A 57,671-nucleotide genomic window follows, 5' to 3' on the forward strand; every position below is an offset into this window, starting at 1 on the left:
ATACGCAAGTAGTAAGACCCCTTGAAGACGACGAGGTAGATAGGGCAGAGGTGGAAGTGCAGTAATGCATGGAGCTGACTGTTACTAATAGGTCGAGGGCATAACCAAGGAATGGTGGATAGGAAAAGCAGGATGACAGAAACGTGGACTTATATGTGGTTTTGAAGGTACATGAATGAAGGAGACAGCTAAGGCTGTCTTTTTTTTGATACTTGAAGCTGGAGTTTTGATCAGATATAAATTTCAATTTACTACTTGAAAGTGAGAAATAAGAGGACTATAATTGTCTATGATCAGATATTTGAATAGTGTGACACAGGGAGCTGACCGGAGTCGGCTGAGAGGAGGCTGGATCGCCTCGACCTGAGACCTGATTTGGATAATGCCAACGTAGGGATGATGATGAAATTATTTAGTATACTAAATCTGGAGATGCCCTGCGGCATCTCTTTTTCTTTTCCCGGAAGGTGTTACAGGAAAATATCTGAGAAATTATGGAAAGGAGCTGTGTGTTGATGAAACAAAATACAGCAACAAAAAAACTGGTACTGGCAGGAGTGCTGACCGCACTGGCGGTCGTTGGAAGTATGATCAGCTTTCCGGTGGCAGGAAGTAAATGTGCACCGGTACAGCATATGGTTAATATTCTGGCGGCTGTAACCCTTGGACCGGGATGGGGAGTCGGTATTGCTTTCTGTGCAAGTCTGCTTCGGAACATAATGAGCCTCGGCAGCCTTCTGGCATTTCCGGGAAGCATGGTGGGAGCATTGTGCTGCGGACTTGTCTATATGGGATGTAGAAAACTTGCTCCGACCTGTGCGGCAGAAGCTATTGGAACAGGAGTTTTGGGAGGCTTGTGTGCATATCCGGTTGCAAAACTTCTGATGGGTATGGAGCCGGTGGGCCTGTTTGTCTATGTCGTTCCATTTCTGATTTCAACGGTAGCAGGAAGCATTCTGGCATTTATTTTGATTACAGTACTGGAAAAAGGTGGAGCGCTTAATCAGCTTCGTATGGCGAATTAGTTTATCGGAAGTGAAACGCTTCTGAGAAAGCGGCAGGCCGGGGACACCACTTTCTGCCGCTATAGAAAAATCAGGTTGTGGTTAAAGGAGGAAAACAAACTTGATGATCACCAGACAAAGAAACGGTGAAGGCGTCGGCATCCAGATGAGAGCAGGAAGTAATTATTCTGCCTGTCTATCTATAAAAGCCGGCGTCTGACAAAGGAAGAAAAAGGAGGTAAAGAATATGGAAACCTACACAACTCAAATGGATGCAGCCCGGAAGGGCATTGTCACTTCTCAGATCAAGACAGTAGCGGAAAAAGAAAAAATGCCGGTCGAAAAGCTGATGAAACTGGTAGCAGAAGGAAAGGTTGCAATCTGCGCTAATAAACGTCACTCCTGTCTTGATCCGGAAGGAATTGGCAGTATGCTTCGAACAAAAATTAATGTAAATCTCGGAGTCTCGAGAGACTGCAAAGATTATGATATTGAGATGCAGAAAGTGCTGAGTGCCGTTAATATGGGAGCTGAGGCAATCATGGATCTTTCCAGTCACGGAAATACACAGCCATTCCGTCAGAAACTGACGAAAGAATGCCCGGTGATGATCGGGACTGTTCCTGTTTACGACAGTGTGATTCATTACCAGAGAGACCTGGCAACACTTTCAGCAAAAGATTTTATTGATGTCATTCGGATGCATGCGGAAGACGGCGTAGATTTTGTGACACTGCACTGTGGAATTACAAGAAAGACGATTGAACAGATCAAAAAGCATAAAAGAAAGACAAACATTGTAAGCCGCGGCGGAAGTCTGGTATTTGCATGGATGAGCATGACTGGGGAAGAAAATCCATTTTACGAATACTTTGACGAAATTCTCGATATTTGCGAGGAATATGATGTAACCATTTCCCTTGGAGATGCCTGCCGCCCAGGGTGTCTGGCAGATGCAACAGATGTGTGTCAGATAGAGGAACTTGTCCGTCTTGGAGAGCTGACAAAACGCGCATGGGCGCATAATGTCCAGGTTATGGTAGAAGGTCCGGGGCATGTACCGCTGGATCAGGTAGAGGCAAACATGAAAGTCCAAAACAGTATCTGTATGGGAGCACCGTTTTATGTACTCGGCCCGATTGTGACGGATATTGCGCCAGGCTATGATCACATCACAGCAGCCATCGGAGGCGCTGTAGCAGCAATGAATGGGGCAGCTTTCCTTTGTTATGTAACGCCTGCAGAACATCTGGCACTGCCAAATGTAGATGACGTAAAACAGGGAATTATTGCATCGAAAATCGCGGCACACGCAGCAGATATCGCAAAAGGAATTCCGGGAGCAAGAGAGATCGATGACAGGATGGCAGAGGCCAGAAGAAAACTGGACTGGGAAGAACAGTTCGCGTGTGCGTTGGATCCGGAAACAGCGAAAGCAATCCGGGACAGCAGAAAACCGGAAGATGATCACAGTGACACATGCAGTATGTGCGGAAAATTCTGTGCGGTCCGGAGTATGAACAAGGCTTTGGCAGGAGAATATATCGACATTTTGTAGAAAACGGATATATCGGTACTGACCGGAATCGGAAAAGAAAGATCAATGCAAAGAAAGAAGAGCATTTTCGGCTATCTAATATCATAGCATGAAAATGCTCTTTTCTATTTGTGTTCTACCTTGTGTCCTATTTCAAACCCGGACATGAAAAAACCGCCGAAATTCGGCGGTTTCAGCAGGGGATGAGAGAATCGAACTCCCGCTAAGAGTTTTGGAGACTCCTGTCATACCATTTGACCAATCCCCTTCTTTAGTTTTTTTAACTGTTTTTACTTATATCACATTTTGGACTGTCATGTCAAGTATATTGTATTCCATGAATAGGGAAAATCATTACCAAACAGCTGAAGCGGTACATATGACGAAAAGGCTGTGATCTTGTCAAATAGAAAATCGACATGATGCCCATTATGATTATCAATTTGCTTTTTTTACCCCTGCTGAATATAGTTATGTTATATATTCGATATATGCTTTAGGAGGTAAAATTATGAAAAGAAAACCATTATTTGGTGCAGCAGCCCTGTTGATGAGTACTGCACTGGTATTGGCGGGATGCGGAGGCGGAAACGCAGACAGCGGATCAGGCGGATCAGGAGACAGCGCATCCAAGAACAAAGAGGAGCTGCATGTTGCAATTTCGGCGAATCCGCCTTCTCTGGATCCTCAGTCTATCAATTCTAACATTGTAGGAGGAATCGGAGTACATGTGTACGAGCCATTGTTTGCGATGAATGCAGACTATGAGCCGACACCAGTACTTGCAGAGTCTTATGAAGTAAGCGATGACGGAATGGTGTATACGATCAAGCTTCGTCAGGGCGTGAAATTCCACAATGGCGAGGAGATGACAGCAGATGATGTTGTTGCTTCCATGAATCGCTGGATCGAAGTATCCGCAAAAGCAAATACACTGATCGGCGGATCTGTATTTGAAAAAGTAGATGACTATACGGTAAATCTGAAAGTTAATCAGGCTTCTTCTGATATTATTATGATTCTGGCAAGCCCGATTCAGGCGGCTGCAATTTATCCGGCAGAGGTTGTTGAATCTGCGACAGCAGAGGGAATCAGTGAGTACATCGGAACAGGTCCTTATAAGGTTTCTGAGTGGAAGCAGGATCAGTATGTAAAACTCGAAGCATACGAAGATTATCAGCCTTCCGAAGGAGAAGCAAGTGGACTTGCTGGAGAAAAGCAGGCTGCTACCCCGACAATCTACTACGATGTGGTAACAGATGCTTCCACACGAATTGCGGGAGTGCAGAGTGGAGAGTATGATATTTCAGAAGAAATTCCGATTGATAATTATGAAGATCTGTCTTCTGATAATGGATTGACACTGAAGGTGGACCGTGGAGGTACTTTGAATCTTTTCCTGGATACGACAGAGGGTGTGATGGCAAATCAGACATTCAGACAGGCAGTTCTTGCGGCTCTGAACTGTGATGACATCATGCTTGCGGCATATGGAAATCCGGATCTGTACGAGCTGAATGCAAGCTGGAGTGATCCGACAGATACACAGTGGGGAACAGATGCAGGAAGTGAATATTATAATCAGCAGGATACAGAAAAAGCAAAAGAACTTCTTGCAGAAGCAGGTTATAATAACGAAAAAGTAGTACTGGTAACAACCCAGGACTATCCGGAAATGTACAATGCAACTTTAGTTGTGCAGGAAGAGCTGAAACAGGCGGGAATTAATGCAGAAGTAGAAACGTATGATTTCAGTACATTTATGGAACATCGTTCTGATCCGCAGCAGTTTGATATGTTTATTACAAGTAATTCCTACAACATGCTGCCAATTCAGCTATCTGTACTTGACAGTGGCTGGGCTGGTCTGAATGCACCGGAAGTGACAGAAGGAATTACTGCAATTCGTGCCGCATCTTCTGATGAGGAAGCAGCAGAAGCCTGGGCAGATTTACAGACATTTTTGTATGAGTACGGCGCAGCAACCGTTCTTGGCCATTATACAGGTGTGATAGCAATGGATAAAGGTGTAACAGGATACGATTATCTCCGATTCCCGATCTATTGGAATGTGACTGCATCAGAATAAATGCCATACAATGATAACAGCGGAATGCGGATGTGCACTCCGCTGTTCTTTTATGGAAGGAGTAACAAATCATGCTAAAGTATATTTTAAAACGGATTTTATCGCTGATCCCGGTACTTTTTGTGGTATCCTGCGTGATTTTTCTTGTTGTCTATATGATTCCGGGAGGCCCGGCTACGGCGCTTCTTGGAATGGAAGCGAAACCGGATCAAATTGACGCATTGAACGCGGAACTCGGATTTGACAGACCGTTTCTTGTTCAGTATGTGGACTGGTTTACCAATGTTCTGAGAGGGGATTGGGGAGAATCTTATTTCCTTCACCAGACAGTAACAAGCGCGATTGCAGATTATTTTGTACCGACATTGAGCCTTGCAGTGTTTGCGCAGATCATTGCTCTGATTTTGTCGATTCCGCTCGGAATTCTGGCAGCATACAAAAGAGGAACTGCACTGGATCTTACCTGTGTAACTGCATCTCTTTTAGGATCGGCGCTTCCTGGATTTCTGCTCAGCATGTTTCTCATGCTGTTTTTCGGCGTTTACCTTCACTGGTTCCCGGTGGCAGGATACGCAGCACTTTCAGAAGGTCTCGGAGAGCACCTGCGTTATCTGTTTTTACCTGCGCTTTCCCTTGGTATTGTGCAGGCAGCGTATCTGACAAGAATGACGAGATCTTCACTTCTGGAGACTCTTTATAAAAATTATATTCAGACTGCACGGGCGAAAGGGCTAAAAGAAAAGAAAGTTGTGATGAAATATGCGCTCAAAAATGGGGCACCGGTTATTCTTACGGCCGTGGGACAGTCATTTGGAAGTTTGATTACCGGTACGATTGTGACAGAGACATTGTTCAATATTCCGGGACTTGGAATGCTGACACTGACTTCTATCAACCGGAGAGACGTATTTGTCATTCAGGGAGTGGTACTCTTTGTGACGCTTTTGTACGTGATTGTGAACTTGATTGTAGATATTTTGTATGGTTTTACAGACCCAAGGCTTCGGCCGGGACGAAAGTAGGAGGAGAAGGGAATGCTGATACGACGGAAAAGTATCTCTGCTGCCAGTGAAGCGATTTTCCGGGAGCAGAGAACATTAAAAAAAGAAAAACTTCTCGCAAACCCGGCACTGATTATCGGGTTTGTTGGATTTGTATTGATTGTGCTGCTGGCAGTGCTTGTCCCGATCTTTAACTCAACGGACCCTAACGCCATGGAAGTGACGAAGAGACTGCAGCCACCCGGAGATGGGTATTTGTTTGGGACAGATGAATTCGGACGGGATCTTTTTGTTCGTGTGATGTACGGGGCGAGAGTTTCCCTTTGGGTAGGGGGATGTGTTGCAATATTTTCCTGTGTACTGGGAACGATTATTGGCATTTATGCCAGCTACTTCAAAGTGCTGGATCAGATCCTGATGAGGATCTGCGACGGGCTGATTGCCATTCCAGGTATTCTGCTGGCCATTGCGTTGATTGCAGCCCTTGGAACATCGAGCTGGAATGTAATTCTGGCACTTACCATTGTCTATACGCCAAGCGTAGCAAGAACGGTGCGGGCAAGCGCGCTTGTCATTAAAGAGCAGGCTTATGTGGAAGCGGCAAAGGCACAAGGATTCAGTAATTTCCGGATTCTCTGGAGAATGATTCTGCCGGGAGTAATTTCTCCGTTGACCGTGCAGGCATCTTTTATCTTTGCGCAGGCAATTATCTCGGAGGCGTCCTTAAGTTTTCTGGGAGCAGGAATCCCTGCGCCGGCGGCAAGCTGGGGAAATATGCTGGAGTCCAGCAAGATGGTATTTTCCAGAGCACCATGGACAATGATTTGTCCGGGAGCGGCTGTCATTTTATGCGTGCTCAGCCTGAATCTTCTCGGTGACGGCCTTCGTGATTATCTGGATCCGAAGGTGAAAGGAGGAAAGAAAAAGGCATGATGGAAGAAAAGAAGAATGAAACTCTTTTGGAGATAAAAGATCTGAAAGTATCCTTTCCGGTACACAAAAAATGGCTTCCTGCCGTCGATGGTGTCAGTCTGGAAATCCATCCGGGAGAGATTACAGGAATTGTAGGGGAATCCGGATCAGGAAAGAGTGTGATGTCGCAGTCGATTCTGCGCCTGCGAGACCATGATACAGCAGTACGTTATGAGGGAGAAATTCTGTTTGAAGGGGAGAATCTTCTGCAAAAGCCGCTTTCCCAGATGAGAGATATCCGGGGAAACCAGATCTCCGTTATTTTTCAGGATCCGCTGAATTCATTGAGTCCGGTTCATACAGTGGGGAACCAGATTTCAGAAGTATTGATTCTGCATAAACAGCTTTCTAAAGAAGAGGCGGGAAAACGGAGCATTCAGATGTTGAAAATGACCGGAATTCCGGATCCGGAAGCGTGCATGAAAAAATATCCATTCGAGCTTTCCGGAGGAATGCAGCAAAGAGTTATGATTGCCATGGCCCTTGCGTGTGAGCCGAAACTTCTGATAGCGGATGAGCCGACAACAGCGCTGGATGTAACGATTCAGGAACAGATCCTGCATCTGATCCGGGACCTGAATGAGCGTCTTGGAATGTCAGTGCTGTTTATCACGCATGATATGGGAGTTGTGTCCAGAATCTGCCACAGTGTAAAAGTCATGTATCTGGGACAGGTCGTAGAAGAAGCACAGACACAGGAGCTTTTTGAGAATCCATGCCATCCGTACACACAGGGACTTCTTGCATGCATTCCGCACCTGAGAGTAGAGCGTGGTAAAGAGCTTCCAATGATTCAGGGATCTGTGCCGTCTCTTTCCAACATACCGGAAGGATGTCATTTCTGTACGAGATGCAGTCTGGCTGATGATACATGCAGGAACTGCCCGCCGCCGCTTGTGGAGATTTCTCCGGGACATAAGGTAAAATGCTGGAAGTATGCAGACGGATCAAAAGAGAGGGAGGTGACAGCATCATGAGCGAACATTTGCTGGAGATCAAAAATCTGAAAAAGACCTTTCCGCTGCGAAATGGCGGATGGTTCGGGAAAAAAGAACGTATGTGCGCAGTGGATAATCTGTCATTGACCATCGAAAAAGGGGAGACCTACGGACTGGTAGGAGAGTCCGGATGCGGAAAATCTACCACAGGAAGAATGATTGTTGGGCTGACCAAAGCGGACAGCGGATCCATTCTCTATGAGGGAAAAGATATCAGTAAGATGAGTGAGCGGGAATTCCGTCCGCTCAGAAAAGAACTCCAGATGGTATTTCAGAATTCTCTTTCAGCTCTGAATCCAAGACTGCGAATTGGAGAAATTCTGGAGGAAATTCTGCAGATTCACGGAGAACAGGACAAAGCAAAGAGAAGGGAGCGGGTACTGGAAGTACTGGAAAAAGTAGGACTTTCGGAGGAACACTATTTCCGTTTCCCGCATGAACTTTCCGGAGGGCAGGTACAGCGCCTTGGAATTGCAGGAGCATTGATCATTCATCCGAAACTGATTGTCTGCGATGAACCGGTTTCGGCACTGGATGTTTCTATTCAGGCACAGATTTTGAATATGCTGATGAACCTTAAAAAAGAACTGGGACTGAGTCTGCTCTTTATTTCTCATGATATCGGTGTGATTCGGTTTATCTCTGACCGGATCGGCGTTATGTATCTGGGAACTTTAGTAGAAGAGACAGATACGGAAAGATTATTTGCCAATCCGCTGCATCCATATACGAAAACCTTGTTTGCAGCGATTCCGGATCCATATATTCAAGGAGGTGACTTTCAGGCACTGACAGGAGAACAGCCGGTGAGAACGGAAGACTTTCAGGGCTGCGCTTTTTATAGCCGGTGTCCGTACGCAAAGGAAATCTGTAAAAAGCAGGCACCCGAATTCCGGGAAGTGGAACCGGGACATAAGGCAGCCTGTCATTGTATAGAAAAATAGAAAATGGAGAAACGACAAAATTCGGGCCAGCAGTTTATTTTCTGCGTGCCCGGATTTTGCACTGCCTGACAGACTGAATCAGTTGTTTATTCCAGCAAATTTAATAATTCATACAAAGTCGCAATACTTTTTCAGGGTGAAAGAACCTGCCATCTATGATATGATGTAAAAAAACAAACATTTCAGAACAGGGGAAGGAGTGCAGGAAATTGGAGAATGAAAAAGTATATCAGATGAAGTTTGCGAAGATTTATGAGCTTTTGGTTAATAAAGCAGTGAGGAAGGATCGGACAAAGGAAGAAGTGGATGAGATTATCCGGTGGCTTACCGGATATAAGCAGGAGGAACTAGATCAGATGGCGGTATCGAAGATCGGATACGGCGAGTTTTTCCAGAATGCACCGGAGTTAAATGAAAACCGGAAGAAGATCAAAGGAGTGATCTGTGGGGTGCGTGTAAAGGAGATCGAGGAGCCGTTAATGCAGGAGATCCGATATCTGGACAAACTGGTTGATGAACTTGCAAAGGGAAAACGGATGGAGAAAATCCTTCGGGCTTAATTCCATTGGATAAGAAGCAGAAAGAGGGGGAAAAGATGAAGAAAGAAAACACACCGGAACTGATCACAGAACGTCTTATTTTAAGGAAGTTTACCGAGGAAGACAGGGAAGCGTTGTATGAGATACTGAAAGACGAGGAGGTCAATCGGTTTCTTACGTGGTTTCCGGCGGCATCCTTGACGGCGGCGGAAACATTTCTGAAGGAGCGTTATCTGGACAGTTATAAAAAGGAGAGCGGATACCAGTATGCCATCTGTTTGAAAGGGGAGAACCATCCGGTCGGATATATTGGTGTGTCCATGGAGGAAAGCCATGACCTTGGATACGGTCTGAGAAAGGAATACTGGAATCAGGGAATTGTCACTGAGGCCGGCAGAGCAGTCATCGAGCGGGTGAGAAAAGACGGGATTCCTTACTTGACTGCGACTCATGATGTGAAGAATCCGGCAAGCGGAGCAGTGATGGAAAAACTCGGTATGAGTTATCAGTATTCTTATGAGGAACTCTGGCAGCCGAAGAATTTCCTTGTAACCTTTCGGATGTATCAGATAAATCTGGACGGACAGACGGAGCGGGTGTACCGAAAGTACTGGGAACAGTCGGAAGTACATTTTGTCGAAGATAGAGAAGAAGAAACGAGACAGTGAAAAAATTCTCCTGTCTTGTCAGATCCTGCGAAAAGTTCTTTGGATGTTCACAGAAAATACCGGAAAAAACATGGAAGACCCTGAGGAAGTATGTTATAATTTTTGATGCTGGACAGGCAGAGAATCGGTATTAAGGGGTCACTATGGAGTTTAAGGATTTGAATAAAGACATTGTCGTATTCCGCTATCATGTCAGCCCGAATTTTGGCATGGAGGGCGATGACGGCGGCTTTTCTCTGGAATTACGGGGGAATGGCAACTTGAAATTTGCAGCTTACCGGCTTTTTGATGAAATAAAGACGATGAAAATTTTCAAATTAAACCGGGAAGAGACAAAAGAGATTTTCGATATCTTAAAAGAGACGGAAAAGATCTGGGGGAAGATACCGGAAAGTCTTGACAATCATCTGAATGACGGACCGGGAAATATCAATGAGTTTATCTTCCTGGGTGAGAAGAAAATTCAGGCGCGCAATATCCGGAAGACATGGCTTCCGGGGGAGGCGATCCGGGGAGGAAAATACTATAAGCGGTTCAAAAACGTAATGAAATATGAAAATCAGATTCTTCAGATTTTTGAAGGAATTTCAAAAGTACTGAAGAAGAAGGACATTCATCTTTCACTGGACCAGTGCCGGATTCATGACAGGTGTAAGGTGAAGATCACCTGGATTGATAAGACGAAACAGCATAGTCATACATAGAGTCAGCAGACGCTTCTTAAAGGAGGCGTCTTTTCATTTTATATACAACAGTAGTTTATCACAAACACGAAAAAGAAGACAGGACAGTATAGAAAAATCCGGATGTTTCCATACATCCGGATTAATTAGTTGTTTAATTAAATTTTTGTGAAAATTTATGACTAAAAAGTGAAATAACGAGATATATATTGACATACATTAGGCAAAATACTAAACTATCGGTTAGACATCTAACTAATTAAAGGAGGAAAAACAATGGAAGAAAGATCGGTAAGGGAAATACCGGTTCCTCTTCTGCTCAATCAGATCCTGCATGCACAGACCTACCGGATCATGCAGTGTATGAAAGATGTAGATCTGAAGCCGGGGCAGGCAGGATGTCTGTTTATCCTTTCCAAGGAAGGGAAACTGCCCCAGAAGGATATTGCTAAAAAGCTTGGAGTGAAGCCTCCGTCCATCACGGCGCTTCTGAAAAAGCTGGAGGCAAGAGGACTGATTATACGCAGCCAGGATGATCAGGACCAGAGGGTTTCGTGGATCACATTGAGTGAGGAAGGCAAACATTATATTAATAAAATCAAAGACATGATGAAAGAAATGGATGAGGCAATGTTTCAGGATGTTCTGCCGGAAGAGAAACTGCTTTTTCGAAGAATCCTGCTTCAGATCAGAGAAAATCTGATGACAAAAGAAGAGATTGAAAGCTGCAGCATCGATTTCAAAAAGAAATGCATGGCTGATTTGGATGATAAAAAATAAGGCAGAAAGAAGGAAACGATTATGGGAAAATTATTCAAATATCTGAAACAGCATGCTATGGTAATTCTGGCGATTATTGTAGTGTTGTTTGTCCAGGCATTCTGCGATCTGTCACTGCCGACATATACATCAGATATTGTCAATGTAGGAATTCAGCAGGGCGGAATCGATACGACGGTTCCGGAACAGATCGGAAAGATCGACCTTGAAAATCTGCTTCTGCTTGTCCCGCAGGAAGATGCCGGGACGGTGCAGGATGCGTACAGGGAAGGAACAAAGGAAGATCTGGATACAGGAGAGGAATTTGTTGTTCTGAAAGACGCGGTCCGCAATGACGAAGAGCAGATGAACGAACTCTTCGATATTCTTGGGAAGCCGATGTTTCTGGCAGAAGGGCTTTCTTCAGACAGTGAAGAACTGGATGCGATGAAAGAGCAGATGCTTTCGCAGATGCCGGCAGGATCAGTTCAGGGGGACGTATCCATGTTTGACATTCTCCGGGTGCTTCCACAGGAACAGAGGGAATCCATGGTCCGGGAGATGGAACAGCAGGTGTCCGATATGCCGGATACGATGCTGGAACAGACAGCAACGGTTTATATTGAAAACATATACCGCAGTCTTGGGGTGGATATGGATGCCATGCAGACAAATTACATCCTGATTACCGGAGCCAAGATGCTGGGACTTGCATTTCTGGGTCTGCTCGCAAGTGTGACGGTCGGACTTCTGGCCTCCAGGACGGCAGCAGCTGTCGGACGGGATCTCAGAAGAAATGTATTTACCAAGGTTGTCGGATTTTCAAGCAGTGAATTTGACCACTTTTCCACTGCGTCTCTGATTACAAGAAGCACCAATGATATTCAGCAGATTCAGATGGTGATTGTCATGATGCTTCGCATGGTGCTCTATGCGCCGATTATCGCAGTCGGCGGTATTTACAAGGTAATTAATACCAATGTATCCATGACCTGGATCATCGCTCTTGGAGTAGTATTGATACTTGGAGTTGTGCTGCTTCTATTTCTCTGTGTGATGCCAAAATTCCGGATCCTTCAGAAAATGGTGGACCGTGTCAATCTGGTGACAAGAGAAATTCTGACAGGACTTTCTGTAATTCGCGCGTTCCATACAGAAAAACATGAGGAAGAACGCTTTGACAAGGCCAATACGGATCTGACAAAAACGAACCTGTTTGTCAACCGTGCCATGACCTTGATGATGCCGGCGATGATGCTGATCATGAACGGAATCAGTATTTTGATTATGTGGGTAGGAGCACACGGCGTGGACAACGGACAAATGCAGGTTGGAGATATGATGGCATTTATCCAGTACACGATGCAGATTATTATGGCCTTCCTGATGATCTGTATGATTTCAATTATGCTTCCAAGAGCAGCGGTTGCGGCAGGACGTGTCGATGAAATCCTGACAAGCGAGACAGCAATCAAAGATAAGGAAGAACCGGAACATATTCCGGAAGCAGGAAAAGGGCTTGTGGAATTTGATCATGTATCTTTCCGTTATCCGGGAGCCGGAAAAGATGTACTTCATGATATTCATTTTACCGCAAAACCGGGTGAAACAACCGCAATCATTGGAAGTACAGGAAGCGGTAAGTCGACCCTGGTCAATCTGATTCCACGTTTCTACGATGTGACAGAAGGCGCGATCCGGATAGACGGCAGGGATATCCGGAATGTGACACAGCATGAACTTCGGGAGAAACTCGGATATGTGCCGCAGAAAGGAATGTTGTTTTCAGGAACGATCGCGTCCAATATTGCATACAGTGATGAGAATATGCCGATGGAACGCATAGAAGAAGCAGCTGAGATTGCGCAGGCGAAAGATTTTATCGAAGAGAAACCGGACGATTATGACAGCCCGATTTCCCAGGGAGGCGGCAATGTCTCCGGAGGACAGAAACAGCGTCTTTCTATTGCGAGAGCTGTAGCCAAACATCCGGATATCTTTATCTTTGACGACAGCTTTTCAGCTCTGGACTATAAAACAGATACGGTTCTGCGTCAGGCATTAAAAGAAAAGACGAAGGACAGCACCGTGATTATTGTGGCTCAGAGAATCAGTACCATTCTTCACGCGGAACAGATTATTGTTCTGGATGAAGGAGAGATCGCCGGCATTGGAACCCATGAGGAGCTTCTGAAAAACTGTGAAGCTTACTATCAGATTGCTTCGTCCCAGCTTTCCAGGGAGGAACTGGAACAGGCGGTAAAAGGAAACGGAAAGGGGGAGGCAGCATATGAGTAATCAAAGAAGAGGTCCGATGGGCGGACATGGACATATGGGAGCCGGTGAAAAGGCAAAAGACTTTAAAGGGACATTGAAAAGAGTGCTGAAATACATTGGCCCGTATAAGATCCCGATTCTATTCGTCATGCTGTTTGCCATCGGAAGTACCATATTTAATATTATCGGTCCGAAAGTACTTGGAAAAGCGACGACGGAGATTTTCACCGGACTGGTCAGCAAAGTAACAGGAGGAGAGGGAATAGATTTTGGTAAAATCGGAAGAATTCTGGTTACCCTTCTCTGCCTGTATGTAATCAGTGCGCTTTTCTCCTTTATTCAGGGATATATCATGACGGGAGTTACACAGAAACTGACATATCGAATGAGAAAAGAAATCTCCGAAAAGATCAATCGTCTCCCGATGAATTATTTTGATACTAAGACACACGGAGAGGTGCTCTCCCGTGTCACAAACGATGTAGATACATTCAGTCAGAGCCTGAACCAGACGGCAACGCAGATGATTACATCCGTGACAACACTGATCGGAGTGCTTATCATGATGCTCAGTATCAGTCCGCTGATGACGGTGGTGGCACTTTTGATCCTGCCGATTTCTCTGATTCTTATATCATTTATTGTGAAGCATTCACAGAAATACTTCAAAAACCAGCAGGAATATCTGGGCCATGTTAATGGACAGGTGGAAGAGATTTACGGCGGACACAGTATTGTGAAAGCATTTAATAAGGAAGAGGATGTCCTGAAAGAATTCAACGAGATGAATGATGTGCTGTATCAGACCGCATGGAAATCTCAGTTCTTTTCCGGCATGATGATGCCGATCATGCAGTTTGTCGGCAATCTGGGATATGTCGGCGTTACTATTCTTGGAGGATATCTGGCAATTAAACAGACGATTGAAGTCGGTGACATCCAGTCTTTCATCCAGTATGTAATAAACTTTACTCAGCCGATTCAGCAGGTGGCACAGGTGGCAAACATGCTGCAGTCCATGGCGGCGGCCTCCGAGCGAGTATTTGAATTTCTGGAGGAAAAAGAAGAGGATCAGTTTGCCAAAGATCCGGTATCGACAGAGGGGCTTCAGGGCAATGTGGAGTTTGACCATGTAAAATTCGGATATAATCCGAACAATATCATCATCAAAGATTTCTCCACACAAGTAAAAGAAGGACAAAAGATCGCGATAGTCGGTCCGACCGGAGCCGGAAAGACAACGCTGATTAAACTTCTGATGCGCTTTTACGATGTCAATGAGGGAGCGATTCTTGTTGACGGGCACAATGTCAAAGACTTCAACCGTGGAGAACTGCGGCAGATGTTCGGCATGGTGCTTCAGGACACATGGCTTTTCAACGGTTCTATTCGCGATAATATCCGTTACGGAAAACTGGATGCGACTGATGAGGAAATTGTGGAAGCTGCAAAGGCGGCACATGCACATCACTTCATCCAGACTCTTCCGGACGGCTATGACATGGAGCTGAATGAGGAGGCAAGCAATGTTTCACAGGGTCAGAAGCAGCTCCTGACGATTGCAAGAGCCATTCTGGCAGATCCGAAGATTCTTATTCTTGACGAAGCGACAAGTTCTGTTGATACAAGGACAGAAATTCAGATCCAGAAAGCGATGGATAATCTGATGAAAGGAAGAACAAGTTTTATCATTGCCCACCGGCTTTCCACGATCCGTGATGCGGACCGGATTCTCGTTCTGAAGGACGGAGATATTGTTGAACAGGGAAAACACGAGGAACTCCTTGCGAAAGGCGGATTCTACGCAGAACTTTACAATTCTCAGTTTGAGGACGGAAGCGGAGCAATGGCTTCCTGAAAAAGTAAAAAGCAGATACAGAAAAACCCGGACCAGATGTCCGGGTTTTGTATATTCCTGAAACTAATAGATCGGATCGTGTTCATATTTTGGCTCGCATGTCAGTTGAATGCCAAGCTTTTTGAAAAGCTTAATATCTACAGAAGAAAGCATGACAGAGGTGTGTACCTGACATCCTTTCAGTTTCGGGAGCTGCTCCATCGCATGCTGTGCAGCCGGATTGGCAGCAGACGAAATGGAAAGGGCGATCAGAATCTCGTCAATGTGAAGACGAGGGTTCTTGCTTCCAAGATACTGTGTTTTCACTTTCTGAATCGGTTCAATGGCAGTCGGAGAGATCACATGGAGGTCGTGATCAATACCGGCAAGCTCCTTGAGGGCATTCAGGATCAGTGCCGCGGAAGGTCCGAGCAGGTTGGAAGTCTTTCCTGTCATGATCTTTCCGTCCGGAAGCTCGATAGCAGCAGCGGCAGCTCCGGTGCTCTCGGCACGGGAAAGTGCTGCGTCAACAACACGGCGATCATGGATGGTGACATGTGCCTGTTTCATCAGAAGCTCCAGTTTGAAGACCTCGGAGTCCGGGATATCTCCCTGCAGAAGATCACATTTTGCCTGATAGTATCGGCGGATGATTTCCTGGCGGGATGCTTCCTGGCAGACTTCGTCATCACAGATACAGTTTCCAGCCATATTGACACCCATGTCGGTCGGTGACTTGTACGGACTCTCTCCAAAGATCTGCTCGAACATGGCATTCAGAACCGGGAAGATCTCCACGTCACGGTTATAGTTGACAGTAGTCTTTCCGTATGCTTCCAGATGGAACGGGTCAATCATATTGACATCATTTAAGTCAGCTGTAGCTGCTTCATACGCGAGGTTCACCGGATGTTTCAGCGGAATGTTCCAGATCGGGAATGTCTCGAATTTTGCGTAGCCGGCCCGGATTCCGCGTTTGTTCTCGTGATAGAGCTGGGAAAGGCAGGTCGCCATTTTTCCGCTTCCAGGTCCAGGGGCAGTGATGACTACCAGCGGTCTGGATGTCTCAATATAATCATTTCTTCCATATCCCTCATCGCTCACGATCAAAGGAATATTGGACGGATATCCTTCAATAATATAATGAGTGTAGACACGGATTCCCATGTTTTCAAGACGGTGGCGGAAGAGATCCGCGCTCTTCTGGCCGCTGTACTGCGTGATGACAACGCTGCCGACATAGAGACCGTTTTCTTCAAAGGCGCTTTTCAGGCGGAGTACATCATCATCGTAGGTGATACCAAGATCTCCGCGGACCTTGTTTTTTTCAATGTCACCGGCACTGATGACGATGACGATCTCAGCCGTATCGGAAAGCTGTTTTAAGAGCCTTAACTTGCTGTCCGGCTGAAATCCCGGAAGAACACGGGAAGCATGGAAATCATCAAAGAGTTTTCCACCAAACTCCAGATACAGCTTGTTGTCAAAATGACTGATCCGTTCACGGATATGCTCAGACTGCATATGGAGATATTTGTCATTATCAAATCCTATTTTCATACACAAACCATTCCTTCGCAAAAATTTATTTCTTGTCCTATATTTTGAAAATACTACCTGAATAGTATACTACAATTTACGGGAATTTTACAATATTTAATATGTAGAAAAGGAAGCTGGATCCTCACTAAAATTTCACAATGTTTTTATTGATTTGTATGAAGATCAAACTTATAATAAAATAGATAGCATGTAGGAGGAAAAGAATGGACAATCAGAATAATAAAAAGAACGATAACAATAATCGGCAGAATTATGGGATTATTATTATAACCACAATAATTGCTGCTGTTTTTGTCATGTTTCTCTATCAGCTCATGCAGGACACGCCATCTCAGGAGATTTCCTATACGAAATTTATGGATATGGTGGAACAGGGCGAAGTCAGGGAAGTCACTATTGACTCGGAAAAGATTACGATCATACCGAAAACGGAAGCGGAAAAGCAGCAGGAATCCCAGTCGGGAAGCAGTGACGGACAGGATACACTCACTCAGGGCAGTAACTGGTTTACACAGTTTAATACCGGATCTCAGGTAGAGTATTATACCGGGATTGTAGATGATCCGGAAATGTACAATAAGCTGGAGGAAGCGGGAGTTGAGGTCAGCAGGACGATTCCGGATTCGACATCCATGATGATTTTAAATCTTGTATTCAGTGTCATTCTTCCGTTTGCGCTAGTATTTATTCTGCTCAGTTTCCTGATGCGGCGAGTATCCAAAAGCAGCGGGGGCATGATGGGGATTGGAAAGAGCAATGCCAAGATGTATGTGGAAAAGACCACGGGCGTAACATTTCGTGATGTAGCCGGTCAGGATGAGGCGAAAGAGTCTCTGCAGGAAGTGGTAGATTTCCTTCACAATCCGGGCAAATACACGGGAGTCGGAGCGAAGCTTCCGAAAGGAGCGCTTCTGGTAGGCCCTCCGGGAACAGGTAAGACGCTGCTTGCAAAGGCAGTGGCAGGAGAGGCGAATGTGCCGTTTTTCTCTCTGTCGGGTTCTGCGTTTGTGGAAATGTATGTCGGAGTCGGAGCATCCCGAGTAAGGGATCTGTTTAAACAGGCACAGCAGATGGCGCCGTGTATTATTTTTATCGATGAGATCGATGCCATCGGAAAAAGCAGGGATTCGCAGCTCGGGGGAAACGATGAGCGTGAACAGACACTGAATCAGCTGCTGGCGGAGATGGATGGATTTGATACAAACAAAGGTCTTCTTCTACTGGCAGCAACGAACCGTCCGGAGATTCTGGACCCGGCTCTGTTAAGACCGGGACGGTTTGACCGCCGGATTATTGTGGAAAGACCGGATCTGAAAGGCCGTGTTGATATCCTGAAAGTACATGCAAAGGATGTGCGGATGGATGAGAGCGTTAATCTGGAGGAGATCGCACTTGCGACGAGCGGCGCGGTAGGATCAGATCTTGCGAATATGATCAATGAAGCGGCGATTAATGCAGTAAAGCATGGACGTCACGCGGTGAGTCAGTCCGACCTTTTTGAGGCCGTGGAAGTGGTTCTTGTAGGAAAGGAAAAGAAAGACCGGATCATGAGCCAGGAAGAGCGCAGGATTGTTTCCTACCATGAGGTGGGACATGCACTTGTGAGTGCGCTTCAGAAGGATTCCGAGCCGGTTCAGAAGATCACGATTGTTCCGCGTACGATGGGTGCGCTTGGATATGTCATGCAGACACCGGAGGAAGAGAAATTCCTCAACACCAAGAAGGAACTTGAGGCGATGCTGGTAGGGCTTCTTGCCGGACGTGCTGCGGAGGAGATCGTATTTGATACGGTTACGACAGGAGCTTCCAATGATATCGAGAAGGCGACCAAGGTTGCCAGAGCGATGATTACCCAGTATGGTATGTCCGAGAAGTTCGGTCTGATCGGACTGGAATCCATCCAGAACCGGTACCTTGACGGAAGGGCAGTCATGAACTGCGGTGAGGCGACAGCGGCTGAGATTGACTCTGAGGTCATGCAGATGCTGAAGGTTGCCTACGATGAAGCAAAACGTCTTCTGATGGAGAACAGGGAAGCACTTGACAAGATTGCAGCGTTCCTGATCGAGAAAGAGACGATTACCGGAAAAGAGTTTATGAAGATCTTCCACGAGGTCAAAGGAGTGTCCGAAAGGGAAGTCAAAAAAGAGGAACGGATCGCAATGAAGCCGGTAGAATTTCCGGATCATCCGGAGATCGAAGAAACTGTTCAGGCACCGGAGGAGACTGCAAACGAGGAAGAAAGCACAGGCTTTGGACCGACAGAAGAATAAAGACAGGAATTCAGCGTATGGGGATTGTCCATACGCTGTTCTTTTGCTAAAATAGATGGGGTTAAAGAGGTGAAGCGATGTTTGTAATTGAAGAAGAACTGAAAAAACTGCCGGCAAAGCCTGGAGTTTATCTGATGCATGATGAGAAGGACGAGATCATCTACGTGGGAAAAGCCATCAGCCTGAAAAACCGGGTGAGGCAGTATTTTCAGAGCAGCAGAAATAAGGGCGTCAAGATCGAGCAGATGGTCACGCACATCCGGCGGTTTGAATACATTGTCACAGATTCGGAACTGGAAGCTCTGGTACTGGAATGTAATCTGATCAAGGAACACAGGCCGAAGTACAATACCATGCTGATGGACGATAAGACATATCCCTTTATCAAGGTGACCGTCCAGGAACCGTTCCCGCGGATTATGATGGTGCGCAGGCAGGCAAAGGATAAGGCAAAGTATTTTGGACCGTTTACGAGTTCTCAGGCGGTGAAGGATATCATTGATATGGTAAGAAAGCTGTATCATTTAAGAAGCTGCAGCAGAAATCTGCCGAGAGATATCGGGAAAGAACGTCCGTGTCTGTACTACCACATCAAACAGTGTGATGCTCCGTGCCAGGGATATATTTCCAGCGAACAGTACAGGGAGTCCATTGACGAGGTCGTGAAATTTTTATCCGGGCATTATGACGGGATTCTGAAAGAACTGGAAGAAAAGATGATGGAAGCATCCGGGCAGATGGAGTTTGAAAAGGCAATCGAGTACCGGGAGCTGATCGGAAGTGTCAAGAAGATTTCGGAAAAGCAGAAGATCACCGATGCGGGAAAACCGGGAGAAGACCGGGATGTTCTGGCGGTTGCAAGGGAAGAGGGGGATGCTGTGGTACAGGTCTTCTTCATACGTGGAGGCCGCCTGATCGGACGGGATCATTTTTATCTGCGGACCGATCCGGACGAAACGAAGGCGGAGATCCTGACGAGCTTTATCAAGCAGTTTTATGCCGGGACACCGTATATTCCAAGAGAACTGTTGCTTCCGTACGAACTGGATGAAGCAGATATACTGATGGAATGGATGACTCGCAGAAGAGGACACAAAGTAACCTTTACAGTGCCGAAAAAGGGCGAGAAGGAAAAACTTTGTGAACTGGCGCAGAAAAATGCGGCGATGGTACTTGCAAAAGATAAAGAACACCTGATCCGGGAAGCCAACAGAACTACAGGAGCAGTCCGGGAACTGGAGGGAATTATGGGTGTTACCGGAATCCGCAGGATGGAGGCGTTTGACATCTCCAATACGAACGGGTTTGCATCGGTTGGTTCCATGGTAGTCTACGAGGATGGAAAACCGAAGAGAAGCGACTACCGGAAGTTCCGTATCAAGGGCGTAGTGGGAGCGGACGATTACGCAAGTATGCGGGAAGTGCTGACAAGGCGGTTCACACATGGACTGCAGGAAAAAGAAGAAGGAAAAGAGTTCGGAAGTTTTACTGTCTTTCCTGATCTGATTCTGATGGACGGCGGCAAGGGGCAGGTGCATATCGCGGAGGAAGTACTGGAGGAGCTGCATATCAGCATACCGGTCTGCGGCATGGTGAAGGATGACAGGCACCGCACGCGAGGACTTTATTACCACGATGAAGAACTGCCGATCCGGGCAGATTCAGAGGCGTTTAAACTGATTACACGTGTACAGGATGAGGCTCACCGGTTTGCCATCGAATTCCACCGGAAACTGCGGGGACAGGGGCAGGTTCACTCGATTCTGGATGATATTCCGGGAGTGGGACCGAAGCGGAGAAAAGATCTGATGAAACATTTTCAGAGTCTGGATGCGATCCGGCAGGCGGAAATCGAGGATCTGAAAAAACTTCCTACCATGAATGAAAAATCTGCCAGAGACGTGTACAATTTTTTCCACTGATATGATATACTATTCACAAAATGATTTTAACTGAGAAAATAAAGGAGAACAAATATGGGTGTGAAGCTTGAAAAACTAATTGAGAAGATGAACCTGAAGAATCTGACTCCGGATCTGGACCTGACCCAGTCGGAAATTCAGGTTCCGGATATCAACCGTCCGGCATTGCAGCTGACGGGATATTTTGACCATTTTGATTCTGAGCGTGTCCAGATTATCGGATATGTGGAGTATACGTATCTGGAAACACTGTCAGATGAGAAGAAGAAAGAGATGTATGCGCAGCTTCTCTCCTATGGAATTCCATGTATTGTATACTGCCGGAATATGGAGCCGGATGCGATGTTTCTTGAGATGGCCAATGAAATGAAAGTGCCGATTTTTCAGTCCTGTAAACAGACCTCTGCCTTTACTGCGGAAGTGATCCGTTGGCTGAATGTGGAATTGGCTCCATGTATTTCTATTCACGGGGTACTGGTTGATGTATATGGAGTTGGTGTTCTGATTATGGGTGAGAGCGGTATCGGAAAGAGTGAAGCAGCACTGGAACTGATTAACCGCGGCCATCGTCTTGTGACAGACGATGTTGTTGAAATCCGGAAAGTCAGCGAAGATACTCTGGTTGGAAAAGCTCCCGATATCACCAGACATTTTATCGAGCTTCGCGGAATCGGTATTGTCGATGTCAAGAGTCTGTTTGGTGTACAGAGCGTCAGAGAGACACAGACGATCGATCTCGTGATCAATATGGAAGAGTGGGACAAGAACCGGGAGTACGACCGTCTTGGACTGAAAGAGGAATATACAGAATTTCTCGGAAATAAAGTCGTATGCCATTCGATTCCGATCCGTCCGGGAAGAAATCTGGCGATCATTGTGGAATCAGCGGCTGTCAACCACAGACAGAAACAGATGGGGTATAATGCGGCAGAAGAGTTATACAGACGTGTACAGGAAAGTCTGGCAAAATAAGAGGAAGGAAAGAACAGAGATGGATTATTGTTTTGGAGTTGATATAGGAGGTACCACCGTCAAGATCGGATTATTTCAGGAAGACGGAAACATTCGGGAAAAATGGGAGATAAAAACCAGAACGGAAGAGAAAGGCTGCAGGATTCTTCCGGATATTGCCAAATCTCTTTTGAACAGTCTGGAAAAGAATGGAATTTCGAAAGAGAATGTGGCCGGAATCGGAATCGGGGTCCCGGCTCCGATTACAGAAGACGGAGTTGTAAAGGCAACGGCAAATCTTGGATGGGAATATAAAAATGTGAAAGAAGAGATGGAGGAGCTGACAGGAATCCGTACTGCTACAGGCAATGACGCCAATGTGGCAGCACTTGGAGAAATGTGGCTCGGCGGCGGACGAGGCTGTAAAAATATGATTATGGTCACGCTGGGAACCGGTGTCGGAGGAGGAATCCTGATTAATGGAAAGATCCTGACAGGGGAACATGGAGCCGGCGGTGAGATCGGTCATCTCTGTGTCAACTACGAGGAAACGGACAACTGTGGATGCGGAAATCACGGATGTCTGGAGCAGTACGCATCTGCGACAGGAATTACACGTCTTGCAAAGAAAAAGCTGGATTCCACTGACAGGGAGACTTTGTTGAGAAAAGGACCGGTCAACGCAAAGACCGTCTTTGATGCGGTAAAAGCAGGAGATGAAGTTGCCGATGAGATTGCTGTGGAGTTTGGAACATATCTGGGACATGCGCTCGCAAATCTTGCGGCTGCAGTAGATCCGGCTGCCATCGTGATCGGAGGCGGGGTATCCAAGGCAGGAGAAGTGCTTCTCCCGTACATCAAAAAGCCATATCAGGAGAGAGCGTTTTTTGCTGACCGCGACGTGAAATTTACACTTGCGGAGCTTGGAAATGATGCGGGGATCTGCGGAGCGGCAAAACTCGTTTTAGATTAATCATCTGAATAACAGAACATAAAGAAGGCCTCTGCGGCAGATCATATCTGCTGCAGGGGCCTTAATGCTGCGTTTTTTGTCCGGAACTATCTACTCGGAAGCGCTGTCTCCGCTGTCGGAAGAGGATTCACTGTCCGAAGAATTACTGCTGTCGGAACTTTCGGAAGACTGGCTGTCTTCTGACTGATCAGAACTGTCTGAGCTTTCAGAATTACTGCTCGTAGAACGCCGTGTGGTTCTGTGTCCGGAACAGCTTTCGGTAGGTGCGGTATCTTTGTCAAAATATTCTGTCACAGAAGGACATCCGGATACAGCAAGTTTACCGGTGCTTGTGCAGACAGTCCGCTCAACAACAGAGTCCGGTGTTTCGAAGTCTGTGTAGGAAAGACCTTTTGTTGTATTGATCTGATCCATGATCTTTTTCCACATTCTTAGATGATAATTCCACTCCTGATCTGCGAGCGGGGTATTGTCATCATAACCGGTCCAGATCGTACAGGTATAGTACGGAGTGTAACCTGCAAACCAGAGATCGACGTTGTTGGATGTCGTACCGGTCTTACCGGCAGCGGCCATATTGGAAAGACGGGCCGGGGTACCGGTTCCTTCTGTCAGAACGCCTTCCATTGCGCTTGTCAGAAGATATGCGGTGGATTCTTTCAGGACAGTCCGCTTTTCCTGTGTCTGAGTACGGTCGAGCAGGACATTGCCGTCATGATCCAGAATCTTGGTGTACATGATCGGCTCCTGGTAAACACCGCCGTTTGCGATTGCGGCGTATGCCGCACACATTTCGTAGTTATACACACCGTCTGTGATACCGCCAAGGGCAAGAGACTGGTGAATATCTGTAAATACCTGCCCCTCATCTGTAGTCCGGCTTTCAACCAGAGTGGAGAGTCCAAAGTTCTGACAGTAGGTAAAGCCAAGCTGCGGCGTAATCTCTGTCAGTGTCTTGACAGCGCAGATATTGGCGGACTGCTCAATCGCCTCCCGCATGGTCATATCACCGCGGTAATAATCGCCCCACCAGTTGGATACCGGAGTACCATCCGCGTATTCATAAGGTTCATCCTTGATGATTGTTGCCAGTGTTTCACCGGCGCTGTCAAGGGCAGGAGCATAGGTAGACAGAATCTTAAAGCAGGAACCAGGTTGTCTTGTAGATCCGGTGTATGCACGGTTCAGACTCATGCTGGAGGACTTGGTTCCACGGCCGCCGACCATGGCCTTGATCTGTCCGGTAGCCTGATCAATGACGGTCACTGATGCCTGAGGCTGCGGTGACAGATCGATTACTTCATCATATGTGTCCCCCTCCTGAGCAATAGAAGCCTTAAATTCTTCGATCACCTGGTACGCTTCTTCCTCCGAATCAAAAGTCAGTCCGTATTTCATATTCCGGAACTGCTTGATATGTCCGGAACTGTAGTTTTCCTGTGTCCCATCGGCACGGGTAACAGTCAGAGCATAGGACAGTCCATACTCTATGTTGGAAGGATAATTGCTGTCATCGTTGACGATCTGGTCACAGATTCCCTGGATTTCCAGATCCTGTGTGGAATAAATACTCAATCCGCCTTTATATAATGTATTGTAGGCCTGAGTTTCGCTGTAGCCAAGTCCGATATCAGGATCTTCCAGATCATTCAGAATCTGTTCTGTCAAAGCGTCCACAAAATAGCTCTGCGGAGTGGTGCTCTGTGTGATGTTCGTATTGACATTCTGAATACGGGAATATACATCATCCGCCAGTGCTTCATCATGCGCCTCCTGGGAAATATATCCCTGATCAAGCATGTTGTCGAGAACCTGCTCGCGGCGTTTCGCATTGTTGTCAGGATGTGTAATAGGATTGTAATAACTTGGACTCTGGGTAATCGCAGCGATGACTGCGCATTCCGAGAGAGTCAGCTGAGACACATCCTTGTTAAAGTACCGCTGGGAAGCAGCCTGTACCCCGAGTGTATTCTGGCCAAGGTTGATGGTATTCAGATAGTTTTCCATGATTTCGCTTTTTGACATCTGCTTTTCAAGCTTGAGTGCAAGATACTGTTCCTGAATTTTACGTTCCAGTCTGTCAAAGAACGTATCTTCCGACATGAAGTCAAAAATATTATTTTTGATCAGCTGCTGTGTCAGGGTCGATGCGCCTTGAGAAAAATCTCCGGTGGTGATACCGATGATTCCTGCACGGATGATACCTTTTGGATCGATACCGTTATGCTCATAAAAACGCTCGTCCTCGATTGCAACAAAAGCATGCTGAAGATCCTTTGGAATCTCGTCGATTGTCTTATAAACACGGTTGGAACCGGCTGAGGTCAGCCGCTCGGTTTCGGTCTTATTATCCGACGCGTAAATAACGGAAGTATATCCTGTTGGCTTTACGTCTTCCGGGGTGACATCCGGGGCATCATTGATGACTTTTTTGATAAAAATTCCGCCGCCCACACATCCGGCTACGACAAGAAGCAGGAGCGTCATAAGAACTCCTTTGAAGATCCGTACGCCGAGACGTTTCTTTTTCAGTTTTGATTTTGAGGTAATGTCTTTTCGTTTCTTAGCAGCCTTTTTTCTACCATAGTTCATGAGCATATGCCTCCTTTTATACCAAACCATTATAGCAAATTTCAATATTGAAATAAAGAAAAAAATGCAATCTTCAGTATTCGCTGATAAAAATTTAAGAAAAAGTTTTGAAAATGTTGAAATTCCTGTTATAGTAGAAAAGAAGATACAGGAGGAACGAACATGGTCGAAGAATACAGGACAGTGCTTGAAAACGGGGAAGCGGAGATTGTTGAAAAGAGATCTCGTTTTCTGGCGGCGGTTTCCCATATTGACACGGAGGAAGAGGCACTGGAATTTATAGAGAGCATCCGGAAAAAGCATTACAATGCTACGCACAACTGCTATGCCTATGTTCTGGGAGAGCGGTTTGAACTGCAGCGTTTCAGTGATGATGGAGAGCCGGGAGGAACCGCCGGGAAGCCGATTCTCGATGTATTGACAGGAGAGGACATCCATGACTCCGTGATTGTCGTGACCCGTTATTTTGGAGGAACGCTTCTTGGAACCGGCGGGCTTGTCAGGGCCTACTCCGGAGCAGCAAAAGAGGGACTTCTTGCAAGTGCTATTATTACCAGAAAACGAGGGATTAAACTGAAAATCCGGACTGAATATACCGGACTGGGGAAGATCCAGTACATCCTTGCCCAGAATGGGATTCATGTTCTGGACACCCGGTATATGGAAGCTGTCAGCATGGAGTGTCTGATTCCTTACAGAGAAAAGGGAAAAATGGAAAAAGAGCTGACAGAAGGGACAAACGGACAGGCAAAACTGGAGTGGGGCGAAGAGTGCTTTTTCGCAGTGCATAAGGGAGAAACGATGCTGTTTGAGAAATAGGGAAGGGGCTGTGTTTTACAGCCCCTTGCTTTTATAATACTACTGGAATTCCGGTTCGATCAAACCGTAAGTATTATTCTTTCTCTTGTATACAACATTGACTTCATCTGTCTCAGCGTTGGTAAATACATAGAAATTATGACCGAGAAGTTCCATCTGAATGCATGCGTCTTCCGGAAACATTGGTTTGATACCAAAGCGTTTTGTACGGATAATCTGAATAGAATCGTCTTCCACGCTGTCGTGATCATGATCTTCCACAAATGATTTGCTGAAATCCACACCAGCCTGATGTTTTTCAACCAGCTTGTTTTTATATTTGCGGAGCTGACGTTCGATGATCTCTTCGACAAGGTCGATAGAAACATACATATCGTTGCTGGACTGTTCGGAGCGGATAATATTTCCCTTGAGAGGGATAGTGACTTCAATTTTCTGCTCTTCCCTTTCCACACTGAGTGTAACGTGTATCTCGGTTTCAGGAGTGAAATATCTTTCCAACTTTCCAAGTTTGTGTTCGATTGTTTCCTTTAAAGCAGGCGTCACATCGATATTTTTTCCTCTGATAATAAATTTCATAAGCCCAACTCCTTTTTCCTGTATTTTCTGCCCGGCTGCGAAAGCAGTTCAATCTGGCAGAAGATCTGTTTTCAAATCATAGATTTGAATTCCTGCCCTTATTATACTACGAAGACTTTGGACATGCAATTATAAATAACTAAAAAAAATATTAAAAGCAATAAGTTTACTGACAAAATCTGAGAAGCACAAACAATAGAATGAAAAAACTATGATTTTTTCTGGACGAATACAAAGAGGGCAGGATATAAAAACAGAATCCAGAAAACGAGGAAAGCGTAAACAAATGCTTTCCAGAGCAGGGCGGAGCCAAGGCCCGAGAGGAACAGCTTGAACAGGAGTGTGGAAAAAAGACCTGCAAGCAGTTTTATGGCCTGTGCGGTACGGGTGCGTGCCGCGGTGGAAAACCGGAGTCGTGTCTGTTCCAGATAAAGTCCTGCGGCGAAACCAAGTCCGGCTCCGGCGGCTTTGATACAGTCTGCGGCATATCTGACAGCCAGCCGGTCAAGGTGCATTAGAAGACAGGCGTAAAGAAGCACTGCAAAAGCACAGATGGCCAGGACGATACACAGTGTCCGGATATGGTCAAAAAGCCTGGAAGAAAATCTGGAGAAAAACCAGGAAAAGGCAAGGGAAACTGTCAGGGCAGCAAGCACATCCTTGGGTGTATGGACGCCCAGGTACATTCTTGAAAAACCGATCAGAAGAAATGCTGCGGTAAATAACACTTTCAGAATCCTGTTTCCGGCTTTCATTGCAAGGGGAGCAAACAGACAGGTGCCGCCCTGCGTGTGACCGCTTGGAAACGAGTAACCGGTGGCATGGGAAACGGCACTCTTTACCGGCGGAAAATCCGGGTCCAAAACCCAGGGACGCGGAATCCGAAACGTAATCTTCATACTCTGTACGAAAAGCCCGGATGAAAAATAGGTCAGGCCCAGCTGACAGGCGAATGTTTTATTAACGCACCAGTAAAAGCAGCAGATCACTGCAAGAAGAAAGGTTTCCTGACCAAAACAGGTAACGAACTGAAAGAATTCGTTACCTGCAGGAGTCCGGATGCCTTCTAAAAACCATAAAAAATCCATATAGACACCTCAGAATAATTCACTTTTATTTTTTCGCGCTGTCACGTCTGCGCATTCTGGAATCCAGAATCTTTTTACGGATCCGGAGACTCTTCGGAGTCACTTCCAGAAGTTCATCTGTATCAATGAAATCCAGCGCCTCCTCCAGACTCAGGATACGCGGAGGAGAGAGTTTTAATGCGTCATCAGAACCGGAAGCACGAGTGTTGGTCAGGTGCTTTGCCCGGCAGACATTGATTTCGATATCATCGGTCTTTGCATTTTGACCGACTACCATTCCGGCATAGACACGTTCCCCCGGAGTGATAAATAATGTTCCGCGTTCCTGGGCATTGAAAAGACCGTAGGTCAGAGCCTCGCCTGTCTCGAAAGCGATCAGAGAACCGTTTTTACGATACTGAATTTCGCCTTTGTACGGAGCGTAGCCGTCAAAGGCAGTGTTCATGATTCCGTTCCCCTTTGTATCGGTCAAAAAGTCGCCGCGGTATCCGATCAGGCCCCGGGACGGGATGGAAAATTCCAGTCTGGTGTAGGCACCGTTGGACATTCCCATATTCCGGAGTTCTCCCTTTCTCTGGCTCAGCTTGTCGATGACGGTTCCGGTAAACTCGTCCGGAACATCGATGTAGACAAGCTCCATCGGCTCTAACAGTTTTCCGTTTTCGTCTTCTTTATAAAGAACCTCTGCCTTGCTGACAGCAAATTCGTAGCCTTCGCGTCGCATGTTCTCGATCAGGACGGAAAGATGGAGCTCGCCTCGTCCGGACACTTTGAAGCTGTCCATGTCATCGGTATCTTCCACGCGGAGACTGACATCCGTATTCAGTTCACGGAACAGACGGTCGCGGAGATGACGGGAAGTTACGAATTTTCCTTCCTGCCCTGCAAACGGGCTGTCGTTAACCTTGAACTGCATGGAGATCGTAGGCTCGGAAATTTTCTGAAACGGGATCGGATCCGGATGTTCCGGAGAGCAGATCGTATCTCCGATGGAAATATCAGCGATACCGGAAATGGCAACAATAGAACCGATTCCGGCCTCTTTGACCTCGATTTTGTTCAAACCGTCAAACTCATAGAGCTTGCTGATTTTTACCCGTTTCTGCTTGTCCGGCTCGTGATGATTGACAACGATGACATCCTGATTTACCCGGATTGTTCCGTTGTCAACTTTTCCTACACCGATACGTCCCACATATTCATTATAATCGATTGTACTGATGAGCACCTGGGTGGCGGCGTCCGGATCTCCTTCCGGGGCAGGGATGTATTCCAGAATCGTCTCGAAAAGCGGGATCATATTTTCCGGTTTGTCATCCAGCTCCAGAATCGCGTACCCGCCTTTGGCAGAAGCGTACACAAACGGGCAGTCCAGCTGGCTGTCATCTGCGTCCAGATCCATAAAGAGCTCCAGTGTCTCGTCAATCACTGCATCCGGACGTGCTTCCGGACGGTCGATTTTGTTGATGCAGACAATGACCGGCAGCTTTAATTCCAGCGCTTTTTTCAGAACGAATTTGGTCTGCGGCATCGGCCCTTCAAAGGCGTCCACAACAAGGACAACACCGTTTACCATTTTGAGGACACGTTCTACCTCGCCGCCAAAATCGGCATGTCCCGGTGTATCAATAATATTGATTTTCGTATTTTTGTAGTGTACGGCTGTATTTTTTGAAAGAATGGTGATGCCGCGCTCACGCTCGATGTCATTGGAGTCCATGACACGCTCTTCAACTTCCTGATTCTCACGGAAGACGCCGCTCTGTTTTAAAAGCTCGTCAACCAGAGTTGTTTTCCCGTGGTCTACATGGGCGATAATGGCAATATTACGAATATCTTCACGTTTTATTTTCATATCGTTATATCCTTCTTTCTACTTATATAATGTAGCAACTTATATAGTCTACCATATTTTTTGGATTTTACAAGCATTTCTATCCATATTTATCGGAATATGTCGATCGAAATTTATGGAAAATCTTCCGGAATGGTCATATCCTTTCAAGGAGGGGCATAAAGTATTAAAGATAAAAAACTACGTATCAGAGGAAGGGAGAATTACATTTCATGTCAGATAAGATCATTGAAAACAACCAGGTAACGATTATGGGACAGGTGGCGACAACATTCGAATTCAGCCACGAAGTATTTGGAGAGGGCTTCTACACGATGGAAGTGCTTGTGAAGCGCCTGAGCAACTCGGAGGACCGGATCCCGGTCATGATCTCTGAGCGTCTGATCGATGTGACCCAGGATTATGTGGGAGAGTATATTATCGTTCAGGGACAGTTCCGGTCCTATAATCGGCATGAGGAACAGAAAAACAGACTTGTGCTGTCCGTCTTCGCAAGGGAAGTGTCCTTTGTGGAGAGCGATGAGGATATGGACGGTGTCAAGACAAACAGCATTTTTCTGGACGGCTATATCTGTAAAGCGCCGGTATACAGAAAGACTCCGCTTGGAAGGGAGATTGCGGACCTTCTGCTGGCCGTCAACCGGCCGTACGGGAAATCAGACTATATTCCATGTATCTGCTGGGGACGTAACGCAAGGTTTGCCTCCTCGTTTGAAGTCGGCGCGCATGTACATATTCTCGGACGGGTACAGAGCCGGGAATATATAAAAAAATTATCGGAGACGGAGACAGAGAAAAGAACCGCTTATGAAGTGTCGGTAAGCAAGCTGGAATGCCAGGAAGAATAAGGACCCAATGCTGGCAGGACTCGTTGAATTGATGTTTGACACATGTTGGGAATAGTGATAAACTTTCAGTAATGACGATTTAATGTTCTAAAGTGTGAAAAGGAAACAAACGAGTTGGAGGTAATATTATGTCGATATTTACAGGGTCAGGTGTAGCGATTGTGACACCATTTTTACCGGATGGTTCCGTAAACTATGATAAGCTCGATGAACTGATTGAGTATCATATTGATCATAAGACGGATGCGATTATTATCTGTGGTACGACCGGTGAGTCATCCACGTTGACAGAAGAAGAGCATATGGAGTGCATCAAATTTACGATTCAGCAGGTGAAAAAGAGAGTCCCGGTCATTGCAGGAACGGGGTCAAATGCGACATTTACGACAATCGAAATGTCAAGAGAAGCGGTTGAGTACGGCGCGGATGCTCTGCTTCTTGTAACGCCTTACTATAACAAGGCGACACAGAAAGGACTGGTTGCCCATTACAAGGCGGTAGCCGATGAGGCGAAGGCACCGATTATTCTCTACAGCGTAGCAAGCCGGACCGGTCTGAATATTGCACCGGAGACGGCAGCAGAGCTTGCCAAAATCGATAACATCGTGGCAATCAAAGAAGCATCAGGAAATATTTCACAGATTGCGAAAATCATGCAGCTGACGGACGGAAAGCTGGATCTGTATTCGGGCAATGACGATCAGATCGTCCCGCTTCTGTCTCTTGGAGGCAAGGGAGTCATCTCCGTTCTTGCCAATATTGCACCGGAGTACACCCATGACATCTGCCGGAAGTTCTTTGACGGCGATCTGAAAGGAAGTCTGAAGATGCAGCTGGATGCGTTGCCGCTGATCGACAAACTGTTCTGCGAGGTCAATCCGATTCCGGTAAAGACGGCGATGAATCTGCTTGGAAAAGAAGTTGGAGGTCTGAGAATGCCGCTTTCCCCGATGGAGGAGGCTCACAAACAGGCTCTTGCAGAAGAGATGAAAAAGTTTGGAATGAAACTGGCTTAACAGAATCAGGAAAAGAAAAGAGGGAGCCGAAAGGCGCCCTCTTTGGATATGCGAAAGGAGAAGAGCGAAGATGGTAAGAATAATTATGCATGGCTGTAATGGGAAAATGGGACAGGTGATCACCCGGCTCGCGGCAGAAGACGGCAATTGTCAGATTGTGGCAGGAATTGATACATTCCGCGGGATTGAAAATACCTATCCGGTATTTGACAACCTGAAAGACTGTGATGTGGAAGCTGATGTTGTGATCGATTTTTCAAACGCAAAAGCGGTGGACGGGCTTTTGGAAGCCTGCTGCGAAAAGAAACTTCCGGTAGTGCTTTGTACGACCGGTCTTTCCGAAGAGCAGCTTCAGAAAGTGGAAGACGCGGCAAAAGAGACGGCTGTTCTTAAATCTGCCAATATGTCTCTCGGCATCAATCTGCTGATGCGTCTTTTGAAAGATGCTGCCAAAGTCCTTGCCCCGGCAGGATATGATATTGAAATTGTTGAAAAGCATCATAATAAAAAGGTAGACGCGCCAAGCGGAACAGCGCTTGCACTTGCCGATGCCATCAATGAGACCCAGGATCCACAGTACGCATACTGTTTTGACAGAAGTCAGGAGAGAAAGCCAAGGGAAAAAAGAGAAATCGGAATCTCGGCTGTCCGCGGCGGAACGATCGTCGGGGAACACGAGGTGCTCTTTGCGGGAGAGGATGAAGTGATTGAGTTTAAGCATACCGCTTATTCCAAAGCCGTGTTCGGAAAAGGAGCACTGGAAGCGGCAAAATTCCTGGCAGGGAAGCCGGCAGGAAGATATGAAATGAGCGATGTGATTTCATTTTAATTCTCACATGAATAAAATCTGATTTTCTGCAGATAGTAAGTAGTGCAAATTCTATTTGCAGGAGGGAAAAAGATGAAATCTTGGAAACGAGCCGCTCTTGTTCTGCTGAGTGTGTTCATGCTTGGCTGCATGACTGCATGTTCAGGAGAAAACCGTGTCAATGATGCGACAAACGGAAGTAATACCGGGAACACGCTGGAGGAAGATATCAATAATGGAGCTGACGCCCTGGAAGACGGTGCCGAGGACTTAAAAGACGGTGTCGAAGACGGTGCCCGGGATATCAAAGATGGCGTGGAAGATGCGCTGGATGGAAACAGCAGAACAGATATGGACAGATAAGAGAGCCTTTTTGGCTCTCTTATCTGCGATTATGGAGGAGATATTTGGCTTGACGGAAGAGAGGAACCTGTGTTAATGTAAGAAAATAAATTGACGTGGTAAAGTAAAAAAGTGTTGGGAGGTAAAAAGATGCGGTTCCGTCCTTGTATTGATATACATAATGGCAAAGTAAAACAGATTGTAGGCGGAAGCCTCACCGACCGGGGGGACAGGGCCAGCACCAATTTTGTGGCGGATAAACCGGCAGACTGGTTTGCTGGCAGATATCAGGAGGACGGCCTTTATGGAGGTCATGTTATTCTTCTGAATCCGGCATCGTCTCCGTATTTTGAGGAGACAAAAAAGCAGGCACTTCGGGCCCTTCAGGCATTCCCCGGAGGACTTCAGATCGGAGGCGGTATCCGGGCGGATAATGCCGGAGATTATTTAGATGCGGGAGCGAGTCATGTCATTGTCACATCTTATGTTTTTTCCGACGGCCGGATCCGGTGGGATCATCTGGAACAGCTGAAAGATGCCGTGGGAAAGGAGCGGATTGTTCTGGATTTAAGCTGCAGAAAACGAGATGGAAAATATCTGGTTGTCACAGACCGGTGGCAGAAATTTACGGACACTGAAGTGACCCGGGAACTTTTGAATATGCTGGCCGGTTTCTGTGCCGAGTTTCTGATTCACGGTGTTGACGTGGAGGGACGCTCTGCGGGAATCGATCAGGAGCTTGCCGGAATCCTTGGAACATGGGAGAAAGCCGGCGAAATACCTGTGACGTACGCCGGCGGAATTGCATCCATGGAGGATATAAGGATATTGCAGGAAGCAGGAAAAGACAGGGTGGATTTTACCGTGGGAAGTGCTCTGGATCTTTTCGGAGGAGAGCTAAGCTACGATGAAATCAGACAGAAGTATCATGGCTGACGTTTGTGAACACGGTGGAAAGAGTTTGTGAACACTTTAGAAACAGGTTGAACAAGCCCGTGGATAGTGTTAAAATGAGGAATGGATTAATTTTTTAGAACGATAAGGAGCAGTAAAAAATGGGACTGATACAGAAAGTGTTTGGTACACACAGCCAGCATGAGTTAAAGAGAATCTATCCGATCGTAGATCATATCGAAGCTTTGGAACCTGAGATGCAGAAGCTTTCTGATGAAGAATTAAGAGATAAAACGAGAGAATATAAGGAACGGTACGCAAAGGGAGAAACTCTGGATGACCTGCTTCCTGAGGCATTTGCCACAGTAAGAGAGGCAGCAGTAAGATCCATCGGAATGAAACATTACCGTGTACAGCTGATCGGCGGTATTGTCCTTCATCAGGGACGTATTTCCGAGATGAAGACCGGTGAAGGAAAGACACTTGTATCCACACTTCCGGCTTACTTGAATGCCCTCACGGGAGAAGGTGTTCATATCGTTACTGTCAACGACTATCTGGCAAAGCGTGACGCCGAGTGGATGGGAAAAGTACACGAATTTCTGGGACTGAAAGTCGGAGTCGTATTAAACGATATGGACAATGACCAGAGAAGAGCGGCCTATGCCTGTGATATTACATACGTCACCAACAATGAACTTGGATTTGATTATCTGAGAGATAACATGGTGATCTATAAAGAGCAGCTTGTACAAAGGGGACTGAAATACGCCATCATCGATGAGGTCGACTCCGTTCTGATCGACGAGGCAAGGACCCCTCTGATTATTTCCGGCCAGAGCAGTAAGTCCACAAAGCTCTACGAGGCGTGTGATATTCTTGCGCAACAGATGGAGCGTGGAGAAGCAAGCGGTGAATTCTCTAAGATGAATGCAATTCTTGGTGAAGAGATTGAAGAAACCGGAGACTTCATCGTCAACGAAAAAGAGAAGACCATCAACCTGACGGAAGACGGTGTAAAGAAGGTTGAAAACTTCTTCCATATTGAAAATCTGGCAGATCCGGAAAATCTGGAGATCCAGCATAATATCATTTTGGCCCTGAGAGCACACAACCTGATGTTCCGTGACAAGGATTATGTAGTAAAAGACAACGAAGTGCTGATCGTCGATGAGTTTACAGGACGTATCATGCCGGGAAGAAGGTATTCCGACGGACTTCATCAGGCAATCGAGGCAAAAGAGCATGTAAAAGTCAACCGGGAGAGTAAAACACTTGCAACGGTTACCTTCCAGAACTTCTTTAATAAGTATGAAAAGAAATGTGGTATGACAGGTACCGCCCTGACAGAAGAAAAAGAGTTCCGCGATATCTACGGAATGGATGTTGTGGAAATTCCGACCAACAAACCGGTTATCCGGAAGGATCTGGACGATGCTGTTTACAAGACCAAGAAAGAGAAGTTTAACGCAGTATGCGATGCTATTGAGGAAGCACATGCAAAGGGGCAGCCGGTTCTGGTTGGTACGATTACCATTGAGACCAGTGAGCTTTTAAGCAAAATGCTCAGAAAACGCGGTATCCGCCATAATGTCCTGAATGCCAAGTTCCATGAGCTGGAAGCACAGATCGTAGCTGAGGCCGGACAGCACGGCGCGGTTACGATTGCGACCAATATGGCGGGCCGTGGTACCGATATCAAGTTGGATGAAAAGGCAAGAGAAGCCGGCGGCTTAAAGATCATCGGTACAGAGCGTCATGAATCCAGACGAATTGACAACCAGCTCCGCGGGCGTTCCGGACGTCAGGGCGATCCGGGTGAATCCCGTTTCTACCTTTCTCTGGAAGACGACCTGCTCCGCCTGTTCGGTTCTGAAAAGCTGATGTCCGTATTCAATGCGCTGGGCGTGGAAGACGGAGAACAGATTGAACACAAAATGCTTTCAGGAGCGATTGAAAAGGCGCAGAAGAAGATCGAGTTCAACAACTATGGTATCCGTAAGAATCTTCTGGAATATGACCAGGTTATGAATGAACAAAGAGAGATTATCTACGAAGAACGCCGCCGTGTGCTTGACGGGGAAAGCATGAGAGATTCCATCTATCATATGATTACAGAATATGTGGAAGATCTTGTTGACAGATATGCTCCGGCTGATAGATCCGGTGATGAGTGGGATCTGGAAGGCATGGATGTGGCGCTTCATGAGACCATTCCGATGATTCAGGCTGTGACCGGGGAAGATGTGAAGAAAAAGCAGCAGAAAGAGCTGAAGCATCTTCTGAAAGAACGTGCTGTCAAAGCATACGAGGCAAAGGAAGCAGAATTCCCGGAACCGGAACATTTAAGAGAAGTAGAGCGTGTCGTACTGCTCAGAGCGATTGATGGCAGATGGATGGATCATATCGACGATATGGACCAGCTTCGTCAGGGAATCGGTCTTCAGGCATATGGGCAGAAAGATCCGCTCGTGGAATACAAGATGCTTGGATACGACATGTTCGGTGAGATGACAAAGGCTATTGAGGCAGATACGATCCGTGTGCTCTTCCATGTCAAGATGGAACAGAAAGTGGAAAGAGAACAGGTTGTAAAAGTAACAGGAACAAACAAGGATGACTCTGCATCCCATGCGCCGAAAGTCCGCACAGAAAAGAAAGTTTACCCGAATGATCCGTGTCCATGCGGAAGCGGCCTGAAATACAAACAGTGCTGCGGGAAAAAGAAATAATAAAAATAAAAGAGGTGAGAACAGTGGTTGAGCTTGAACAGCTGAGACTGGAACTGCAGGCATTCGAGGAACCTCTTAAGGAAGTAAGGGATTCACTTTGACCTGCCGGGCAAAGAAAAAAGAGTAGAAGAACTGGAACGTAAAATGGAAGAACCGGATTTCTGGGAGGATACGGAAGGCTCCCAGAAAGTCATGAAAGAACTCAAAATGCTGAAAGATACACTGAAAACGGCGGAAGAGCTGAATCAGCAGTATGAAGATACCGGAGTCCTTCTGGAAATGGCAGAAGAAGAACAGGATGAAAGTCTTATCGGAGAGATCCGTGACGGAGTCAAAAGGCTGGATGAGCACCTGGAGGAGGTACGGATCAGTACGCTCCTCGGGGGAGAGTATGATAATTGTGATGCGATCGTGACACTCCATGCCGGAGCAGGAGGCACGGAGGCCTGTGACTGGAACCAGATGCTTTACCGGATGTATTCCCGGTTTGTGGAGTGTCATGGATTTTCGATGGAGGTTCTGGATTATATTGACGGTGACATTGCGGGAATCAAAAACGTGACCTTTGAAGTTCACGGGGAAAATGCGTATGGATTTCTGAAATCCGAGAAAGGGATACATCGTCTGGTACGGATTTCACCGTTCAATTCGGCGGGAAAACGTCAGACATCTTTTGCGTCCTGTGATGTGATTCCGGATATTGACAAAGAGATCGATATCGAGATCAATGAAGATGATCTGAAGATCGATACCTACCGGTCAAGCGGGGCAGGAGGACAGCACATTAACAAGACGTCCTCCGCAGTCCGGATCACGCATCTTCCGACCGGGATTGTCGTACAGTGCCAGAATGAGCGCTCGCAGCATCATAATAAGGATAAAGCGATGCAGATGTTAAAGGCAAAACTGTATTTGATGAAAGAACAGGAACAGGCGGAGAAGATGTCCGGTATCCGCGGAGAGGTCAAGGATATCGGATTTGGAAATCAGATCCGCTCTTATGTTATGCATCCATACAGTCTTGTCAAGGATCACAGGACAAACGAAGAATCCAGTAATGTAGGAGCAGTGATGGACGGCGAGATTGACAGATTCATCAATGCATATCTGAAACAGGAGAGTGTACATGGATAAGACGAAATACTATGTGCTGAACAGAAAAGCGGTTCCGGAAGTCCTGTTGAAAGTTGTGGAGGTCAAGCATCTGCTTGCGACACAGAAGGGACTTACGATCGGCGAAGCGGCAGAACAGGCAGGAATCAGCAGAAGTTCCTTTTATAAATACAAAGATGATATTTTCCCGTTTCATGAAAATGAAAAGGGACAGACTATTACCATGGTCCTGCAGATGGAAGATATTCCAGGGCTTTTGGCAGAGATTTTGGGTGAAGTTGCACAGTGCAGGGCAAACATTCTGACTATTCACCAAAGTATTCCGCTCAATGGAGTGGCAACGCTTACCATGAGTGTGGAAGTCCTTTCCACAACAGGAAATCTCTCGGAAATGGTTGCGAAAATCGAAGAAAAAAACGGAGTTCATTATCTGAAAATAGTAGGGAGGGAATAAAAATGATAAGTGTTGCGGTACTGGGCTATGGTACAGTCGGATCCGGAGTAGTGGAAGTGTTCCGGCAAAATCAGGAGAAGATTGACCGGTGCGCAGGAGATCAGGTGCGGATCAAATATGTTCTGGATCTGCGTGATTTCCCGGAGGATCCGGTGCAGGAGCTGATTGTGCATGATTTTGAAAAAATTGTCAGTGATGAAAGTGTGGATATTGTCGTAGAGGTAATGGGCGGTCTGGAACCTGCTTACACCTTTGTGAAGAGAAGTCTGGAAGCCGGGAAAAATGTGGTAACCTCCAATAAGGCGCTTGTGGCTGCGCATGGAGCGGAGCTGTTGAAGACCGCAAAAGAGAACCATGTCAACTACCTCTTTGAGGCGAGTGTGGGAGGCGGTATTCCGATTATCCGTCCGCTTGTCTCTTCGCTTACGGCGGATGAGATTGAAGAGATTACGGGAATCCTGAATGGGACAACGAACTATATGATGACGAAGATGTTCTATGAGGGAGCCGATTACGATGAAGTATTGAAAGAAGCACAGGCAAATGGATTTGCAGAACGGAATCCGGAGGCGGACGTGGAAGGTATGGATGCCTGCAGGAAAATAGCGATTCTGTCTTCCATTGTGTCCGGAAAGCAGGTGGATTTCCGCGATATTTATACAGAAGGCATCACGAAGATTACTGTCCAGGATATGCGCTACGCAAAACAGATGAATGCGGTAATCAAACTGCTTGCTACGATGAAGCGGGACGAAGAGAAGCTTGAGGCGGTTGTAGCCCCGTTCATACTTCCGGCAGAGCATCCGCTTGCAAGTGTGAATGGAGTGTTCAATGCGATTTTCGTGCATGGCAACGCTTTGGGGGATGCAATGTTCTATGGAAGCGGCGCAGGAAAGATGCCGACGGCCAGCGCAGTAGCGGCAGATATCGTGGAAGCTGCGAAATACAGAAACGAGACAATCTGCGAATACTGGTCCGGAGAGCGTCTGGAACTTGAAAGCCGCCTGGATGTAAAAAGAAAGTTTTTTGTCCGGATGTCCGGAAGCAGGGCAGCATATGAAGAACGGATCAGAAATACTTTTGGCAAGGTTGAATTCGTGGAGGCTGATGGCTGCGAAGGAGAATTCGGATTTATTACAGATGTCATGAAAGAAGGGGAATACGAAGACGCGGCTGCAAGGTTTGACAATGTCATTCACATGATCCGCGCAGCATCATAAGATAGATTATAAGACGAAAACAGAAGGGAATGATTGCGGATGAAATATATTATCATTCTTGGGGACGGTATGGCAGGAGAGCCGCTGGAGTGTATTGGGGGAAAGACGACGCTGGAACAGGCTTTGACGCCTGAGATGGATCGCCTTGCAAAGATGAGCGAAATCGGGCTCGTCTCAATGGTGCCGGAGGGGATGGCACCTGGAAGTGATACGGCCAACCTGTCGGTCCTTGGGTATAATCCCGAAGTATATTATACCGGAAGGTCGCCTCTTGAGGCGCTCAGTATCGGAGTAGGGATGGAAGAGGATGATGTATCGTTCCGCTGCAATCTGGTCACGCTGACCGAGGATGCATCACTCCCTTATGAAGATCAGAGAATTGTGGACCACAGCTCGGATGAAATTAATACCAGAGATGCAGGTGTCCTTTTGGAGGTCCTGAAGGAGGAAGTGTTAAAACCGGGATTTGAGCTGTACCGCGGGACATCCTACCGCCATCTTCTGCTTTGGAAGAATGGACACGAAATGGAACTGACGCCGCCCCATGATATTCTGACAAATCAGATCCGGGAATATCTTCCGGGGGATCCGATGCTTTTGGCAATGATGAAAGAAAGCTATCGAGTTTTAAAAGAGCATCCAGTTAATCTAAAGCGGAAAGCCCAGGGGCTTCGGCCGGCCAATTCCGCCTGGTTCTGGGGAGCGGGAAAAAGGCCAAAACTGCCGGATTTTCAGGAAAAGACCGGAAAAAGAGGCGTGATGATTTCGGCGGTGGATCTCCTGAAAGGGATTGCCGCCGGAAGCGGAATGAAAATTGTTCATGTAGAAGGAGCGGACGGCGGCCTTCATACGAATTATGAAGGAAAGGCACAGGCGGCAGTCCGTGCGCTGCTTGATGAAGGCTACGATTTCGCCTATATCCATGTGGAAGCGCCGGATGAAATGGGACATCAGGGCAGCGTGGAAAAGAAGGTCCGGGCAATCGAATTTCTGGATCAGAGGCTGATCCGGATTGTCAGGGAGGCGATGGATGCATCGGGAGAACCGTACAGACTGCTGATTCTGCCGGATCATCCGACACCGATTGCTGCCAGAACACATACCGCGGATCCGGTTCCCTATCTTCTCTACGACAGAAAAAGACCTGAAAACGGGGCAGAGAGCTACTGTGAAAGGACGGCTGTGCAGTCAGGAAGATGGGAAAAAAAAGGATATCATCTGATCGAACACTTATTTGAATACTAGGAGGAAATTATGCTGATAGTAAAGAAATTCGGGGGAAGCTCTGTCGCAAACAGAGAAAGAATCTTCAATGTGGCAAGGCGCTGCATTGAGGATTATAAAAAAGGGAATGATGTAATTGTAGTACTTTCAGCTATGGGAGATACAACAGACGAACTTCTGGAACTGGCGCAGAGCATCAATCCAAACGCGCCGAAAAGGGAGCTGGATATGCTCCTGACTACGGGAGAGCAGGTATCCGTTGCGCTGATGGCGATGGCATTTCACTCATATGATGTCCCGGCAATCTCTCTGAACGCTTTTCAGGTGCGGATGCACTGTACGGCAAGATATGGAAATGCAAGATTCAAACGGATCGATACTGAGCGGATCCAGCACGAACTGGAAGCGAGAAAGATTGTAATTGTGACCGGATTCCAGGGAATTAACAAATACGATGATTACTCTACCCTGGGACGAGGCGGTTCCGATACTACTGCGGTTGCGCTTGCGGCAGCACTTCATGCTGACAAGTGCGAAATCTATACCGATGTGGACGGTGTCTACACGGCAGATCCGAGAATTGTAAAAAATGCAAGAAAAATTGACGAGATTATTTACGATGAAATGCTGGAACTTGCGACTTCAGGAGCAAAGGTGCTTCATAACCGGTCCGTTGAGATGGCCAAGAAGTATGGCGTCGAGCTGGTTGTACGCTCCAGTCTTACATCAGAAGAGGGAACCGTAGTCAAGGAGGTAGTAAAAATGGAAAAAATGTTAATCACCGGTGTGGCGGCTGACAGAAATACAGTAAGAATTTCTGCGATTGGAGTAAAAGATGAGCCGGGAATCGCGTTCAAAATCTTTAATACACTTGCGAAAAACAACATCAATGTGGATATCATCCTGCAGTCTGTAGGAAGAAACGGAACAAAGGATATTTCTTTTACCGTATCCGAGGAAGATCTGAAAGAAGTACTTGCTATTCTTGAAGAGAAAAAAGAAGTTCTTACGATCAAAGAGCTTACATACAGCACCGATGTGGCAAAGGTATCCATTGTAGGAGCCGGTATGCTCAGCAATCCGGGAGTTGCGGCAAAGATGTTTGAATCTCTGTTTAACTCCAACATCAATATCAACATGATTTCCACATCTGAAATCCGTATCACTGTTCTGATCGATGAAAAAGATACAGAAAAAGCAATGATTGCAATCCATGACGGATTTGGACTGAATGATTAAAAAACAGAAAAATAAGAAATCCCCTTTCCGTTAGTACGGTTAGGGGATTATTTGTCTTTCAGAAATCCACGAACAATCTGACGGTCATTTTCAGAGGAGTACCGGTATTTCATAATAAGGTCGATTTCCGGATCCGTTAAGCAGATTGAGTGTTTCTGATCTTCTGTTTCGCAAAGATGATACTGATAGACCGGAAAGGATTCTTGAATCTGATCGGCATCAATGACACCGGCGACCAGTTCATCAAGCGTGATTTTATAAAAATCAGAAAAACGGATCAAAGTAGACAGGTCCGGTTCTCTGAGCGCCTGTTCGTAGTGAGAGTACGCCTGTCTGGTAATGTTCAGGATAGAGCTGAGTTGTTTCTGTGTGTAGTTGTATTTTTTGCGAAGAGTCCTGAGATTCTTTGCAAGCTGTACATTTGCCATGGCATACCTCCATTTTTAGAAACAGTATATCAGTTTCTATATAAAAATTCAGATAATGCCACAAAATGTATCTATGGAAAGAAAAGCAACAAAACGTTGCTATTTATAATTTGCTTAATGTGCTGTTGTGATAAAGAACAGAAAACGTTACATCTTCTGAAAACCAGGAGGGCGGAGTAAAGGAATCGGCCATCTCTACAGAAGGAAATTCTACTTCTGCCAGCATAAGCGGAGCCAGGTCTCCCTTAAAACAGTCGAGTTCGATTGTCAGTCCGCCTTCGAGAGGAATCAGATAACGTCTTTTCTGAATCAGTCTTCCGTCAATTTTGGTAAGAAGATGTTCATAGGCCTCCTTTGTAAGAGGAAGGTTATATTCTTCGCGGACCATCAGGCCTTTGGATTTATAGGTCAATGTATAATCCTCGTCCGACCGGCGGATACGAACAACGGGACTGGTATTCAGATAGCCCTGCTCCATCTCATGATATGGAAAATCTTCCAGAGGCAGAGGGCAGGATTCGATGAGGTATTTACGTTCAATTTCCACAAATGTTTCCTCCTTGTAATAGTATGATCTGTTCTTTCAGTATAAATGTACTGCGGAAGGAAAACAAGGGAAAACGGACTTAGGTTGCTTTTTTTTATAGAGTCTGATAGAATCAAAAACGAACAAGGAGGAGAAAATCATGAGAAAAAAAGCCTGTGCTTTGGCGGCTGCGGTCCTTGCCGGCATGATGGCCTTTGCCGGATGCGGTGGAGACTTTGATGCAGCAGGGTATGTACAAGCCGTACTCGATGAGAGACTCCAGGGGGAATTTACGGAGGCGTCCAGAATCATGGATACATCCGAATATGAACTGAAACAGGATTATGAGGCGGCTGTCGATCAGTTTGTCTATGATTATCTGACATCCGGTTATGATGAGCTCAGTGATTATACATTGTATGAGTACGAAACACTTGTAAAAGAGATTTTCAGTGTGATGAAATATGATGTGCAGAAAGCGGAGAAGACAGATCCAAAAGAGTACGAAGTATCTGTGGAGATTCAGCCGGTAGATCTGTTTGTCAATTACGTACCTGCGCTGCAGGAGGCATCAAAGGAAATTGAACAGTCCGCGCAGAACGGAGGATATGAAGGAACAGAAGAAGAAATTCAGGAGATGATGCAGTATGATTATTTATTCAGAGCATATGATCTTCTGGAAGAAGCGTACCTGAATATGCAGTACTCCGATCCGGAGACCGTGATTGTGAAAGTGGAGGCAGATGACGGAGACACCTATTCGGTCAGTGAGGAAGAATACCAGACACTTCTGGAACAGTTTTTCCGAATGGACGAAGTCGGCAGCACGGACTAAGAGTCAAAATGCGTCTTCCGGCAGAAAACGGCGAAAATATGAGGAAAAGTAAAGGTAAGACTGGAAATTCGAATAAGAATATGGTATACTCATACAATCAGTGTAATGTAGATAAGTCTGCCGACTTTTCGCATATACGATAAGATTTAGGAGGAAATGTAAATGAGTTTACAAGTAGAGAAACTGGAACACAACATGGCGAAACTGACGATCGAAGTTTCTGCCGAAGAACTGGAAAAAGCACTCCAGGGAGCTTACAACAAGCAGAAGAAAAACATCAGCATCCCAGGATTCCGTAAAGGAAAAGTGCCGCGCCAGATGATCGAAAAAATGTACGGACCGGAAGTTTTCTATGATGACGCTGCAAACCAGCTGATTCCGGAAGCATACGGAAAAGTATATGATGAAGAGGATCTTGAGATCGTATCACAGCCGAAGATTGATATCGTACAGATTGAAAAAGGCAAACCATTTATTTTTACAGCTGAGGTGGCTTTAAAGCCGGAAGTTACATTAGGAGAATACAAAGGATTAAAGGTTGAAAAGATTTCCAACCGTGTGACACAGAAAGAGATCGAAGCAAAACTTGTTGAAGAACAGGAAAAGAACGCAAGAACAGTTTCTGTGACAGACCGTCCGGTTCAGGATAAAGACGAAGTTGTACTTGACTTTGAAGGATTTGTAGACGGTGTTGCTTTTGAAGGCGGAAAAGGAGAAAACTACCCGCTGACAATCGGCTCCGGAGCATTCATCCCGGGATTTGAAGAGCAGCTGATCGGCGCAAACCTGGAAGAAGAAAAAGAAGTGAATGTAAAATTCCCGGAAGAGTACCATGCAAAAGACCTGGCAGGAAAAGAAGCAGTCTTCAAATGTACAGTGCATGAGATCAAAGTAAAAGAACTTCCGGAACTGGATGACGAGTTCGCATCCGAAGTTTCCGAGTTTGAAACTCTGGACGCTTACAAAGCAGACATCAAGGCAAAGATCAAAGAGCAGAAGATCGCAGAAGGCAAGAGAAAACAGGAAGACAAAGCAGTAGAAGAAGCTGTTGCAAACGCGCAGATGGATATTCCGGATGCCATGGTTGACACAGAAGTAAGACAGATGGCAAATGATTTTGCTCAGAGATTACAGCAGCAGGGGCTGACTCTTGATCAGTACTTCCAGTTTACAGGAATGACAGCTGAGAAGATGACAGATGAGCTGAAACCGCAGGCATTAAAGAGAATTCAGACAAGACTTGTTCTGGAAGCGATCGTAAAAGCGGAAAACATCGAAATCAGCGATGAGAAAATCGACGAGGAAATCCAGAAGATGGCTGATGCTTACAAGATGGAAGCAGACAAGCTGAAAGAATTCATGGGAGAAAAAGAAAAAGAACAGATGAAACTGGACATGGCTGTTCAGGAAGCTGTTACATTCCTTGTTGATAATGCGGTAGAAGAATAAGAGACATAAATAATAAGGAGGCATATTGCATGAGTTTAGTACCTTATGTCATTGAGCAGACAAGCCGTGGAGAGCGTTCATACGACATCTACTCAAGACTTTTAAAAGACAGAATCATTTTTCTGGACGGTGAGGTAAATGATGCTTCAGCGAGTGTGATTGTTGCACAGCTCCTGTTCCTGGAAGCAGAGGATCCGGGAAAGGATATCAATTTATACATCAACAGTCCGGGCGGTTCTGTGACGGCAGGTCTGGCAATTTATGATACGATGCAGTACATCAAGTGTGATGTGTCTACGATCTGTATTGGAATGGCTGCAAGTATGGGATCTTTCCTTCTCTCCGGAGGGAAAAAAGGGAAGCGTCTTGCGCTTCCGAACGCTGAGATCATGATTCATCAGCCATCAGGTGGTGCACAGGGTCAGGCATCAGAGATACAGATTGCTGCAGAGCATATTCTGAAAACCCGCCGGAAATTGAATGAAATTCTGGCAGCGAATACCGGGCAGACACTGGAAACGATCAGCCGTGATACAGATCGTGACAATTTCATGTCTGCTGAGGAAGCAAAAGAATACGGTTTAATTGATGAGGTCATCACGAGCCGGTAAAGGGGAAACAAGGGGCTGTCCCATGTGCTTGGGGCATCCCCTTTCCGTGTTTCATAATACAATGCGGAAAGTATATAAATGAGGTGTGAGAATGGCTTTAAAAGAAGATGTGGTAAGATGTTCCTTCTGTAATAAGACACAGTCACAGGTGCGCAAGCTGATTGCGGGACCAAACGGTGCTTACATCTGTGATGAATGTATCGAGATCTGTGCCGAAATTATAGAGGAAGAATTCGAATATGAGAACGAAGACAACGGGCTTGGAGAGATTAATCTCTTGAAGCCGGAGGAAATAAAAAGCTTTCTGGATGACTATGTCATTGGTCAGGAGGAAGCAAAAAAGGTTCTTTCCGTTGCTGTTTATAATCATTATAAACGGATTAAGGCGGAAAAAGATCTGGGAGTGGAACTGCAGAAAAGCAATATTCTTATGCTTGGACCGACCGGAAGCGGAAAGACGCTTCTTGCACAGACGCTTGCAAAAGTGCTGAATGTGCCGTTTGCGATTGCGGATGCCACGACGCTGACAGAAGCGGGATATGTCGGAGAAGATGTGGAAAACATTCTTTTGAAGATTATTCAGGCTGCTGACGGTGATATAGAAAGAGCAGAATACGGAATTATTTATATCGATGAGATTGACAAGATTACAAGAAAATCCGAAAATCCATCCATTACAAGAGATGTATCAGGAGAAGGGGTACAGCAGGCGCTTCTGAAAATCATTGAAGGTACGATTGCATCCGTGCCTCCGCAGGGCGGAAGAAAACATCCGCATCAGGAGCTGTATCAGATTGATACGTCCAATATCCTTTTCATTTGCGGCGGAGCGTTTGAGGGGATTGACAAGATCATCGAAAAGAGAATCGACCAGAAATCCATAGGATTTAATGCGGAAATTGCAACCAATCATGAAGACAATCTGGACAGACTGTTAAATCAGGTACTGCCGCAGGATCTTGTTAAATTCGGCCTTATTCCGGAATTCGTCGGACGTGTTCCGGTGATTGTCGCACTGGAATCTCTTGACAGAGAGGCACTGATTCAGATTTTGACAGAGCCAAAGAGCTCGATTGTGAAGCAGTATCAGAAACTGATGGAACTCGACGGAGTCAGCCTGCAGTTTGATAAAGATGCGCTTGAGGCGATTGCGGACCGTTCGATTGCAAGAAATACCGGAGCCAGAGGATTAAGAGCGATAATGGAAAACGTCATGATGGACATCATGTACAGGGCTCCATCGGATGAGACGCTGAAAACATGCATCATTACCAAAGATGCTGTTGAGGGAAAGAGCCTGCCAAAGACCGAGCATGAAGAACGTGAATCTGAAAGTGCATAATAGACAGAATGAGAGAGGTGCAGGTAATTATACCTGCACCTTTTGTAAAATACGGAGGAATTAATGACAGAACAGATCAATCATATACCAATGGTGCCGATCCGGGGCCTGACCGTCTTCCCGGGTATGGCAGTACATTTTGATGTTGTCAGGATCAAATCCATGGAAAGTGTTCAGCAGGCAATGCTTGCAGGACAGAAGGTGTTCCTGATCAGACAGAAAGAAGATAAAACTGAAGAGCCGCAGAAAGAGGAACTATGCCGTACCGGTGTGCTGGCGGAAGTCCGGCAGGTTGTACGGGTGCCTCAAAAGGGTCTCAGAGTGATGGTTTACGGTGAAAAGAGGGCAGTGTTAAGAGAGATGCGTGAGGTGGAAGGATACTGGGAGGCAGATATTTCCATTTGTCAGGAAAAGCGTCCGGACCTTCCGGAAGGGGTATCTCTGGAGGGAATGAAAAAAATTCTGACAGATGCCCTGAAGATTTATGTAAAAAAGACACGGCGTGTTCCGGAAGGAGTGATCCGGGATATCCTGAAGCTTGATGATGTCTATGAAATGGCAGGAGAAGCGGCGGCAGGGATCGGACTGGATTCCGTTGTACTTCAGAAACTGCTGGATGAAGATGATCTTCTGGAACGCTACTATACGCTTGTAGCCAGGATCGAGGAAGATACACGGGCGGCAGATATTACCGCAGAAATTGAAAAGAAAGTCAGAGAGCGGATCGACAAAGGCCAGCGGGAATACATTCTGAGAGAACAGTTAAAATATATCCGTGAAGAGCTGGGAGAGGACGGAACATTGTCCGACGCGGAAGAATTCGAAAAAGCAGAAAAGAAAATGCAGGCTCCGGAGGAAGTACACGAGAAAGTGGCAAAAGAAATACGCCGGTTTAAAAATACAGTAAACAACCCGACCGAGGCAGGAGTCATCCGTACCTATCTTGAGACAATGCTGGAGATGCCCTGGGATAAAAGGGCGGAGGAATATACCGATATGAAACATGCCAAAGAGATTCTTGAGGCAGAGCATTATGGTCTGAAAGAAGTCAAAGAACGGGTGCTTGAATATCTGGCGGTCAGAGAACTGACAAAACGCAGCGGATCTTCTATTTTGTGTCTTGTGGGACCTCCGGGAACTGGAAAAACATCCATTGCGAAATCCCTTGCGGAGTCCATGAAAAAGCCTTATGTAAGAATCTCTCTCGGAGGTGTCAGAGATGAGGCGGAGATCCGGGGACACAGAAAGACCTATGTAGGAGCGATGCCGGGAAGAATCGCGGATGGGCTTCGGAAAGCGGGGGTCAAAAATCCCGTGATGCTTTTGGACGAGATTGACAAGGTGAGCACTGATTATAATAAAGGGGATACCTTTTCCGCGCTTCTGGAGGTTCTGGATTCGGAACAGAATAAAAAATTCCGGGATCATTATCTGGAAGTACCGCTGGATCTCTCGGAAGTTGTCTTTGTGACAACCGCCAACACCCTTCAGACGATTCCAAGACCGCTTCTTGACAGAATGGAAGTGATTTCGGTCTCCAGCTATACGGAAAATGAAAAGATGCACATTGCGAAAGAGCATCTGATGAAGAAACAGCTGGAGCGTCACGGGCTGGAAGGTGGACTTCTCAGTATTTCGGATGGAGCATTGTGGAAAATCATCCGCAATTACACGAAAGAGGCCGGTGTCCGTACCTTGGAGCGAACCATTGGGGAGCTTTGCAGAAAAGCGGCCAAGGAGATTCTGGAGTCGGGAAAAAAGCGGGTACGTATCACGGAACGGAATCTGGGACAGTATCTTGGAAAAGAAAAATACCACTATCATATGGCAAACAGCCAGGATGAAGTGGGAATTGTGACAGGTCTTGCATGGACAAGCGTTGGAGGGGATACACTTCAGATTGAGGTCAATGTTCTTTCCGGAAAGGGAAATCTCCTGCTGACAGGACAGATGGGTGACGTCATGAAAGAGTCTGCGCAGGCCGGAATCAGTTATATCCGTTCCATCAGCGGCCGCTGTGGAATCGAAGAAGACTTTTTTGAAAAGCATGACATTCATGTACATATTCCGGAAGGGGCAGTGCCGAAGGATGGACCATCTGCGGGCATTACGATGGCCACGGCGATCCTTTCCGCGGTGACAGGCAAAAAGGTCCGTGCGGATGTGGCCATGACCGGAGAAATTACGCTTCGCGGAAGGGTGCTTCCGATTGGAGGATTAAAAGAAAAACTGCTGGCAGCGAAAAACGCAGGCGTGCGGTGTGTGCTTGTACCATCTGAAAATCAGGCGGATGTGGAGGAAATCTCCAGGGAAATCACAAAAGGACTGGAGATCCGGTTCGTTTCACGGATGGAAGAAGTACTAAATACGGCACTTGCAGAAAAAATAGAACAGGAGGGAGAACAATGGTAATTAAAGAGGTTGCTCTGGAGACAGTGTGTGGAATTACCAGTAAACTTCCGGTTAATGACAAGCCGGAGATTGCATTTGCAGGCAAATCCAATGTAGGGAAATCCTCCCTGATCAATGCTTTGATGAACCGGAAGTCTCTGGCCCGGATTTCGGCTACGCCCGGAAAAACACAGACGATTAATTTTTATAATATCAATGGGGAAATGTATCTGGTTGACCTTCCGGGATATGGATACGCCAAGGTTTCCGAGAAAGAAAAGGAAGCGTGGGGAAAGATGATTGAGCGCTATCTGCATCAGTCTGCCATGCTTAAGGCGGTGTTCCTTCTGATTGATATCCGGCACGAACCGTCAAAAAATGATAAAATGATGTATGACTGGATTTTACATCAGGGATATGAACCGGTAATTATTGCTACGAAGCTTGATAAAATCAAGAAAAGTCAGCTGTCAAAACAGCTCAAGGTGCTCAGAGAAGGGCTGAATCTGGTAAGCGGCACAAAGGTGATTCCATTTTCCGCAAAAACAAAGCAGGGGAGAGAGGAAATCTGGGAGTTTGCCGAGACCAGAATGTTCGGGGCTGACAGTAAGGAGGAGTAGGATGCAGGAAGACGCAGATGGAATGAAAACAGATAAAAGGCCGTACTGGAAAGTTGCCGCAAGTCTTTTTTTCAGTCTTCTGGGGACGATCTTGTTTATTGTGATCGGTGTACGGGCAATCGGATTTTTCATGCCATTTGTTATCGGGTGGTTTATTGCGTATCTGGCGTATCCGCTTGTGGGGTGGCTGGAGAGCAGAGTGAAGATCAAGAAAAAACTGGGATCTGCCCTGATTATCATTCTGGTGATCGCTATTGTGGCAGGACTCGGATATCTGGGAATCGTAAAGCTGGCCCGGGAAATACAGATGGCGCTTAACAATGCTCCGGATCTTTATCAAGATCTGGAAGCGGGATTTCGGGAGATTGGAGAACGGTTTCAGGGAGTTTACAGGATGCTGCCCGAGAATATTCAAAACGGCTGGAACAGTCTGATTCAGAATATGGATGAAAGAGTAGGCGGTGTGATCGCAGGGATAGGAAACCCGGCGGTGGAAGCGACGGGAAATGTAGTCAAACGGATTCCGGGGATTCTTGTGTCTGTTATTGTAGCACTTGTATCGGCTTACTTTTTTACAGCCCAGAGGGAGGAAATCATACAGTGGAGTAAAAAAGTGGCACCCAAGGCGATTGAAGCAAGAATGTCAATGGTTATGTACAATCTGAAGTATGCGGTCGGAGGTTATTTTAAAGCGCAGTTTAAAATTATGGCGGTTGTAGGACTGATTCTATTGTGCGGCTTTCTGATTCTTGGTGTGGATTATGCTTTCTTACTTGCGATTTTAATCGCCTTTCTGGATTTCCTTCCGTTTTTCGGAACCGGAACCGCGCTGATCCCGTGGGCTGTATATAAGTTTTTTGTAATGGATATTAAAATAGCGATAGCACTTTTGATCATTTATGGAATTACACAGCTGGTGAGACAGATCATACAGCCAAAACTGGTCGGCGACAGCATCGGACTCAGTCCGCTTCTTACGTTGATTCTTTTATATGTCGGATACCGGGTAGGGAGTCTGCTTGGTATGATTCTGGCAGTTCCGATCGGAATGATTATTCTAAATCTGTACAAAGCAGGAGCCTTTGATTATATTCTGGATGATGTCAGAATTCTGATGCGGGGAATTGCATCACTGAAAGAACCTTAGTCCGGCAGAAATAGACGAAAGAGTAAGACAGGAGTTTTTCAGTACAACTTGAAAACCTCCTGTCTCTTTTTTCGGCATTTATCCGAATTTGGGCAGGATGCACAAGTTTCATTGCTGGGGAGAATTCGGAATGATATAATAGTACAAAATGGAAGTGATTCTTGAAGGAGGAAAGGCATATGGCATTCGATGCTCAAAATACAAAACAGATGATTGAAGACGGAAAGGCGGTGCTTGGAATCGAATTTGGATCGACACGGATCAAGGCGATTCTGATTAATGAAAAAAATGAACCGGTGGCATCCGGGAGCCACGACTGGGAAAACCGTTATGATCATGGGATCTGGACCTATACGCTGGAGGATATCTGGACAGGACTGCAGGACAGTTACCGGAGCATGACGCAGGACGTATCAGAAAAATACGGAACAAAGATCACAAATCTTGCTGCAATCGGATTCAGCGGTATGATGCATGGATATATGGCATTTGATAAAGAAGGGGAACTTCTCGTGCCGTTCCGCACCTGGAGAAACACAATCACAGCGGATGCATCGGAAAAGCTGACGGAGCTGTTCCGGTACCACATTCCTCAAAGATGGAGCATCGCCCACCTTTACCAGGCTGTTTTAAACGGGGAAGAACATGTAAAAGACGTAGCGTTTTTTACAACGCTTGCAGGATATGTTCACTGGAAACTGACCGGTAAAAAAGTACTTGGAGTCGGGGAAGCGTCTGGCATGTTCCCGATTGATGTCAAAGAAAAGCAGTTTCATAAAGGAATGATCGACACATTTGATGCCCTTGTTGCGGAGAAAGGATATCCGTGGAAATTAAGCGGAATTCTTCCGGATGTACTGCTGGCAGGCGAGGATGCAGGCGCTCTGACAGAAGAGGGGGCAAAGCTGCTGGATCCGTCGGGGAACCTGAAGGCAGGAGTACCGCTCTGCCCGCCGGAAGGAGATGCCGGCACGGGAATGGTGGCAACAAACAGTGTAGCGCCAAGGACAGGAAATGTATCGGCAGGAACCTCCGTTTTTGCCATGGTAGTACTGGAAAAAGAACTTTCCAAAGTATATCCGGAGATTGATCTTGTGACCACCCCGTCCGGAGATCCGGTGGGAATGGTACACTGCAACAACTGTACTTCCGACCTGAATGCATGGGTATCTGTATTTAAAGAGTTCGCAGAGACTTTTGGAATGGAAATTGGTATGGATGATCTCTATGGAACCCTGTACCGCAAAGCACTGGAAGGGAACAAAGACTGCGGAGGACTTCTCGCATACAATTATTTCTCAGGAGAACATATTACAAACTTTGAAGAAGGGCGCCCGCTATTTGTCCGGACACCTCAGAGCAGCTTTAATCTCGCAAACTTCATGAGAGTACATCTTTACACCTCTCTTGGAGCATTGAAAGTCGGAATGGACATCATGCTTAAAGAAGAACATGTAGAACTTGACCGGATTCTGGGACATGGCGGACTTTTCAAGACAAAAGGAGTCGGTCAGAGTATTCTGGCCGGAGCAATTGACACACCGGTTTCCGTTATGGAAACCGCGGGAGAAGGCGGAGCCTGGGGAATTGCCCTGCTCGCATCCTATATGGTGCATCGTGAGGAAGATGAAAATCTGGCAGATTTCCTGGCAGAAAAAGTATTTGCAGGAGAAACAGGAATTGAGATGCAGGCGGATCCGGAAGATGTGGCAGGTTTTAATACCTTTATTGAGCGGTACAAAGAAGGGTTCCCGATTGAACGAGCGGCAGTAGACCATCTGAAATAGACGTGCTATACTATCGGTAAAAAAGAAAGAAGGACAAAAAGAACGACATGCCGAAAGTACAGATGACAACACTGGGATATATCGAAAAAGAGGATGCCTATCTCATGCTTCACCGCGTAAAAAAGGAGCAGGACGTAAATGAAGGCAAATGGATCGGGATAGGAGGAAAATTTGAATACGGAGAAAGCCCGGAAGACTGTATGAAGAGGGAGACAGAAGAAGAGACCGGCCTGACCGTGACATCCATGAAATTCCGGGGAATTTTAACCTTTATCTGTGATAAACAGGATCCGGAATACATCTGTCTTTACACGATAGACGGATTTAGAGGGCAGATCCGGGATTGTGACGAAGGCGTACTGAAGTGGGTTCCAAAAGACGAGATTTCCCGCCTGAATCTCTGGGAAGGAGATAGGATTTTCTTTGACCTGATTCAAAAAGATGCACCGTTTTTCTCTCTGAAACTTCGTTATGAAGGGGATCAGCTCATGGAAGCAGTCCTGAATGGCGAAAAAGATCTTGTACATATTTTTGGGGACGTGTTCCGATGATCCGGAACACGTCCCCTTTGACAAATTTGTACTGAAAACAGGAGATTTCGATAGTACAAATCTTGGATTTTGTATAAATTGTGCGTGACATGTTTGGATAATACTCCAACTTGTATTGTACAGGTGAATGGGTTATAGTGGTAGTATAATGAAAGAGAGGCTTTGGAATGCAGAAGAAGTACGAAGAAGTGGTTGCGTGGATCAGAGGAGAGCTGCGTGAGGGCAGGCTGAAGCAGGGGGATAAGCTTCCGTCCGAGAATACGCTGCAGGTGAGGTTTGGTGTGAGTCGTCAGACGATCAGGAAGGCGCTTTCAGTGCTGGAGGAGGAACAGATTGTGCGGAGTGTCCGAGGAAGCGGGACATATATTGAGATTGGAAAGCAGAAAAGACAGCGTTCCATGAGGATTGCGGTGATGACGACCTATGTGGATGTCTATATTTTTCCGTTGATTGTAAAGGAGATTGAACGGGTATTGTCGGATGAGGGATATTTTCTTCAGCTTGCCGTGTCTAATAATGCGATTGAGAAGGAGCGGATGATTCTGAAGGATTTTATTCGGGAGAGATCAATCGACGGGCTGATTGCGGAGACAACAAAGAGCGGGATTCCGAATCCGAATCTGAAGCTATACAAGGAGCTGGAGCGGATGGGTGTTCCGATTCTGTTTATTAACAGTTTTTATCCGGAGCTTGATATTGCGCATGTGAGCCTGAATGACAGAGCGGCCGGGCGGATGGTGACGCAGCATCTTCTTGACTGCGGGCATATCAATATAGCGGGGATTTTCAAGGCGGACGATGGTCAGGGGCACCAGAGGTATGCGGGATATGTGGATGCGCTGATGGATGCGGATATCAAGGTCAAAGGAAAGCAGGTTGTATGGATCGACTCGGATGAGATCGCGGAGATGCGGGACGACTGCAGTAGAATTCTGAAGCGGATCAAGGGCTGCACGGCCTGTGTCTGCTATAACGATGAGGTCGCAAACAAGCTGGTTGGTATCTGTATGGATCAGGGAATCCGGATACCGGATGATCTTTCCATTGTGGGAATTGACAATTCCGATCTTTCGAGATTCTGTGAGATCCCGTTTACGTCGGCCGATAATCCGGTGCAGGAGCTTGGAAAGATTGCGGCTGAGATGATGATTGATAAGATACAGGGAATCGGAGACATTGAGACGGTGGAGCTTATGCCGGATCTGGTTATGCGAAATTCCGTGAAAGTGATTACACATATATAATAAATCAATATAACAGGAGGAGAAAACAATGTTAAAGCAGAAAAACTACAAGTTCTGGTTCTGTACAGGATCGCAGGATCTTTACGGAGACGAGTGTCTGGCTCATGTGGCAGAGCATGCGCAGAAGATCGTGGAGGCGCTGAATGCATCCGGAGTTCTTCCGTATGAGATTGTCTGGAAACCGACGCTGATCACAAACGAGCTGATCAGAAAGACCTTTAATGAGGCAAACACAGATGAGGAATGTGCAGGTGTCATCACGTGGATGCATACGTTCTCACCGGCAAAATCCTGGATTCTCGGACTTCAGGAATACAGGAAGCCGCTTCTTCACCTGCACACTCAGTTCAATCAGGAAATTCCATATGATACCATTGATATGGATTTCATGAACGAAAACCAGTCTGCACATGGAGGCCGTGAGTTCGGCCATATCTTTACCAGGATGGGAATCGAGAGAAAAATTGTTGTGGGACACTGGTCTGACAGACAGGTACAGGAAAAAATTGCATCCTGGATGCGTACAGCTGTGGGTGTGATCGAAAGCAGCCATGTACGTGTCATGAGGGTGGCCGATAATATGAGAAATGTAGCCGTAACGGATGGAGACAAGGTAGAGGCACAGATTAAATTTGGATGGGAAGTAGATGCTTATCCGGTTAACGAAATCGCGGAAGCGGTCGAAGATGTAAAAGAAGGAGAAGTAAGTTCTCTGGTAGAGGAATATTATGATAAATATGATATTCTTCTGGAAGGAAGAGATCCGGAAGAATTCCGGAAACATGTTGCCGTACAGGCACAGATCGAAATTGGATTTGAACGGTTCCTGGAAGAGAAGAACTATCAGGCAATTGTGACTCATTTTGGTGATCTTGGAAGTTTAAAGCAGCTTCCGGGGCTTGCAATCCAGAGACTGATGGAAAAAGGTTACGGATTTGGCGCAGAAGGAGACTGGAAGACTGCAGCCATGCTTCGGATTATGAAAATCATGACGGAAGGAATGAAAGACGCAAAGGGAACTTCCTTTATGGAAGATTATACCTACAATCTGGTTCCTGGAAAAGAAGGCATTCTTCAGGCTCATATGCTGGAGGTCTGCCCGACTATTGCGGACGGTCCGATCAGTATCAAAGTGCAGCCGCTCAGCATGGGTGACAGAGAAGATCCGGCACGTCTTGTATTCACGGCAAAGGAAGGTCCGGCGATTGCAACTTCTCTCATTGATCTTGGAGACAGGTTCCGCCTGATTATCAACAATGTCAATTGTAAAAAAACGGAAAAACCGATGCCGAAACTTCCGGTTGCAACCGCTTTCTGGACACCGGAACCAAATCTTCAGACCGGCGCAGAGGCATGGATCCTCTGTGGAGGAGCGCACCACACGGCATTCTCCTATGACATTACCGCGGAACAGATGGGAGACTGGGCGGATGCAATGGGTATTGAGGCGGTTTATATCGATAAAGACACCAATATCCGGAATCTGAAAAATGAACTCAGATGGAATGCAGCAGCATATCGTAAATAAGGAAGAATAGAAAATACAGGCCGTATCTTTGTATTCTGCCTCAACAGCTGTGCCGGGTTCGTGGAACAGGCAAAAGGACTGGAAATGGATGCGATCTCGGCGGCGGTTATCGGAGGTACGCTTCTGAGCGGAGGTGTCGGAACACCGATCGGTACGCTGTTCGGAGTCCTGATTAAAGGTACGATTACAAGTCTGATTACTACTCAGGGGACCTTGTCGAGCTGGTGGGTAAGAATTGTTCTTTCCGCATTGTTATGCTTCTTTATTGTCCTCCAGTCCATACTTGGAAAAGTCAAAGAGAAGAAATAGCGGATCAGTCAGGAAGCATTACAAAGAAAATGAAACAGTCTTTGTAATGCTTCTTTTCATGCAGAGAAATTAGGTGTAAAATAAAAGGCAGAAATGTTTGAAAGAAAGGAAGCCGAAAGGCGTATGGTAGATGAATGAAAAAGGAAAATTTTGGACAGACAAGGGCAGGTGTGCAGGCATCGCTTTACACAATGGAAAATGAAAATGGAATGGAGCTGAAAGTAACCGACTATGGTGCAACCCTTGTAAACATTATGGTAGTGGACAAAAACAGTCGGAAAAGGGATGTAGTACTCGGATACGACGATGTGTCCGGATATGAGACAGGAGCAAGTTTCTTTGGCGCAACTGTCGGCAGAAACGCAAACAGAATTGCGGGGGCTTCTTTTGAACTTGGTGGAAAGACATTCCGCCTGGACGCAAATGAAAATGGAAACAACCTGCACAGCGGACTGAACTTTTATAACAAGAGACTGTGGGAAGTAAAGCAGTCGGATGCGCAGAGTATTACTTTTGCCCTGTTCAGTCCGGACGGGGATCAGGGCTATCCGGGAGATGTCAGAATTGAAGTTACTTATACTTTGACAGAGAACAATGAAGTGAAAATTTCCTACAGGGCAATTCCGGGTGAAGACACAATTCTGAACCTGACCAACCACAGTTATTTTAATTTAAACGGAGAAGGGGAAAATACGATTCTGAACCATGTCGTACGTCTTGACGCAGATGCGTTTACAGAGACAGACGATAAACTGATTCCGACCGGAAAGCTGATCGATGTGACAGGAACACCGATGGATTTCCGTCAGGCAAAAGCGATCGGGCAGGATATCGGGGCAGACTATGAGCCGTTGAAGCTTGCAGGCGGATATGATCATAATTGGGCTCTTGGCAATCAGGGAAATTGTGAGAAAGCAGCAGAGGTGTATTCACCGGAAACCGGTATTTCGATGGAAGTCCTGACGGACCTTCCGGGAGTCCAGATGTATACGGGAAACGGTATTGAAAATGAAACAGGAAAAGGCGGAAAGCATTACGGAAAACATGCGGCAGTCTGCTTTGAGACGCAGTACTTCCCGGATGCGGTACA

The 57,671-nt window shown here is 46.3% G+C and carries 48 protein-coding genes, 1 tRNA gene, 1 rRNA gene, 1 pseudogene and 1 riboswitch (1 of these 52 running past the window's edge); of the genes and pseudogenes, 43 read left to right on the forward strand and 8 right to left on the reverse strand.

Annotation, left to right across the window (positions count from 1 at the left end; translation table 11 throughout):
* From Selli1_RS18795 to thiC, 3 genes are all read left to right on the forward strand, one after another.
* Positions 1–108 (forward strand): 23S ribosomal RNA (locus tag Selli1_RS18795); the annotation flags it as partial.
* A gap of 198 nt (positions 109–306) precedes the next feature.
* Positions 307–414, forward strand: a riboswitch (TPP riboswitch).
* Between the two features lie 101 nt (positions 415–515).
* Entirely contained in the window at positions 516–1,025 is a 510-nt protein-coding gene (thiW, locus tag Selli1_RS11595) for an energy coupling factor transporter S component ThiW (protein ID WP_087167508.1), read from the forward strand.
* Positions 1,026–1,251: 226 nt separating this feature from the next.
* Positions 1,252–2,562 (forward strand): phosphomethylpyrimidine synthase ThiC, encoded by a 1,311-nt coding sequence (thiC, locus tag Selli1_RS11600; protein WP_087167507.1) that lies wholly within the window; start codon positions 1,252–1,254, stop codon positions 2,560–2,562.
* Positions 2,563–2,738: 176 nt separating this feature from the next.
* Here the strand turns inward: thiC and Selli1_RS11605 are convergent.
* A tRNA-Trp gene (locus Selli1_RS11605) sits at positions 2,739–2,809 on the reverse strand.
* A gap of 243 nt (positions 2,810–3,052) precedes the next feature.
* On the opposite strand from Selli1_RS11605, the gene Selli1_RS11610 reads away from it, so the two are divergent.
* The 11 genes from Selli1_RS11610 (at position 3,053) to Selli1_RS11660 (ending at position 15,329) form a co-directional block, all read left to right on the forward strand.
* On the forward strand, positions 3,053–4,630 hold the full coding sequence (locus tag Selli1_RS11610) for an ABC transporter substrate-binding protein (RefSeq protein WP_281873066.1): 1,578 nt from the start codon (positions 3,053–3,055) through the stop codon (positions 4,628–4,630).
* Positions 4,631–4,701: 71 nt separating this feature from the next.
* Positions 4,702–5,652, forward strand: coding sequence for an ABC transporter permease (locus Selli1_RS11615; protein ID WP_281873068.1), 951 nt, complete (start codon positions 4,702–4,704; stop codon positions 5,650–5,652).
* 12 nt (positions 5,653–5,664) lie between these two features.
* Positions 5,665–6,564 carry an ABC transporter permease gene (locus Selli1_RS11620; protein WP_281873070.1) on the forward strand — a complete coding sequence of 300 codons (900 nt, stop codon included), beginning with the start codon at positions 5,665–5,667 and terminating at the stop codon, positions 6,562–6,564.
* A complete protein-coding gene (locus Selli1_RS11625) occupies positions 6,561–7,580 on the forward strand; it encodes an ABC transporter ATP-binding protein (protein ID WP_330677572.1) in 1,020 nt (339 codons plus the stop codon). The genes Selli1_RS11620 and Selli1_RS11625 overlap by 4 nt, the downstream gene beginning before the upstream one ends.
* On the forward strand, positions 7,577–8,545 hold the full coding sequence (locus Selli1_RS11630) for an ABC transporter ATP-binding protein (RefSeq protein ID WP_281873072.1): 969 nt from the start codon (positions 7,577–7,579) through the stop codon (positions 8,543–8,545). Before Selli1_RS11625 ends, Selli1_RS11630 begins: the two co-directional genes overlap by 4 nt.
* Before the next feature lie 209 nt (positions 8,546–8,754).
* On the forward strand, positions 8,755–9,105 hold the full coding sequence (locus Selli1_RS11635) for a DUF2200 domain-containing protein (protein WP_281873073.1): 351 nt from the start codon (positions 8,755–8,757) through the stop codon (positions 9,103–9,105).
* Positions 9,106–9,140: 35 nt separating this feature from the next.
* On the forward strand, positions 9,141–9,752 hold the full coding sequence (locus Selli1_RS11640) for a GNAT family N-acetyltransferase (protein ID WP_281873074.1): 612 nt from the start codon (positions 9,141–9,143) through the stop codon (positions 9,750–9,752).
* Positions 9,753–9,910: 158 nt separating this feature from the next.
* A complete protein-coding gene (locus tag Selli1_RS11645) occupies positions 9,911–10,456 on the forward strand; it encodes a hypothetical protein (protein WP_281873075.1) in 546 nt (181 codons plus the stop codon).
* Positions 10,457–10,711: 255 nt separating this feature from the next.
* A complete protein-coding gene (locus Selli1_RS11650) occupies positions 10,712–11,215 on the forward strand; it encodes a MarR family winged helix-turn-helix transcriptional regulator (RefSeq protein WP_087167504.1) in 504 nt (167 codons plus the stop codon).
* A 21-nt stretch (positions 11,216–11,236) separates the two neighbouring features.
* Positions 11,237–13,492, forward strand: a complete 2,256-nt coding sequence (locus Selli1_RS11655; RefSeq protein WP_281873077.1) for an ABC transporter ATP-binding protein — start codon at positions 11,237–11,239, stop codon at positions 13,490–13,492.
* On the forward strand, positions 13,485–15,329 hold the full coding sequence (locus Selli1_RS11660) for an ABC transporter ATP-binding protein (protein WP_281873078.1): 1,845 nt from the start codon (positions 13,485–13,487) through the stop codon (positions 15,327–15,329). Before Selli1_RS11655 ends, Selli1_RS11660 begins: the two co-directional genes overlap by 8 nt.
* A 63-nt stretch (positions 15,330–15,392) precedes the next feature.
* Here Selli1_RS11660 and Selli1_RS11665 read toward each other — a convergent pair whose 3' ends face one another.
* Entirely contained in the window at positions 15,393–16,868 is a 1,476-nt protein-coding gene (locus tag Selli1_RS11665; RefSeq protein WP_087167501.1) for a DUF1846 domain-containing protein, read from the reverse strand.
* 206 nt (positions 16,869–17,074) lie between these two features.
* On the opposite strand from Selli1_RS11665, the gene ftsH reads away from it, so the two are divergent.
* The 4 genes from ftsH (at position 17,075) to Selli1_RS11685 (ending at position 22,990) form a co-directional block, all read left to right on the forward strand.
* Positions 17,075–19,144: an ATP-dependent zinc metalloprotease FtsH gene (gene ftsH / locus Selli1_RS11670; protein WP_281845577.1), complete on the forward strand. Its 2,070-nt coding sequence runs from the start codon at positions 17,075–17,077 to the stop codon at positions 19,142–19,144.
* Positions 19,145–19,221: 77 nt separating this feature from the next.
* Positions 19,222–21,066, forward strand: coding sequence for an excinuclease ABC subunit UvrC (gene uvrC / locus Selli1_RS11675; protein ID WP_281873079.1), 1,845 nt, complete (start codon positions 19,222–19,224; stop codon positions 21,064–21,066).
* 54 nt (positions 21,067–21,120) lie between these two features.
* Positions 21,121–22,038: an HPr(Ser) kinase/phosphatase gene (gene hprK, locus Selli1_RS11680; RefSeq protein ID WP_281845576.1), complete on the forward strand. Its 918-nt coding sequence runs from the start codon at positions 21,121–21,123 to the stop codon at positions 22,036–22,038.
* A gap of 19 nt (positions 22,039–22,057) precedes the next feature.
* Positions 22,058–22,990 (forward strand): ROK family glucokinase, encoded by a 933-nt coding sequence (locus tag Selli1_RS11685; protein ID WP_281845575.1) that lies wholly within the window; start codon positions 22,058–22,060, stop codon positions 22,988–22,990.
* Between the two features lie 90 nt (positions 22,991–23,080).
* On the opposite strand, the gene Selli1_RS11690 is transcribed toward Selli1_RS11685, so the two are convergent.
* Positions 23,081–25,582, reverse strand: a complete 2,502-nt coding sequence (locus tag Selli1_RS11690) for a transglycosylase domain-containing protein (RefSeq protein WP_281845574.1) — start codon at positions 25,580–25,582, stop codon at positions 23,081–23,083.
* 162 nt (positions 25,583–25,744) lie between these two features.
* Here Selli1_RS11690 and Selli1_RS11695 point away from each other — a divergent pair, with 162 nt between their 5' ends.
* Positions 25,745–26,401: a YigZ family protein gene (locus Selli1_RS11695; RefSeq protein WP_281845573.1), complete on the forward strand. Its 657-nt coding sequence runs from the start codon at positions 25,745–25,747 to the stop codon at positions 26,399–26,401.
* Between the two features lie 39 nt (positions 26,402–26,440).
* Here Selli1_RS11695 and hpf read toward each other — a convergent pair whose 3' ends face one another.
* The 3 genes from hpf to typA all read right to left on the reverse strand — a co-directional run bounded on the left by hpf (position 26,441) and on the right by typA (position 29,923).
* On the reverse strand, positions 26,441–26,980 hold the full coding sequence (gene hpf, locus Selli1_RS11700) for a ribosome hibernation-promoting factor, HPF/YfiA family (protein ID WP_087167494.1): 540 nt from the start codon (positions 26,978–26,980) through the stop codon (positions 26,441–26,443).
* A 209-nt stretch (positions 26,981–27,189) separates the two neighbouring features.
* Positions 27,190–28,068: a phosphatase PAP2 family protein gene (locus Selli1_RS11705; protein WP_281873080.1), complete on the reverse strand. Its 879-nt coding sequence runs from the start codon at positions 28,066–28,068 to the stop codon at positions 27,190–27,192.
* Between the two features lie 25 nt (positions 28,069–28,093).
* Complete coding sequence (gene typA, locus Selli1_RS11710; protein ID WP_087254562.1) at positions 28,094–29,923, reverse strand: translational GTPase TypA; 1,830 nt, start codon at positions 29,921–29,923, stop codon at positions 28,094–28,096.
* Positions 29,924–30,135: 212 nt separating this feature from the next.
* Here typA and Selli1_RS11715 point away from each other — a divergent pair, with 212 nt between their 5' ends.
* From Selli1_RS11715 to Selli1_RS11765, 11 genes are all read left to right on the forward strand, one after another.
* Positions 30,136–30,771: a single-stranded DNA-binding protein gene (locus Selli1_RS11715; RefSeq protein ID WP_087167491.1), complete on the forward strand. Its 636-nt coding sequence runs from the start codon at positions 30,136–30,138 to the stop codon at positions 30,769–30,771.
* A 128-nt stretch (positions 30,772–30,899) separates the two neighbouring features.
* Positions 30,900–31,787, forward strand: coding sequence for a 4-hydroxy-tetrahydrodipicolinate synthase (gene dapA / locus Selli1_RS11720; RefSeq protein WP_087167490.1), 888 nt, complete (start codon positions 30,900–30,902; stop codon positions 31,785–31,787).
* Positions 31,788–31,857: 70 nt separating this feature from the next.
* Complete coding sequence (gene dapB, locus Selli1_RS11725) at positions 31,858–32,616, forward strand: 4-hydroxy-tetrahydrodipicolinate reductase (RefSeq protein ID WP_087167489.1); 759 nt, start codon at positions 31,858–31,860, stop codon at positions 32,614–32,616.
* A 72-nt stretch (positions 32,617–32,688) separates the two neighbouring features.
* Entirely contained in the window at positions 32,689–32,958 is a 270-nt protein-coding gene (locus tag Selli1_RS11730; RefSeq protein WP_087167488.1) for a hypothetical protein, read from the forward strand.
* Positions 32,959–33,087: 129 nt separating this feature from the next.
* On the forward strand, positions 33,088–33,873 hold the full coding sequence (gene hisA, locus Selli1_RS11735) for a phosphoribosylformimino-5-aminoimidazole carboxamide ribotide isomerase (RefSeq protein WP_281845572.1): 786 nt from the start codon (positions 33,088–33,090) through the stop codon (positions 33,871–33,873).
* A gap of 119 nt (positions 33,874–33,992) precedes the next feature.
* Positions 33,993–36,563: a preprotein translocase subunit SecA gene (secA, locus tag Selli1_RS11740; protein WP_281845571.1), complete on the forward strand. Its 2,571-nt coding sequence runs from the start codon at positions 33,993–33,995 to the stop codon at positions 36,561–36,563.
* A 23-nt stretch (positions 36,564–36,586) separates the two neighbouring features.
* A protein-coding gene (gene prfB / locus Selli1_RS11745) for a peptide chain release factor 2 (RefSeq protein ID WP_281845570.1) occupies positions 36,587–37,697 on the forward strand; the annotation gives its coding sequence in 2 pieces (ribosomal slippage) (positions 36,587–36,661 and positions 36,663–37,697; 1,110 coding nt in all).
* Positions 37,690–38,130, forward strand: coding sequence for an ACT domain-containing protein (locus Selli1_RS11750; protein WP_087167484.1), 441 nt, complete (start codon positions 37,690–37,692; stop codon positions 38,128–38,130). The genes prfB and Selli1_RS11750 overlap by 8 nt, the downstream gene beginning before the upstream one ends.
* A gap of 2 nt (positions 38,131–38,132) precedes the next feature.
* Positions 38,133–39,350, forward strand: a complete 1,218-nt coding sequence (locus Selli1_RS11755) for a homoserine dehydrogenase (protein WP_118637723.1) — start codon at positions 38,133–38,135, stop codon at positions 39,348–39,350.
* 39 nt (positions 39,351–39,389) lie between these two features.
* Complete coding sequence (locus Selli1_RS11760; RefSeq protein ID WP_281845569.1) at positions 39,390–40,595, forward strand: cofactor-independent phosphoglycerate mutase; 1,206 nt, start codon at positions 39,390–39,392, stop codon at positions 40,593–40,595.
* Positions 40,596–40,604: 9 nt separating this feature from the next.
* Complete coding sequence (locus tag Selli1_RS11765) at positions 40,605–41,813, forward strand: aspartate kinase (protein WP_281873081.1); 1,209 nt, start codon at positions 40,605–40,607, stop codon at positions 41,811–41,813.
* Between the two features lie 47 nt (positions 41,814–41,860).
* Here Selli1_RS11765 and Selli1_RS11770 read toward each other — a convergent pair whose 3' ends face one another.
* Positions 41,861–42,241, reverse strand: coding sequence for a helix-turn-helix domain-containing protein (locus Selli1_RS11770; RefSeq protein ID WP_087254544.1), 381 nt, complete (start codon positions 42,239–42,241; stop codon positions 41,861–41,863).
* Positions 42,242–42,344: 103 nt separating this feature from the next.
* The gene (locus Selli1_RS11775) at positions 42,345–42,788 is read right to left on the reverse strand and encodes a CYTH domain-containing protein (protein WP_087254542.1); all 444 of its coding nucleotides are present in this window, start codon (positions 42,786–42,788) and stop codon (positions 42,345–42,347) included.
* Between the two features lie 139 nt (positions 42,789–42,927).
* Here Selli1_RS11775 and Selli1_RS11780 point away from each other — a divergent pair, with 139 nt between their 5' ends.
* The 13 genes and pseudogenes from Selli1_RS11780 to Selli1_RS11840 form a co-directional block, all read left to right on the forward strand.
* The gene (locus tag Selli1_RS11780; protein WP_281845568.1) at positions 42,928–43,602 is read left to right on the forward strand and encodes an ATP-binding protein; all 675 of its coding nucleotides are present in this window, start codon (positions 42,928–42,930) and stop codon (positions 43,600–43,602) included.
* Positions 43,603–43,764: 162 nt separating this feature from the next.
* Entirely contained in the window at positions 43,765–45,051 is a 1,287-nt protein-coding gene (tig, locus tag Selli1_RS11785) for a trigger factor (protein ID WP_087167477.1), read from the forward strand.
* A gap of 29 nt (positions 45,052–45,080) precedes the next feature.
* Positions 45,081–45,662 carry an ATP-dependent Clp endopeptidase proteolytic subunit ClpP gene (clpP, locus tag Selli1_RS11790; RefSeq protein WP_087167476.1) on the forward strand — a complete coding sequence of 194 codons (582 nt, stop codon included), beginning with the start codon at positions 45,081–45,083 and terminating at the stop codon, positions 45,660–45,662.
* Between the two features lie 91 nt (positions 45,663–45,753).
* Positions 45,754–47,004 carry an ATP-dependent Clp protease ATP-binding subunit ClpX gene (gene clpX, locus Selli1_RS11795; RefSeq protein WP_087167475.1) on the forward strand — a complete coding sequence of 417 codons (1,251 nt, stop codon included), beginning with the start codon at positions 45,754–45,756 and terminating at the stop codon, positions 47,002–47,004.
* A 63-nt stretch (positions 47,005–47,067) separates the two neighbouring features.
* Entirely contained in the window at positions 47,068–49,416 is a 2,349-nt protein-coding gene (gene lon, locus Selli1_RS11800; RefSeq protein WP_191437059.1) for an endopeptidase La, read from the forward strand.
* Positions 49,410–50,015 (forward strand): ribosome biogenesis GTP-binding protein YihA/YsxC, encoded by a 606-nt coding sequence (gene yihA, locus Selli1_RS11805; protein WP_281845567.1) that lies wholly within the window; start codon positions 49,410–49,412, stop codon positions 50,013–50,015. The genes lon and yihA overlap by 7 nt, the downstream gene beginning before the upstream one ends.
* A 1-nt stretch (position 50,016) precedes the next feature.
* A complete protein-coding gene (gene ytvI / locus Selli1_RS11810; protein ID WP_242959064.1) occupies positions 50,017–51,162 on the forward strand; it encodes a sporulation integral membrane protein YtvI in 1,146 nt (381 codons plus the stop codon).
* A gap of 179 nt (positions 51,163–51,341) precedes the next feature.
* A complete protein-coding gene (locus tag Selli1_RS11815) occupies positions 51,342–52,949 on the forward strand; it encodes a xylulokinase (protein WP_281873083.1) in 1,608 nt (535 codons plus the stop codon).
* A 47-nt stretch (positions 52,950–52,996) separates the two neighbouring features.
* The gene (locus tag Selli1_RS11820; RefSeq protein ID WP_087167471.1) at positions 52,997–53,500 is read left to right on the forward strand and encodes an NUDIX hydrolase; all 504 of its coding nucleotides are present in this window, start codon (positions 52,997–52,999) and stop codon (positions 53,498–53,500) included.
* Between the two features lie 167 nt (positions 53,501–53,667).
* Positions 53,668–54,744, forward strand: a complete 1,077-nt coding sequence (locus tag Selli1_RS11825; protein WP_087167470.1) for a GntR family transcriptional regulator — start codon at positions 53,668–53,670, stop codon at positions 54,742–54,744.
* A gap of 28 nt (positions 54,745–54,772) precedes the next feature.
* On the forward strand, positions 54,773–56,272 hold the full coding sequence (gene araA / locus Selli1_RS11830; protein ID WP_087254532.1) for an L-arabinose isomerase: 1,500 nt from the start codon (positions 54,773–54,775) through the stop codon (positions 56,270–56,272).
* A 30-nt stretch (positions 56,273–56,302) separates the two neighbouring features.
* Positions 56,303–56,581 (forward strand): annotated as a pseudogene (locus Selli1_RS11835) (ABC transporter permease subunit); the annotation flags it as partial.
* 134 nt (positions 56,582–56,715) lie between these two features.
* A protein-coding gene (locus tag Selli1_RS11840; RefSeq protein WP_281873085.1) for an aldose epimerase family protein crosses the window boundary here: on the forward strand, positions 56,716–57,671 show its 5' portion. Its footprint extends 85 nt past the window's final position; 956 of the gene's 1,041 nt are visible here — the first part of the coding sequence; its start codon is at positions 56,716–56,718; its stop codon lies beyond the right edge, outside the window.

The sequence above is a fragment of the Sellimonas catena genome, from assembly GCF_027924685.1.
In the GTDB taxonomy this organism is placed as follows: domain Bacteria; phylum Bacillota; class Clostridia; order Lachnospirales; family Lachnospiraceae; genus Sellimonas; species Sellimonas catena.

Excerpts from the sequence above, each read along its gene's own strand:
- Selli1_RS11650 (WP_087167504.1), top strand. The coding sequence starts at position 10,712 with ATGGAAGAAAGATCGGTAAGGGAAATACCGGTTCCTCTTCTGCTCAAT.
- Selli1_RS11815 (WP_281873083.1), top strand. The coding sequence starts at position 51,342 with ATGGCATTCGATGCTCAAAATACAAAACAGATGATTGAAGACGGAAAG.
- Selli1_RS11660 (WP_281873078.1), top strand. The coding sequence starts at position 13,485 with ATGAGTAATCAAAGAAGAGGTCCGATGGGCGGACATGGACATATGGGA.
- araA (WP_087254532.1), top strand. The coding sequence starts at position 54,773 with ATGTTAAAGCAGAAAAACTACAAGTTCTGGTTCTGTACAGGATCGCAG.
- ytvI (WP_242959064.1), top strand. The coding sequence starts at position 50,017 with ATGCAGGAAGACGCAGATGGAATGAAAACAGATAAAAGGCCGTACTGG.
- Selli1_RS11770 (WP_087254544.1), bottom strand. The coding sequence starts at position 42,241 with ATGGCAAATGTACAGCTTGCAAAGAATCTCAGGACTCTTCGCAAAAAA.
- Selli1_RS11625 (WP_330677572.1), top strand. The coding sequence starts at position 6,561 with ATGATGGAAGAAAAGAAGAATGAAACTCTTTTGGAGATAAAAGATCTG.
- dapA (WP_087167490.1), top strand. The coding sequence starts at position 30,900 with ATGTCGATATTTACAGGGTCAGGTGTAGCGATTGTGACACCATTTTTA.
- Selli1_RS11730 (WP_087167488.1), top strand. The coding sequence starts at position 32,689 with ATGAAATCTTGGAAACGAGCCGCTCTTGTTCTGCTGAGTGTGTTCATG.
- Selli1_RS11655 (WP_281873077.1), top strand. The coding sequence starts at position 11,237 with ATGGGAAAATTATTCAAATATCTGAAACAGCATGCTATGGTAATTCTG.
- Selli1_RS11825 (WP_087167470.1), top strand. The coding sequence starts at position 53,668 with ATGCAGAAGAAGTACGAAGAAGTGGTTGCGTGGATCAGAGGAGAGCTG.
- clpX (WP_087167475.1), top strand. The coding sequence starts at position 45,754 with ATGGCTTTAAAAGAAGATGTGGTAAGATGTTCCTTCTGTAATAAGACA.
- hprK (WP_281845576.1), top strand. The coding sequence starts at position 21,121 with ATGGGTGTGAAGCTTGAAAAACTAATTGAGAAGATGAACCTGAAGAAT.
- Selli1_RS11760 (WP_281845569.1), top strand. The coding sequence starts at position 39,390 with ATGAAATATATTATCATTCTTGGGGACGGTATGGCAGGAGAGCCGCTG.
- Selli1_RS11695 (WP_281845573.1), top strand. The coding sequence starts at position 25,745 with ATGGTCGAAGAATACAGGACAGTGCTTGAAAACGGGGAAGCGGAGATT.
- Selli1_RS11750 (WP_087167484.1), top strand. The coding sequence starts at position 37,690 with ATGGATAAGACGAAATACTATGTGCTGAACAGAAAAGCGGTTCCGGAA.
- dapB (WP_087167489.1), top strand. The coding sequence starts at position 31,858 with ATGGTAAGAATAATTATGCATGGCTGTAATGGGAAAATGGGACAGGTG.
- hisA (WP_281845572.1), top strand. The coding sequence starts at position 33,088 with ATGCGGTTCCGTCCTTGTATTGATATACATAATGGCAAAGTAAAACAG.
- Selli1_RS11780 (WP_281845568.1), top strand. The coding sequence starts at position 42,928 with ATGAGAAAAAAAGCCTGTGCTTTGGCGGCTGCGGTCCTTGCCGGCATG.
- secA (WP_281845571.1), top strand. The coding sequence starts at position 33,993 with ATGGGACTGATACAGAAAGTGTTTGGTACACACAGCCAGCATGAGTTA.
- Selli1_RS11705 (WP_281873080.1), bottom strand. The coding sequence starts at position 28,068 with ATGGATTTTTTATGGTTTTTAGAAGGCATCCGGACTCCTGCAGGTAAC.
- Selli1_RS11820 (WP_087167471.1), top strand. The coding sequence starts at position 52,997 with ATGCCGAAAGTACAGATGACAACACTGGGATATATCGAAAAAGAGGAT.
- Selli1_RS11690 (WP_281845574.1), bottom strand. The coding sequence starts at position 25,582 with ATGAACTATGGTAGAAAAAAGGCTGCTAAGAAACGAAAAGACATTACC.
- Selli1_RS11685 (WP_281845575.1), top strand. The coding sequence starts at position 22,058 with ATGGATTATTGTTTTGGAGTTGATATAGGAGGTACCACCGTCAAGATC.
- Selli1_RS11715 (WP_087167491.1), top strand. The coding sequence starts at position 30,136 with ATGTCAGATAAGATCATTGAAAACAACCAGGTAACGATTATGGGACAG.
- Selli1_RS11620 (WP_281873070.1), top strand. The coding sequence starts at position 5,665 with ATGCTGATACGACGGAAAAGTATCTCTGCTGCCAGTGAAGCGATTTTC.
- Selli1_RS11640 (WP_281873074.1), top strand. The coding sequence starts at position 9,141 with ATGAAGAAAGAAAACACACCGGAACTGATCACAGAACGTCTTATTTTA.
- Selli1_RS11630 (WP_281873072.1), top strand. The coding sequence starts at position 7,577 with ATGAGCGAACATTTGCTGGAGATCAAAAATCTGAAAAAGACCTTTCCG.
- uvrC (WP_281873079.1), top strand. The coding sequence starts at position 19,222 with ATGTTTGTAATTGAAGAAGAACTGAAAAAACTGCCGGCAAAGCCTGGA.
- hpf (WP_087167494.1), bottom strand. The coding sequence starts at position 26,980 with ATGAAATTTATTATCAGAGGAAAAAATATCGATGTGACGCCTGCTTTA.
- Selli1_RS11755 (WP_118637723.1), top strand. The coding sequence starts at position 38,133 with ATGATAAGTGTTGCGGTACTGGGCTATGGTACAGTCGGATCCGGAGTA.
- yihA (WP_281845567.1), top strand. The coding sequence starts at position 49,410 with ATGGTAATTAAAGAGGTTGCTCTGGAGACAGTGTGTGGAATTACCAGT.
- ftsH (WP_281845577.1), top strand. The coding sequence starts at position 17,075 with ATGGACAATCAGAATAATAAAAAGAACGATAACAATAATCGGCAGAAT.
- typA (WP_087254562.1), bottom strand. The coding sequence starts at position 29,923 with ATGAAAATAAAACGTGAAGATATTCGTAATATTGCCATTATCGCCCAT.
- lon (WP_191437059.1), top strand. The coding sequence starts at position 47,068 with ATGACAGAACAGATCAATCATATACCAATGGTGCCGATCCGGGGCCTG.
- Selli1_RS11610 (WP_281873066.1), top strand. The coding sequence starts at position 3,053 with ATGAAAAGAAAACCATTATTTGGTGCAGCAGCCCTGTTGATGAGTACT.
- tig (WP_087167477.1), top strand. The coding sequence starts at position 43,765 with ATGAGTTTACAAGTAGAGAAACTGGAACACAACATGGCGAAACTGACG.
- thiC (WP_087167507.1), top strand. The coding sequence starts at position 1,252 with ATGGAAACCTACACAACTCAAATGGATGCAGCCCGGAAGGGCATTGTC.
- Selli1_RS11665 (WP_087167501.1), bottom strand. The coding sequence starts at position 16,868 with ATGAAAATAGGATTTGATAATGACAAATATCTCCATATGCAGTCTGAG.
- Selli1_RS11765 (WP_281873081.1), top strand. The coding sequence starts at position 40,605 with ATGCTGATAGTAAAGAAATTCGGGGGAAGCTCTGTCGCAAACAGAGAA.
- thiW (WP_087167508.1), top strand. The coding sequence starts at position 516 with ATGAAACAAAATACAGCAACAAAAAAACTGGTACTGGCAGGAGTGCTG.
- clpP (WP_087167476.1), top strand. The coding sequence starts at position 45,081 with ATGAGTTTAGTACCTTATGTCATTGAGCAGACAAGCCGTGGAGAGCGT.
- Selli1_RS11615 (WP_281873068.1), top strand. The coding sequence starts at position 4,702 with ATGCTAAAGTATATTTTAAAACGGATTTTATCGCTGATCCCGGTACTT.